We start from the raw sequence: 57,671 nt of genomic DNA on the forward strand, positions 1-57,671 counted from the left end.
CGGTGTAGACGCCGATCAGCACGAGCGCGATCGCGGCGACGCCCAGCACCGACGGCGCGGTGAGGCGACCCTCGGCCTCGATCCGCGACAGCGCGAACAGCAACCCGGCGACGCCCGGGCCGACGAGTGCGAGGCCGACGAGGTCGAGGCGAGGATGCGGTCCGCCCCGGCCGGGGGCGTCGGCGGGGAGGTGGCGGACCGCGAGGGCGAAGGCGGCGAGCACGATCGGGATGTTCACCACGAAGAGCCATCGCCAGTCGGCGACCTGCAGGATCACTCCGCCGACGACGGGACCGGCCACCGGGCCGCTCGAGCCGACGATGCCCATGATGCCCATGACCCGGCCGATCCGGGCCGGTCCGGCGGCCCGCGCGAGCAGGGTCAGCATCAGCGGATCGAGGATGCCGGCGCCGACCCCCTGCAACGCGCGGAAGGTGATGAGGGCCTCCAGGTTCCACGCGAGCGCCGAGGCGGCCGACCCCACGAAGAACACGGCCAACCCGATCAGCCACAGGCGCCGGCCCCCGATCCGGAGCACGGCCCAGGCGCCGACGGGGATCGTGACGGCGACCGCGAGGAGGTACACCGTCGAGGCCCAGCCGGCCTGGGCGAGGCCGGTGCCGAGGTCGGCGGCGAGCGCCTCCATCGCCACCAGCACCATCGAGCCGTCCAGGATCCCCATGACGCCACCGAGCAGGATCACTCCGACGATCCGGCGAAGACTACGATCAGACTGGTCTACTAGACTCATGAGTCTGTTTTAGCAGACTGGAATGAGCGGTCTGACAGTCGGCCGGTCGGATCCAGGTAGCATCGACGTATGGTCGAGGTCGGCGGCACGCGTGGCAGGATCGAGAAGCGCAGCGCCATCCTCGAGGCCGCGGCCGATGTCTTCGCGGCGGAGGGCTTCGCGCTGGCGAGCGTCGACGACATCGCCGCCGCGGCCGGCGTGGCGAAGGCCACCGTCTACAGTCACTTCGGCGACAAGGAAGGCCTGCTGCGTGCGGTGCTGACGGTCGAGGCCGACCGTGCGGCGGAGTCCAATCTCGCCGCCATCGAGCGGCTGTTGCACGTCGAGGGCGACGTCGACGACGCCCTCCGCGACGTCGGCCGCCGCCTGGTCGACTGCTTCTGCGACCCCAAGGCACAGGCGTTGCGCCGGCTGGTGACCGGCGAGCTGGCTCGCTACCCCGACCTCGCCGACCTGCTGTTCGGCCGAACACCACAGCGGGTCCACCAGGCACTCGCCGACCGGCTCCTCGCGCTGTCCGTGCAGGGCCGCCTCGTCGTCGACGACCCGCTCACGGCGGCCGAGCACTTCGGCAGCCTGCTCACCGGCTCCATCGACGCTCGCTCCCGCCTGGGGTCGCGCCGCCTGCCCGACGCCGAGCTCGACGCGATCGTCGAGTCCGGCGTGCGTGTCTTCCTCCGCGCCTACGGCGCGACCCCCGCCGCCGGTCGCTGAGAGCGGCGCCGACGTCCTACCTCGTGGTTCAGGCGGGCGAGGCGGTGTGCCGGCCCGGCCGGCCGCTGAGTCCGCCGGCGAACAGCTCACGCAGCTCGGCCTCCTCGCCGGGCGACGGACGCCAGCCGGTGGCGGCGGCGTTCTGCTCGACCTGCGCGACGGTGGTGGCTCCGGTGACGAGGCCGGAGACGCCGGCCTGGGCGAGCAGCCACCCGTAGGCGACATGGATCGGCGTGATCGCGCGGGCGGCCGCGAACTCGTGCAGCCGCTCGAGCGCGTCCCAGGGCGCCGATTCCAGCAGCTGCGGCTTGAACCGCGTGATCTTGCCCGACGACGGCGCCTCGGTCCGCGTGTGCTTGCCGGTGAGCAGCCCGTTCTGCAGCGGGAAGTAGGCCAGAGCCCGAGCCCGTAGTGCCGGACGGCGGGCAGCAGGTCGTGCTCGGGCGCCCGCCACAGCAGGTTGTACTCGTGCTGCACGGAGACGAAGCCGGCCAACCGGCCCGCGCGGGCGACGTGGTGGGCGTCGGCGACCCGCCACGCCGGCAGGTTGGACGCGCCCGCGTACCGGATCTTGCCCTCGCGGACGAGGTCGTCGAGCACGCCGAGGGTCTCCTCGATCGGCGTCGCGGGGTCCGGCGTGTGGATCTGGTAGAGGTCGATCCAGTCCGTCCCCAGCCGGCGTAGCGAGTCCTCGACCGCCCGGCGCACGTTTCCGCGCGAGCCCAGCGTGCCGCGCGAGGCCGACCGGTCCCGGGTCCGGGTGCCGAACTTGGTCGAGATCACGGCCTCGTCCCGGCGTCCGAGCAGCGCCTTGCCGAGGATCGCCTCGCTGTCACCGGGCTCGTCGCCGTAGGAGTCGGCGGTGTCGAAGGTCGTGACGCCGAGGTCGAGCGCGGTGCGGACGATGCTGTCGGCACCGGCCTGCCCGTCGGCGACTCGGCCGGCCTTGCCGAAGGCGGCCGTGCCGATGGCCAGTTCGGAGACGACGAGTCCGGACGTGCCCACCTGCCGGTAGCCGCTCACGGCGTCAGCACCACCTTGCCGCGCACGTGGCCGTCCTCGCTGAGCCGATGCGCCTGTGCCACGTCGTCCAGCGGCAGTTCCGCGGCGATCTCCCAGGCGAATGCCTCCTTGGCGGCCAGTTCGACGGCGAGTGCGACACCTTCGTGCCGCAGCGCGCGCTCGTCCGGCGTCAGCCACCCGGGCCGGCTGCCGCTCCAGGCGCGGATGCCCAGCTCCTCGGCCCGCTCGACGGCGACGACGGTGCCGATGCGGGTGCGGTCGGCCACCAGCGCGAGCGACACGTCCAGCGCCTCGGCGGTGCCGGCGGCGTCGAGGACGACGTCGACACCGCCGGGTGCGGCGGCCCGGACGCGGTCGAGCAGTCCAGGACCGTACTCGACGGGGACGGCGCCCAGCTCGCGCAGCCGGTCGTGGTTGCCCGGCCGCGCCGTGGCGATCGCCCGCACGCCCCACTGACGGGCGAACTGCAGGGCGGCCTGTCCGACGGCGCCGGCTCCGGCGTGCACGAGCAGCGTCTCCTCGCCGACCAGCCGCAGCGACGTCAGCGCCTGGTAGGCGGTGCCGGTGGGGATCCCGACGGCGGCGGCCTGCGCCCAGCTGAGCTGCCGCGGCTTGAGCAGTGTCCGGGCCGGTGTCGTGACGACGTGCGAGGCATAGCTGCCCTGCGAGCCGACGACGATGACCTCGTCGCCCACGGAGCGTGCGCCGACGCCGTCGCCCACCGCGACCACGACGCCGGCCGCGTCCGAGCCCAGCCCGCGCGGCGCCTCCAGCGGCGTGGTCGACCGCTGACCGAGCCGGATCCTCCAGTCGACCGGGTTGACGCCGGCCGCGCGCACCTCCACCAGCACCTCGCCGGGGCCCGGGACCGGCCGCGGCAGGTCGACGACCTCCAGGACCTCGGGTCCGCCGTAAGCGCGGATGCGGACCGCCCGGGCGAGTCCGCGATCCGGTCCGGTCGCGACCGGGCGCTCCAGGTCGGCCGACCACGCCGACCACGACCCCACGAACAGCGCGGCGTCGATCCCCAGCGACTTCAGCACCAGTACCTGGTGAGCGGCCGCGACCCCGCCACCGCAGTAGGCGCCTACCGGGGTGCCGGCCCGGACGCCGAGCGCCTCGAACCGGGACCGCAGCGTCTCCTCGCCGGCCAGCCGGCCGGACTCGGACAGGTTGTGCCGGGTGCCGGCGTCCAGTGCGCCGGGAATGTGTCCCTGGCCCGGTTCACCGCCCTGATAGGCGGCGGTGCCACGGGAGTCGAGCAGCACGCCGGTCAGCGCCAGCTCCTGCGCCTCGTCGGCGGTCAGCGTCGGCAGCTGGCCCGGCCGGACGACCACCCGGCCGGGCGCCGGGGCCGCCGGCTCCTCGGTCGTCGTCGCCCCGCCGGAGTCGGCCCAGGCGCCGTACCCTCCGTCGAGCAACCGCACGTTCGTCAGGCCGGCCCACGTGAGCACCCACCAGGCTCGGCCGGCGGTCAGGCCGTTGCGGTTGTCGTAGACGACGACGGGCTGGTCGAGGTCGTCGATGCCCCAGCCGCGCAGCGTCTCCTGCAGGGCTTCCGGGGAGGGGAGTGGGCGGCGGCCCTCGGTGCCGCCGCCGGGGCCGGCGAGCTGCGCCTGCAGCTCGACGAAGTGCGCGCCGGGCAGGTGCCCGGCCTCGTACTCCGGCCGCAGGTCCGGGCCCGACGGCGAGAACCGGACGTCGAGGAGCAGAGGCGGGGGGCCGGCGGCGAGCTCGGCGGCGAGGTCCGCGGGGTCGACGAAGAACGGGCTGCTGGTCACGGACGGCTCCTCTAGGACGCGACGGAGGCGAGGTCGGGCCGGGCGGCGTGGCGGTTCGCGGGTCGGCCGGGCAGGCCGAAGATCTCACGGAACGTCGTGGGTGCGCCGTACTCCTTCTTGAACAGGTCGCGCCGCTGCAGCTCGGGGACGACGAGGTCGACGAACGCGTCCAGCGGGCCGGGCAGGTAGGGCGGGAAGATGATGAAGCCGTCGGTGGTGCGTTCCTCGAACTGTTCCTGGATGTAGTCGGCGACGTCGACGGCGTCGCCCACCACGGCCTGCTTGCCGTGGGTGCGCTTGAAGAACAGCGCCAGTTCGCGCAGCGTCGGCGACGGGTCGTCGTAGGCCTCGCGGGCGCGGTCGAGGATGAGCCGGGCGCGGCCCTCCAGGCCGGCCAGCTCCGGGACGTCGTCGAGCGGGGTGTCGAGCCGGCGGCCGGTGAGGTCGGCGCCGAGCGCCTCCGACACCGGGCCGAGGGTCGCCTCGACCACGGTCAGCGACTGGATCTGGCGGAACTTCTCGTGCGCCTCGCGGGCGGTCCCGGCCACGTACACCGGCAGCCCGGCCACCGTCTGCTGGCCGTCCGGGAAGCCGGCCTCGGCGCGGCGCCGCTGCAGGTCGGCGTAGTAGGCCTTCGCCTTGGCGGTGTCCTGCAGCAGGATGAACCGGATGTCGGCGTGCTGGGCGCCGAACACGTGCGACTCCTCCGAGGAGCCCGCGTGCAGGATCGGGATGTGCCCCTGCGGAGGCCGGGCGATGTTGAGCGGCCCGGTGACGGCGAAGTGCTCGCCGCGGTGGTTGATCGCGTGGACGCGGTCCTCGTCGATGAACAGCCCGCCGGTCTTGTCGCCGATGAGCGCGCCGTCCTCCCAGCTGTCCCAGAGGCCTTTGACGACGTCGACGAACTCGCCGGTCCACTCGTACCGCTTGACCGAGTCCCAGTGCTCGTCACGGCCGAAGTTGCCGGCCGCCTCCTCGTTCTTGCCGGTGACGATGTTCCAGGCCAGCCGGCCCCGGCTCAGGTGGTCCAGCTGGGCGGTGGCCCGGGCCAGCGTGTAGGGCTCGGCATAGGTGGTGTTGACGGTGGTGACGATGCCGATGTGGGTCGAGAGCGCGGCGACGTACGCGGCCAGCGTGAGCGCCTCGGGCCGTAGCACCTCGTTGGGGCTCTCGTGCTGCGACGACGGCAGCCCGACGACGCGGTCGCCGATGAAGTAGAAGTCGAGCAGTCCGCGTTCGGCCGCCCGGACGGTGTCGGCGATGAAACCGGGGTCGAAGGTGCCGTGCGCGTTGGCCTCCGGGAGCCGCCAGCCGGCCGGGTGGATGCCGGTGGCCCAGATCGAGAAGCCGAGCTTGACGTGCTTCCTGTCCGTCATGGGTTCTCCGTTCGAGGTCAGACGTCCGCGCCGAGGTCGCGGCGGATGCGGTCCTGCAGGTCGGCCAGGACGTCGTCGCGCAGCGCGTCGTGCCGGCGCGGGCGGCCGGAGCCGCTGATGGTGTAGTCGCCGAGGATCCGGCCGGGCCGGGGCGCGAGGGTCACGATGCGGTCCGAGAGCGAGACGGCCTCGCCGACGTCGTGGGTCACCAGGATCGCCGTCGTCCCGAGCTCGGCCTGGACGTCGAGCAGCAGGTCGTGCAGCGACTCGCGGGTCCACACGTCCAGCGCCCCGAACGGCTCGTCCATGAGCAGGACGGCGGGTTCGTAGACCAGGGCCTGGGCGATGGCCACGCGCTGACGCATGCCGCCGGAGAGCTGGTCCGGGCGCTGGTGGGCGGCGTCGCCGAGCCCGACCCGCTCCAGCAGCCGCCGGGCGCGGTCCAGCCGCTCCTTCTTGCCGACGCCATGCAGCTCCAGAGGCAGCGCCACGTTCTGCAACGCCGTCCGCCACGGCAGCAGCCTGGTGTCCTGGGTGATGTAGCCGCGGTTGGGCAGGCCCGGCAGTCCGGACCCGTGCACCGTGATCTCGCCGCCGGTCGGTGTCAGCAGCCCGGCCAGGATGTTGAGCAGCGTCGACTTGCCGCAGCCGCTCTTGCCGACCAGCGAGACGAACTGCCCCGCCGGGATCTCCAGGCTGATCCCGCGCAACGCCTCGACGACGGCGGTGTCGGCGGCGAACGCGTGCCCGACGTCGCGAACGGAGATCGCCGGGTCCGGGGTGTCCGCACCGTCGACGCGGGGCGGGGAGCCGGTGGCGAGCGTCGTCACTTCTTCTCCTTCGGCACCCAGGTGAGCAGCCGCGACTCCAGCGCCGCGGCCGCCAGTGTGAGGATCTGGACCAGTGCCGTCACCACCAGCACGGCGGCGAAGAGACTGGCCATGTCCAGCAGGTTGCTGGCGCGGATGAGCAGGAACCCGATGCCGCGGTTCGAGCCGAGGAACTCCGCGGTCACGACGGCGAGCGCGGTGGCCGGCAGCGCCAGTTTGAACGCCGACGCCAGGAACGGCACCGCAGCCCAGAGCCGGAACTTCACCAGCCGCTGCCAGGTGTTCGCCTCCAGCACCCGGGCCAGCTCGAGATAGCGCGAGTCGGTGTTGCGCAGTGCCTGGAACGAGGCGATGAAGACGATGAAGAACACCGTCAGGAAACCCATGAAGATCTTCGTCTCGATGCCGAACCCGAACCAGACGATGAACACCGGGATCAGCGCGATCGTCGGGATGCCGTTGAAGACGATGATGTAGATCTCCGCGAACCGCCCGGTCCGCGGCAGCTCGGCGAACAGCACCGCCAGCCCGAACGCCACCACCGCGCCCAGCAGGAACCCGATGGCCAGCGCCGTCAGCGTGAACTGCAGGTGGAACACCAGGTGACCGGTGACGATCCAGTCCCACAGCTGGCGCAGCACCTCCGAGGGCTTGCTCAGCAGCAGCGGGTCGATCCAGCGGCCGGACGAGACCTCCCAGGCGGCGAGGACCGCGCCGACGAAGCCGACGTGCAGCAGGACACGCAGGGCGAGCCCTCGACGACGGCGACGAGGCGGCTGCGGCGCCACGGCGGCAGGAGGCTCGGCGGCGGGCACTTCGGCCGGGCGGTTCTCGCTGACGACGACGGTGGACACGATGGTGGACATGGCGGCTCCCGTCACTCCGCGGGCAGGTACTCGTCGGTGTAGACCTCGTCGATCGGCAGCGGATCGGTGATGTTCCCGCTGGCGACCGCGAAGTCGATCTGCGCCTGGATGGCCTCCTCGGCGTGCCGGCTGTCCGGCGGGAGGTTCTCCTTGTTCACCTCGACGACGGTGCGGATGCGCTCGACGTCGAAGTCGGCGTACTGCTCCTCGGCGATGGCCAGGATGTCGTCGACGCTGTTCTCCACGACGAAGTCGGCGCCGCGCTGGTACGCCCGGAAGAACGCCTCCGCCAGCTCGCGGTTGTCCTGCGCCCAGTCGTCGTTGACGATCGTCTCCGCCGCCCGGGCGTTGGCGACCAGCGGCACCTCGTCGACCAGCTCTTGCGTGCTCAGCGCCTCGACGGCATCGCCGGACTCCACCAGCAGCCGGTTGTCCGGCGAGCTGGCCAGCCAGACCTGCACCGAGCCGTCCTTGATGCCGGCGATCTTGTTGATGTTCTCCAACGGCGCCAGCTGGACGTCGGTCTCGGGGTCGAAGCCGAACCAGTCCGCGAGGTAGGCGCTGGCGCGCTCCCACAGTCCGCCGGCCGAGTTCGTCGCCCACAGCGCGTCGTCCCCGAGGACGGCGCCGCGCTCCTCGATCGGCCAGGTGGCGTACTCCTGCGGGTCGATGCCCTGGTCCTCCAGCCACGCGGTCGAGACGATGAGGCTCCAGTCGTTGGTGATCTGCACCGCCGCGGCCAGCTTGACGTTGCGCCCCTGCTCGACCGCCTGCGCCGTCGTCGACAACGACAGAAAACCGACGTTGACCTGGTCGTTGATCAGCGCCTGGAGGGTGTTGGGTGCGGTGTCGGTGATGTAGTTCTCGATCCGGACGCCCTCCTCCTCGAAGTAGCCGTTGGCGACGGCCATCGTGTAGGCGAGCTGACCGCCGGTGAAGTCGTCGGCCGAGGTGGCGACCACGACGGTGCCGAGGTTGTCGCCGTCGTCGGCCGTCGCCTCATCGCTCGCGCACCCGGCCGCCCCGAGAACGGCCGCGGCCAGGAGGGCCGGGAGCGCCGGCCGGCGCCGGACGAGGGGTCGAAGAGTCACGTGATCCTCCAGGTGAGGGGACGGCTCCGGGCAGCGTGCGGCGGCCGGCGCCGGGCAGGACGTCGGGAAGGGTGCGGGCAGGGGGCGCCCTCGGAACGGGCGCGAGCGACTCGTGCGGTGGCGGCGTGACGGGCGCGAACGGCGTCCGCTCAGGCCACCCGTCCCGGCGGACACAGCTGACCGGCGATGCGCATCAGGTCGACGTAGCGCCGTTGGGTCAGGTGGGAGTCGAACACACCAAGCAGTTTCCTATCAAAACACTAGGATTACTAGGTAATATCCATCATGTGAGACCCACGAGTTCGGCACGTGGACATCCGCGACCGTGGCCGCGTGGCGCTCCGCCTGCCGGGCCGCACCACACGGAACGCGACACGGCCCCGCAACCTCTGCGGGGCCGTGTCGATGGGCTGGCCGGTCAGTTGTCGAGGAACCGGCGGTACTGCCTCAGGATCTCCTGCGCCTCCAGGTTGTCGTCGAAGAACATCAGCGCGTCCATCCGGCAGTTGCACGGATTGCGCTCGGCGCCGTTCTGCGGGTACGAGCCGCCGATCTTGATGCCACGGGGATTGGTGGGCGAGGTGCCCGTGCCGTCGATCTGCCAGGGGTCGCCGGGGGTGGTGTAGAAGCCCTCGATCGGCCGGCCGTTGCGGTAGAGCGCCATCTCCCCGGTCGTGTAGTCGAACGTCGCGGCCAGGTGAACCCACTCGTCCTGGGGGAGGAGCTCGCGCCAGTCCTGCTCCGCGGCGAACGTCTGCGAGGCACCGGTGTCGATGCGCCGGCCGAGGGCGACGAGTCTCAGCTGCCCCTGGACGTCGATCAGCTCCAGCAGGGCACGGACCCCGTGACCGTCGGAGTTGCCGCTCAGGATGCCGGCGAGACCGATCGCGTTGTAGCCGGGGGTCGGGTTCTGGCCGTTCATCTTGAACCAGCCCATCACCGTGATGCCCTCGGCGCCGTTGAAGCGGCTCAGCGACTCCACGCCGTCGGCGTCGGCGGCGTACACGCCCGCCTTCCACGCCTGGCCGGTCGGCGACTCGGCGACGCTGCGCACCTGCAGGGCGTTGAGGCTGCCCGGGTACGCGCCGTCGTCGACCCGCATGTTCTCGCCACCGTTGACCAGGCTGATCAAGGTGCGCGACGCCGCCTGGTCCTCCTCCCGGGAGTCGTCGGCCGCGAACGGGTGCTCGAAGTCGTACGACGCGACGAGATCCTGCGCGATCGACGGGTGGACCTCCGACTGGACCGATCCGTACCGCATGCCCACCACCCGCCAGATCATCCCGTTGGCCTTCGCCAGCAGGTAGAGGTTCTGCTCGGCGTCGGTGCCGAAGCGCAGGTCGACGCGTCCGTCGCCGACGAAGTCCGTCATCCGCATCCGGGTGCCGCTGGTGTCGTAGAGCGCGAGCTCATGCACCTGCGCCTCCCTCGACACGTCGTTGTCGTGGCCGCGGTCGTCGCGTCGCCCGGCGATGTCGGCGTAGTACACGCGGCCCTCGACCAGGTCGCCGAAGACGTACGTGCCGTACAGGCCGTGCAGGTCGCCGCGCTGCACGAACCCGCCGGAGATGGCGTGCCCGGAGTCGGAGTTGCACGGCCAGTTGGCCGGCTTGTCGTGGTCGTACGAGGTCGCCGGGTACTCGTAGCCGGCGTCCTTCAGCTCCGGCGTCATCGGGTAGAGCCAGCACTGGTTCTCGTTGCGGTAGGCGTAGCGGCCCTCGATCACCGGCCACCCGAAGTTGTCTCCCGCGTCGACGGCGTAGACCGCCTCGATGGCGCGCTGGCCGATGTGCCCGAGGTACATGTCCTTGCGGTTGCGGCTGTCCCAGCTGAACCGGTGCGGGTCGCGCATACCGAGGGCGTAGATCTCGCCGATGGCGCCCGGTTCGCCGGCGAAGGGGTTCGACGCGGGGATGCCGTACCGGCCGTTGGGACCGTTCGTGCCCGCCGGGTCGATGCGCAGGATCTTGCCCGACGGCGTCGCGAGGTCCTGGGGCACGTCGCTGCTCACCCCGATGCCGCCGTCGCCGACGGCGAGGTAGAGCAGCCCGTAGTCCTCGTCGCCGCGCTGGGCGTGCGGGTTGAAGTCGATCTGCTGGATCGCGTGGATCTGACCCCCGAAGCGGAATCGGAAGATCTCCCGGCTGGTGCCGCTGAACGTGCCGGCCGCGGGGTCCGCGGCGGTCCACTCGGTGACCACGCTCGTCACGGAGGAGGAGGTCACCGGCTGGGACGGGTAGGTCAGCTCGCCCGGGGCGTCGGGCGTCTCGGTGTGGACGGTGTAGAACCTGCCGTTGTCCTCGAACTCGGGATGGAACGTCACGAACCCGAACCCGGAGCCGAGACCGCGCCAGGACAGGAAGTGCGGGAACCGCGCCGCGACGTCGAGGTAGAGCCGCGGCTCGCCGCCCTCCAGGAGGTACAGCGGGCCGTTGAGGTCCGGCACGTACATCCGGCCGGAGCCGTCGGGCACCTCGCCGAGGTAGTTGATGCGGTTGTGCCGCGAGCCGATCCGGACGTCCGTCACCGGCCCGTTGGGCGTCGACGGGGGGAGCTGGGCGTACTCCTCGAGGACCAGGCCGCGGGTGGAGGGCTTGATCGGCTGCGGGATCGGGTCGGTGATGGGGACGTCCGGGTCGGGTGCGCCGGCCGTGGCCGGCGGATCGAAGGGGGTGAGCGCCGCCGCGAGCAGGAAAGCCGTGACAGCCGCGAGCCATCGACGAGATCTGCGCATGGGTCCTCGTCCCTACTGTCGGATGCGGATGGGAACAGTGCTGCGTACTTCTCGGGGTGCGGTCGTGCCGTTCATCGGGACGCGGCGGGCCGGCCGCCGAGGTACAGCTCCGCGAGCTGGGGATCCTCCAGCAGTTCGGCGGCGGGGCCGTCGATGTGGACCCGGCCGAGGTCCAGCACGCAGCCCAGGTCGGCGGTCTGGAGCGCGCGGCGTGCGTTCTGCTCGACGAGCAGGACGGCGGTTCCCGCGTCGCGCATCCGGATCACCTGCTCGAAGACGGACTCCGTGGCCTTGGGGTCGAGGCCCATCGACGGTTCGTCGAGGAGCACCACCCGCGGGCTGACCATCAGCGAACGGGCGAACTCGACCTGCTTCTGCTGTCCGCCCGACAGCGCACCGGCCAGGGCCTTCCACCGGTCGCCGACGACGGGGAACAGGTCCCTGACGAGTCCGACGCGCTCGGCGATCACGGCGCTGTCCCGGACCGAGTAGGCGCCCAGCAGCACGTTCTCCTCGACCGTCATCTCCCTGAACACGCTGTGTCCTTGGAGCACGTGGGAGAGGCCGGCGGTCAGCATCTGCTGCGGTCCGTAGCCCGTCACGTCCTCGCCGCCGACCCGGATCGTGCCGGAACGGGGCGCGAGCATCCCGCTGGCGACCTTGAGGACGGTGGACTTGCCCGCGCCGTTGGGGCCGACCAGGCAGACGACCGACCCGGCGGGCACCTTCACGGTCAGGCCGCGCAGCACCAGGGCAGCCCGGCCGTAGCCCGCCTCGATGTCGTCGAGCTCGAGCAGGTGTTCAGACGCCAAGGTAGGCCTCCAGGACTCGGGGGTCGTTCTGGACCACCGAAGGCGGGCCTTCGCTGATCCGGCGGCCGCGGTCGAAGACGACCACGTGGTCGGAGAGGCTCATGACGAGCTCCATGTTGTGCTCCACCACGATGAAGGTCTTGCCCTCGGCGTTGAGAGAGCGGACCAGCCCGGCGATCCGCTCGATGAGAGCCGGGTTCACGCCGCCGGCCGGCTCGTCGAGCATGATCGTGTCAGGGTCGGCCATCAGCACGCCCGCGAGCTCGAGCAGCTTCTGCTGTCCGTAGGACAGGTCCCGCGCGTCGGCGCGCTCGAGGTGCTCGATGCCGACCCGGGACAGCAGCTCGCGCGCCCGCGCGACGTCGTCGCGGTGGTGGGCGGAGGCGAGCAGCCGGGTCCTGCTCGGTGGCCGGACCGCGGCCAGCACGTTCTCCAGCACGGTCATCCGCGGGAAGATCCGGCACAGCTGGAAGCTGCGTCCGATGCCGGCCCGGGCGATGCGGTGCGCGGCTTTGCCGGTGATGTCGGCGCCGTCGTACGTGACCGTCCCGCTGTCGGGCTTGATCATCCCGGTGACGCAGTTGAAGAACGTCGTCTTCCCCGAGCCGTTGGGGCCGATCAGCGCGTTGACCTTGCCGTGGTGGAACGAGACCGTGGCGTCGTCGACGGCACGGACACCGCCGAACGCCTTCGACAGGCCCGTGGCGGCCAGCCCGATCCGTGCCGACTCCCGCTGCTCGGCCGGCTGCTCATGGGTGCTGGTCATCGCTTCGCCCCCTGGGTGATCGGGCCGGACTCCTGGCTCTCGCGCTGCTCGGCGAGCTCGGCCTGGGTGACCTCACGGATGGACGACGCCTGCGGGCGGAAGCGCCGCAGCAGGGCCGCGAGGGCCGGGATGACGCCGTCGGGCATGAACAGCACGACCAGCCCGAGCAGGAGCCCGGTGGCGACGAGGTGGAACTGGGTGTCGCCGTACTCGTTCTTGAAGAACTCGACGGAATACCCGACGACCAGGGCGCCGAGCAGCGGCCCGTACAGGCTGCGGATGCCACCCAGCAGGCTCATCAGCACCATGTAGGAGCCGATGAGGATCGAGAACTGGAAGATCGGGTCGAGGTAGCCGAACCACAGCGCGTAGAGCCCGCCGCCGATCGCGGTGAAGAACGCGGAGACGACGAACGCCACGAGCTTGTACGTGAACGTCGGGATGCCGAGGGCCTGCGCCTTGTCCTCGTCCTCGCGGATCGCCTTGAGACCGATCCCGAACCGCGACCGGTCGATCAGCCACCAGGCGAGCAGCGCGATGGCGAGCACCGCGGCGTGCAGGTAGAAGAAGCGCTCGTGCTGCTCGGGACGGAGCACGTCGGGCCCGAACGGCCGCGGCACCCGCAGCCCGTTCGACCCGCCGGTGAACTCGCCCCACGACTGGAAGACCAGCTGCAGGATCAGCACGAAGGCGATCGAGACGATCACGAAGGACGCTCCGCGCACCCGCAGGCTGGCGATGCCCACCGGCACCGCGATCAACGCGGTGAGCAGCGCACCGAGACACAGTGCCAGCCAGGGATTCAGCCCGGACTCGATGATCAGCAGGGCGGTGGCGTAGCCGCCGAGGCCGGAGTAGGCGGCGTGGCCGAGCGACATGTAGCCGGTGAAGCCGCCGACGAAGTTCCATCCGGTCGCCAGAACGGCGTAGCTCATGATCACCACGCCGACCGACAGGATGAACGGGTTGGCCGCGACGGAGGGGAAGGACAGCACCGCGGCGGCGAGGACGAGCAGCCCGGCCAGCCTGAGCAGGGTGGTCAGGCCCGGGCCGCGGGTCCGGTCAGAAGCGCTGGGCAAGACGACCTCCGAAGAATCCCTGCGGGCGGACCATGAGGGTGACGAAGAGCGCCACGTAGAAGATCGTCTGCGCCCACGTCGTGCTGAGCGGGATCTGGAGCAGGGCCTGCCCCATCCCGAGGAGCATCGCGGCGATCGCGGCGCCCGGGATGCTGCCCAGACCACCCACGACGATGATCGCCATCAGCGGCCCGATCCAGTGCCAGTGCATCGACGGATAGATCGTCGAGTCCAGCGCCAGCGCGGTCCCGCCGACCGCCGCCGTGGCCAGCCCGATGCCGAAGCCGTAGCCGGCGGTGCGTTCGGTGTCGATCCCCACCAGCCGGGCGGCCTCGGGGTGCTGGATCGTCGCGCGCAGCGCCTGGCCGAAGCGGGTACGGGTCAGCACCAGGTACAGCGCCAGCAGCGACAGGGCGGCCAGGCCGAACGCGATCAGCTTGACCACGGCCACGTTGACGCCGGCCACCTCGATGTCGGCGCCGCCGTAGGGAAGCTGGATCCGGCGCTGCGTGCCGGTGAAGACGTAGCCGAGCAGGCCCTCGATGACCAGCGCGATCGAGAAGGTCAGCAGCACCGACATCATCGTCAGCGTGGCCGGGCGGAGGCGGGCGATCAGCAGCCGTTGGATCGCGACGCCCAGCACGAAGAAGAGCGGCACCGTCGCGACCATGGAGAACAGCGGGTCGAGGCCGGTCTCCCGGGCGAACACCCAGGCGAGGTAGGCGGCCAGGATGAGGAACGCCGAGTGGGCGATCATCACGACGCGCATCACGCCGAAGTAGAGCGTGAGGCCCGCCGCCAGGAGGGCGTAGAGCCCGCCCAGCAGGATCCCGAGCACCAGGCTCTGGACGAACAGCGACATCCCAGTCAGACCTTTCGGAGCTCGTGACCTGCGGCCGTCACCACACCGGCTTGTCGAGGATCAGCTCGGCCTCGGCCTGATCCGCCGGCAGGACGATGCGGATGCGGCCGTCGACGTACTGCTGGATCAGGTGGGCACCCTGCGGGCGGCCTTCGGCGTCCCAGCTCAGCGGGCCGACGACGGTCTCGACCTCGTTGTCGCGCAGCCAGTCGATGAGCTGCTGCTGGCACTCGGGCTCGGGCTCGGCGCACTCGACGGCCTCGACCGCGGCGGCGACGACCTGGCCGGTCGTCCAGGCGTTGGCCTGGTCCTCGCCCGGCGCGGTGCCGTACTCCTCGGTGTAGAACTCGACGAACTCCTGGTTGGAGGGGTAGGCCGCCTCCGGGGTGTACCCGGTCGGCGAGAGGATGCCCTCGGTCTTGTCGCCGATCGCCTGCGGGAACTCCGGATTGGTCGGCGCGGTCGAGAACGCGGTCATCCGCGGCTGGTAGTTCAGCTGCTGGAGCGCGAGGATCAGGTTGACCGCGTCCTGGTACTGCGTCCCGCCGACCATGATGTCGGCGTCGCTGTTGGCGATCTTCGCCGCGATGCTGCTGAAGTCGGTGGTGTTCGGCGGGTAGACCTCGTCGGCCACCGTCGTGACGCCCATCGCCTCCAGGCGCGCCTTGAGTCCGTAGGCGGTGCCCATCGCGAACGGATCGTCCATCGCCGCGTAGGCGGCGGTCGTGGGCCGCTCGGCCGCCGGCATCGCCTCGATCGCGTCGGCGAGGTGGTCGTAGTGGTCGTCGGCGACGGCGGGAGCCGCGTAGAAGAGGTTGTCGAAGCCCTGGGCGAACACCTCGGGCGCGGCGCCGGCGGGCTCGACGAACAGGAAGCCGTAGTCCTGGGCCACCTGCGCGGCGGGGATCACGAGGCGGGTGGAGAACGGCCCGAAGACGAGGTCGACGCCGTCGTCGTTGATGAGCTTCTCGTAGTCCGCGGCGACCCGGTCCGCGCTCGACTGGTCGTCCAGGATCGTCAGCTCGACGTTCCTGCCCAGCAGGCCGCCGTTCGCGTTCGTATACGCCGCCCAGGCCTCGTAGCCCTGCTGCACACCCTTGCCCGGCTCGGCGAAGTCGCCGGTCAGGGGGAGGGAGATGCCGATCGTGATCGTGTCGTCGCCGCCTTCGGTGCCCGGGTCGTCGCCGCCGCTGATGCAAGCCGCGAGCACGAGCCCGCTGAGGACGGCGAGAGCAGTGAGCCGAAGGCCGGTGGGGACGGTCATGTCGCTCCTCGTTGAACTGACCGAAGTCGTACCAGGCTGGAAAGCGTTTTCGTAAGCGCTTTCCGGGAGCCTATTGGCGCTGATTCGGTGTGGCAAGGGTGCGCATGGGGCGCGTCAGGCGGCGGCCGCACCGCCGGGGCGCCGCCTCCTGACGGCGCGGTCGAGGACGGGCGCCGACCGGCGCCGTCGTCCTGGAGGCGGGCCCGGCGCCGATACAGGGGGTTCGAAACGCCGGGCCCGCCGGTCAGAAGGTGCGGGCGGCGGACCGGCCGGGGAGCAGGAACCAGGCCGCGCCGTCCGCCGGCACCTTCTCGCCCGTCTCGGGATCGCTGGCGATCAGCAGCGATCCCATCGGGGCGCGAACGGGCTGCGACGAGCAGTTCACCATGCAGACGAACCCGTCACCGCGGGTGAAGCAGAGCACGCCGGGCTCGGCCGAGATCCACCGCAGCCGCTGCGAGGACATCGCCGGGATGCGGTGGCGCAGCGCGATGGCGGCACGGTAGAGCTGCAGCATCGAGTCACCGAGGTCCAGCTGCCGCTCGACGGTGTAGCGGGCGAACCAGTCCGGCTGCGGGAGCCACGGCGGCGTGGCGCCGTCGGGGGAGAACCCGAACGAGTCGCCGACGGCCGACCACGGCAGCGGCACCCGGCAGCCGTCGCGGCCGCGACGCGCGCCGCCGGTGCGGTGGAACACCGGGTCGGACAGCGCCTCGTCGGGCAGGTCGGTCACCTCGGGGAGGCCGAGCTCCTCACCCTGGTAGAGGTACGCCGTTCCCGGCAGCGCGAGCAGCAGCAGCGCGGCCGCGGCGGCGCGGCGCAGCCCCAGGGCCACGTCGCCGGCGCCGTGGCCCGGCGCGCCGCCGGCGTAGCGGGTCACCGATCGCGGCATGTCGTGGTTGTTCAGCACCCACGCGACCGGCGCGCCCGGCCCGGCCACCGTCCGGGTGCCCTTGTCGATGACCTCCCGCAGGGCCGGTGCCTCCCAGGGCGCCCGCAGGAAGTCGAAGTAGAAGCTCTGGTGCAGTTCGCCGGGACGCTGATAGGTCGCCAGCTGTTCGGCGTCCAGCAGGCCGACCTCACCGACGAGCAGCCGCGCCCGCCCGGTCCGCCGGGCGTACCCGTCCGCGATCGCCCGCCAGCGCCGCCACACGTCGTGCACCTCGCGTTGGTTCCACGCATGCGGGTTGACGGGGTCGCCGGTGAGCTCGTCACCGACGGCGAGGTCGTGGTCCGGGAGCCGATCGCGCTTGTGCAGGCCGTGTGCCACGTCGATGCGCAGTCCGTCCACGCCGAGGTCGAACCAGAACCGGAGCACCCGGTCGAAGTGCGCGACGACCTCCGGGTGCCGCCAGTTGAAGTCCGGCTGCTCGGGCGCGAACGAGTGCAGGAACCACTGACCCGGCGCGCCGCCGCGCTCGGCGACGCGCTCCCAGGCCGAGCCGCCGAAGATCGATCGCCAGTTGTTGGGCGGCAGCTCGCCGTCCTCGCCGCGGCCGTCGGCGAAGTGGAACCGCTGCCGCTCCGGCCCGGCCGGCTCGGCGGCCACGGCGGCGGCGAACCAGGGGTGCTCGACGGAGCAGTGGTTGGGGACGATGTCGACGACGACCCGCAGGCCGAGCCGATGCGCGTCGCCGACCAGGTCGCCCGCGTCGGCGAGCGTGCCGTAGTCGGAGTGCACGCCGGTGTAGTCGGACACGTCGTAGCCGTGGTCGTGCTGGGGCGAGGGGTAGAACGGGGCGAGCCAGATGCCGTCCACGCCGAGGCCGCGCAGGTAGGGCAGCCGTTCGCGGAGGCCTTGCAGGTCGCCGATGCCGTCGCCGTCGGAGTCCTGGAAACTGCGGAGGTAGACCTGGTAGATCACGGCGTTGTGCCACCAGTCGTCGCCGGCGGACTCGATCGGCGGTGACGACGGGCGCGGGGACTGGGCGCTGGGGGCGAGCATGGGACGCTCCGAGTGGGGGATCGGATTCGGACCGTGTCACCCAGCATCCGGGTCGCCGGCCGGTCCTGGCGTCGGGACAACTACGGGGACCCCTACGTATTCCGGTGGCTACGTCGCCTCCCGGTGCCCCGCCAGCCAGCGGGCGACCTGGCTCCTGGACGTGAAGCCGAGCTTGCTCAGGATGTGCTCGACATGTGTCTCGGCGGTCCGCTGCGCGATCACCAGCCGGGCGGCGATGTCCTTGTTGCTCAGCCCCTGGGCCAGCAACTCGGCGATCTCCAGCTCGCGCCGGGTCAGCCCGCCCGGCCGGCGTGACGAGACGCCGGCGGCCGGTGCGCGTCCCTCGGCCTTGCGGGCGGTATCGGCGCCGAGCGCGAGGTCGACGGCCCGGGCGAACGAGAGCGCCGCGCCGCGGTCGAACTCGCGCTGGAACGACTCGTCGCCGAGCGCGTGCCTGACGGTCCGGGTCCATCGCTCGTCGAACTCGCGGTACGGCGTCGTCTCGTTGATGCGCGCGCCGCTGACCCGCCACACCGCTCGTGCCGCACCGAGGAGCGCGGCCGCGCGGGTGTCCGGCGCCGTGGCGCACGCGCACCACGCAAGCCCTTCGACGGCGAAGGCGATGCCCGTGTTGTCGTTCATCGGCTGCCACAGCCGGACCGCCTGGCGCAGGGAGTCCGTCGCCGCCTCGTACCGGTTCTCGCGCCAGGCCGCGAGGCCGACGGTCAGCAGGCCGTAGGCCTTCGAGGACGTCGCGCCGTGGGTCTCGGCGAGGTCGAGCGCGGCCCGGCTGTGCTCGGCCAGCCGGGCGTCGTCGAGGAAGAACGTCGCCAGCGACAACAGGATCCGGACGTCGAACTCGCCCAGCGGGTCGCCGAGCGCCTGGTACCGCGACAACCCGTCCTCCAGGACGGCGACGGCGTCGGTCAGGTCGCCCCGCCAGATGGTCGCCTGGCCGAGGCACTCCGAGATGCGCGCCCGCAGCCGGGCGTCGTCGAAACGGTCGGCCAGCTGCGCGGCCTCGGCCAGCATGGCCGGGGTCGGCGCCGGATCGCCGGCGACCAGGGCCAGGTAGCTCGCCGCCCACAGCGCGGTGGCCCGCGCCGGCGACGGCTCGGGCGCCAGCGCCAGGCCGCGGCGCAGGTACTCGTAGCCCTCGCGCAGGTACCCGGCGAACCAGAAGTTCCACATCGCCGCGGCGATCTCCAGACCCACCGCCGCCTCGCCGGGTTCGGTGAGGCAGAACTCCAGCGCGGTGCGGATGTTGCCGTGCTCGCGGCGCAGCCGGATGAACCACTCTCCCTGACGCGGCCCGAAGCTCTCGGCGGCGCATCGCTCGGCGAGCGACCGGTAGTGGTCGCGGTGGCGGACACGCAGGGCGCGCCGCTGTTCGTCCGTGCCGGCCGCGGCCCACCCGTACGACTTGATCGTCTCCAGCAGCCGGTACCAAGCGGCCGTCCCGTGACCCAGCGGTTCCCTGATGATGATCGACTTGTGCACCAGGCCGGCGATCAGGTCCAGGACGTCGTCCCGCTCGATGCCGTCGCCCGAGCACACCGCCTCGGCCGCGTCGAGGTCGAAGCCGCCCGCGAAGACCGAGAGACGCGACCAGATCACCCGCTCCGCCGGCGTGCACAGGTCGAAGCTCCACGCGATGGTCGTCTCCAGAGCGCGCCGGTGCGACACCGACGGCCGCGGACCCGCGTCCAGGAGCCGGAAGCGGTCGTCGAGACGGTCCACGATCTGCTGCGGCGTGAGCGTCCGCAGCCACACCGCGGCCAGCTCGATGGCCAGGGGCATGCCGTCCAGGCGGCGGCACAGCTCCAGTACCGCCGCCCCGTTCGTGGCGTCGACGGCGAAGTCCGGCGCCACGGCCCTGCCCCGGTCGACGAGGAGCGCCAGCGCGTCGTACCGGACCGCGTCGGCCTCGGTGGTCTCCGTGCCCTCGGCGGGGACGGCGAGCGGCCGCACCGGCACGACCAGCTCACCCTCGACGCTGAGCAGGTGGCGGCTCGTCGCGAGGATCCGCAGCTCCGGCGACGCGGCCAGCAGCTTCCCGGCCAGGATGGCGCACGAACCCGTGAGGTGCTCGCAGTTGTCCAGCACCAGCAGGAGTTGCCGCGACTCCAGGTACTGCGCGAGATCGCCGCCGGGATCGCTCGACACCTGACGCAACTGCAGCGCCTCGGCCACCGTGGAGGCCAGCAGGTTCTCGTCCATGAGCGCCGCCAGCGGGACGAACCAGACGCCGTCGCGGAACGTGCGCCGCATGCCCGCGGCCATGCGGATGGCCAGCCTGGTCTTGCCCACCCCGGCCGCGCCGGTCAGCGTGACCAGGCGACCGGCGGACAACAGCCGACGCGCCTCGGACAGCTCGCCGCGCCGACCGATGAAGGTCGTCAACTCGGCGGGCAGACTCGTCCGAGTCGTTGATCTGCGCTTCGTCCGTGCCATGTCGGCTGGTCCCGCGTTCGCTACCCCGCCGAGACGGCACTTCCGGTACACCCGGCCGGGCGCACCAACGCCGCCGTCGCACCTTCCAGTCTACGAGCCATCCGCGCCGGTGAGGAGCGGGGATGCCCCCTCGCCCCGATCACCCGCCGCGCGCTGCGGCACCCGGGCTCAGGCGCGGGTGCGAATCACCCGCGCCGGCACACCGGCCACCACGCTGCCACGAGGGACGTCCTTGGTGACCACGGCGCCCGCCGCCAGGACGGAGCCCGCACCGACACGGACACCGGCCATGATGGACACTCGACCGGCGACCCAGACGTCGTCGTCGATCGTGATGGGCGCCGAGCGAAGCCCTTGCCCATGGATCGGCCGGGTGACGTCGTCGAAGACATGGTTGGCGGCGATGATCATCGCGTGTGCGGCGATGCGCACCCCGTTCCCGATCGTGATCCGGCCGGGCGGCCCGCCCCCGGCACTCGGGTTCCCGACGATGACCGCGAACGGCTGTACGGAACAGTCGGTCCCGAAGGTCACGTCGCCCTGGATGACCGCGTGAGGTGCGACGAGACAGTTCTCGCCGAACGTGATGGAGCCGGCCCGGGGCTGCAGGCGCGCCTCCGGGTGGATGCGGCACGAGCGGGGGACATGGACGCCCGGGTGCCGGCGTGCCTTGTAGCTTCCGACGGCGTTCGTGAGTCGCTGCCCCCAGGTGCGGCTCTGCGGATAGCTCCACCCTCCGTCGAGCCAGGACCACACTGTCATGGCGGTAGTGTCGCGGCTGGCGCGCACCGCCGCCAGGGGTCATCCGCCGGGTGTTTGTGCTGACCGCCTTCAGCCCGGCACGTCGAGCTCGACCAGCGTCGCCAGCTCCCCGGGGAGTGCGTTGACGAGGACGCGGTCGCCGTCGGGATGGAAGACGGGGTGATGGTCGGTGCGGAACCGGCTTCGTCCGGGCGGAGCGTCGGGGAGGAACCGCGGGAGCTCGACGGTCGCGACGACCTCGCCGGTGCTGCGGGAGAGGAAGACGACGTTGCCACCGGTGGGCGTCCATTCGTCGGTGACCAGCAGGTCGCGCTCCACCGGGCTGGCGGACGGATGGCCGCCGGAGGCGTGGGAGCTCAGCCGGCGGTAGCCGCTGCCGTCGTGGCGCACCTCCGCGAGGCAGGCCTGAGCGGGATTCTCCGGGTCGGGGCCGTACCCCAGCAGGGTCTGACCGTCGGGCTGCCAGGACCAGTGCAGACCGGGCCGCCCGAAACTCAGGTCGACCGCCATCGAGATCTCCGACAGGTCGGGCCGCGCCGTCATGACGTAGCCGACCCGTTCCTCCCCGCGGCCCTTGGCTGCCAGGTGGTTACCGAAGTGGAAGATCAAGCGGGATCCGTCACCGTTCCAGCGAACGCAGTAGGCCATCAGCGACAGGCCGTCGCCCGTCAGTGACCGCTGACGCTCGTCGGCCGCGAGCACGCGGTCGCGCTCCGGGTGCTCGTCGAGGATGCGGGCCACCGGAAGGACCAGTTCGGCGGCGGCCTTGTCGGCCGCCGCGTCGAAGTCGTACCTGAACAGCCCATGCCGGTCGCGGGCGGCGAACGGCACCGGCGCCCGATGCCCGCGGTAGACCCCGTCGCCGGCCCCGGCCGCGTGCAACATGCCGAGCAGGCCCGACAGGAGGGGCGCGTCCGCGACCGGGGGAGCGCCCTCGAGGTCGCCCGAGATCCGCACCTCCCGGCCGGTCGCCACCTCACGCCTGACGATCGACGGATCGTGCAACGTCCCGGCCGTGTAGTAGATGTAGCGTGCGTCCTGCGACCAGGTCTGCCACCGCCCGGTGTGGAAGAATGACGCCTCGATCGGGCCCTCGCCGAAACGGTCGAGCACGGTTCCGTCGTCGGAAAGGACAAGAACCTCACCACGGCGAGCATGCGGATCGGCCCCGGCGGCCAGTAGCCGGCCGGTCTCGTCCGGGGCGTACGGGCTGACGGTGTAGTAGGCGTGCACGAGCCAGCGGCCGGGAATGGCGATGGTGCGCCTCATCGGCGGTCACATCCTCGAAGGGGAGGGGACAGGGTGAACGGATCTGGGGCGGAGCACATCTCCCCGCCCGCATCGGACCCTTTCGATCTCGGGGTGACCGACATCGAGTTCGTCATCGACCGTCCGCCGAACGCCGCATGGGGGATCCGCGACTTCGTGAACTCTCGGTCCAACCTCATCGCCCTGGCGCTGTCGGGCCGGGCGCACTACCAGATCGCCGGGACCGCGTACGCGATCCGCGAGCGATCGCTCATCTTCATGCCGGCGGGGACCGAGCACACGGCGTCGAGCGACCCGCGGGCGCCGTGGCACTTCGTGTCCGTGGCCTTCGACACCCACAGTCGTTCCCACGACACCGCCGAACTGCTGCACCGTCTGCCGACCGTGACGACCAGTCTCCCGCCCGAGTTCCCCGTCGTGTTCCGCGACATGTACGCCGCCTGGCTGGCGAAAGAGCCCGGCTACCTGATCCAGATCCGCGGGCTGGTGTCGCGGATCCTGTTCCATCTCGTGCGGGAGCACAGCCTCCCCGCGTTGCTGCAGCCGCACGCGCAGCGCATCGCCGCGATCACCCGGCTGCTGGTCGAGAACTACGCGCAGACCTATTCCGTCGACGAGCTGGCGCAGCGGGCGGGTCTGAGCCCGTCCCACTTCCGGCTGGTCTTCAAGCGCGTCACCGGCGTCACCGTCACCGCCTACCAACAAGGGGTGAAGGTCGCGAAGGCGACCGAGTTCCTCGTGAGTGGGGAGTACAACGTGACCCAGACCGCACATCTCACCGGTTTCAGCGATGTCTACTACTTCAGCCGCACCTTCAAACGCATCACGGGCGTCAACCCGTCGTCGTTGTACCGACGGTGACCGGCTGACCCGCGGGTTCACGACCCGTCCCCGGGCGTGCCGGCGCGCGGAACGCCGCTGGACTCGAACTGGAGGTCGTGCACGACGACGTGCCGCGGCCGGGTGAGCACCCAGACGACGGTGTCGGTCACATCGGCCGCACTCATCAGGGCGGTCCGGTCGACCGGCCGGTCACCCCAGAACGGCGTGTCCACTCCGCCCGGGCTGAGCGTCGTCACCCGCAGGCCCCGTTCCTTGACCTGGAGTGCGAAGGCCTTGGCGAACATGGCGACCGCCGCCTTCGCGGTGCAGTACAACGGGGCCGTCGCGTTGGCACGGAGGCCGGCCATCGAGCTCATGACGATCACCTGGCCCGCGTCGTCCAGCCGGGCGGCCGCGTATTTGCACGCCAGGAACGCTCCCGTCACGTTGACGTCCAGGAGGTCCCGGACGGTCTGCGTCGTGGTCTCCGCCACGAGGCCCGGCACCGACGCGCCAGCCAGTACGACCACCGCGTCCAGTCCGCCGAGCCCGATGGCCGCGGTCTCGAAGAAGTGCTCGACCTGTCCTTCCTCCCGGATGTCCGCGCGATGGGTGAGCGCCGTCGGCACCTCGGCGGCGAGGGCGGCGAGGCGTTCGGTCGACGATCCGGTGGCCGCGACCCGGGCGCCGGCGCCGGCAAGGGTGGCCACGAGGTGACGGCCGATCCCTCCGGTGGCTCCGGTGACCGCGATCCGTCGTCCGGCGAGCGTTGTCACTTCGGGTGAACCTCCATCGATCCGTCGGGGACTGGACTCGGCCATGGTCGCTCGTGGCGAGGGCCCGGACCACCTCAGCCGAGACGAGCTTTTGTGCGATCCGACGGCTGCCGCGAATGTGCGGGTTTCTGGTTCACGGTGAGCAGGGACCAGCAGATCGTGCAAACGATCGGCAGATGCTGAATCGGAGGACGTGAGCGCGGCCCGTAATCTCGACCGCGTCGACGCCGACGCTCGCCGCTGCCGAGGTCGGCCACATCTGGGCCTAACGACGGAGTGGACGAGACACGTGACGAGTCAGCCGATCGAAGCAACCGACGACCACGACATCCGGGCGGACCCGGCAGGGCGATCCGAAGCGTCGCCCAACGCCAGCGATATGTGCAATCGCTTCGAACGCGTGCCGACCGCTGCGATCAACGACGTCCTCCGATCGCGTGGACTGATCACCCAGACGCTGCCGCCACACATCAATGGCCTCGCCCCGTCGATGCGGGTCGCGGGCATCGCCTTCACCATCAAGGGCGCGAAGAGCCTCGAGCTCGACAACGAGATGTCCGAGCGGGCGGCCATGCTCGAAGCCATCCACGAGGACGCCGTGTGCGTGTGGGACACGTCGGGCGACGACGAGTCGGCCCAGTGGGGCGAGGTCATGACGATGGCCGCGAAGAGGGCCGGGTGTCGCGGCGCCATCGTCGACGGCGGGGTTCGCGACACCGACAAGGTTCTGCGGCAGGACTTCCCGGTGTTCTGCCGGTACCGGACCTCCAACGGCATGCTCGGCCGGTTCCGGATGACCGCGTACCAGGTTCCGATTCGCATCGGCGTCGTCGTCGTGCAGCCCGGCGACGTCCTCGTCGGAGACATCGACGGCGTGATCGTGGTTCCTCGCCGGCTGGCCGTCGACACCCTGATCGCCGCGGAGCGGATCGTCGCGAGCGAGGTGGAGATCAAGGAGATGATCGCCGCCGGCGCGACCCCGAAGGAGGTGGTGGAACGTGGCGGCTACTTCTGACGCCCCGGCGCCCGGTCGCGTGGCGGGGCCGGCGCGGCCGCCCCGCGCGGTCGGTGTCGGCGTCTACGACCGGTACGAGTCCCTGACCGAGGTGAAGGCGTACTACGGCGTCCTGGCGATCTACGCTCTCGCCCGGCTCGCCGATCGCTACCAGGACCGTGGGCTGCTGGCGCGCGTGGAGCGCATCCTGGCGCGGTTCCCCGACGAGGTCGACCACCCTCCCTACAACTTCGCCAGCTACCGGATCGGCGGCTGCGCGACCGCGTACGAGGCCGCCCGCGGCCGCGCCACCGGGCGTCACGACCTCCTCGCCGAGTACGCGGAGGAGATGATGACCGCGCCCAGAGACGCCCGCGGCATCCTCGAGCACATCGCGCCACCACGTGGACGCATCTGGATCGACGTCGCCATGGCGGCCGCGCCGTTCCTGTTGTACGCCGGGCGCGCACTGGACCGGCCGGAGTACGTCGACGAGGCCGTGCACCAGGCCGTGGCCCTCCACGACGCCCTCCTGGACACCGCGACAGGCCTGCTCCATCAGTGCGAGGGTTTCCTCGGCGCCGGAGTCCGCTCCACCGATCACTGGGGACGCGGCAACGGATGGGGGCACCTCGCCCTGGCGGAACTGGCGGCCGGCTTGTCTGAGGACCACCCGGGCCACGCTGACGTCGTCGCCCGGTTCGTCGCCTTGTCGGCACGGCTGCTCCCGTATCAGAGCCGCCGGGGACTCTGGCGACAGGAGCTCCCGGACCCCGGGTCGTGGGAGGAGAGCTCGGGCACGGGGCTCATCACCTATTCGCTCGGCCGGGGCATCGAGGCCGGAGTGCTCGACCCGCAGACCTACGGCCCGGCCGTCCGCCGTGGTATCGCCGGCCTCGGCGGCTACGCGGTCAACCCGGACTGGTCGACGGAGAATTCCTGTCCGGGCACGCTGTGCCCTGGCGACGGGACTGCCCGTGCCTACGTCGAGCTGCGCGAGCCCCACCGCGACGAGGTGCACTCGTTCGCGGCGATCATCCTCGCGATGTCGGTGGCGCCGGTCGTCGGCGTCGAGTCCGTGGCGCTGCGCGCCGCGAGGCAGACGACGACCTACCTCGAGGCGGCGGATCGATGAGCCTCACCGGGCAGCGGACCCGCGCGGGCGGGCCGGCGCAGACGGCGGACCACACCCAGCCCGGCCGGCGGACCCGGCCGCCGCGGCCGGCGCGCCGGGCCGACCGGCGCAAGCGGTTCCGCCGGGACCGCCTGCTGCTCGTCCTGCTGGCACCCGGCGTGGCCTACCTGCTCGCCTTCCAGTACCTGCCGCTGGCCGGCAACGTCATCGCTTTCCAGGACTTCGTGCCGTTCCTGGGCATCGAGGAGTCGGCGTGGGTCGGGCTGGAGAACTTCCGGCGGCTCTTCTCCGACCCGGCGATCTGGCAGGCGGTCTGGAACACGATCCAGATCTCCGTGCTGCAACTGGTCTTCTACTTCCCGGCGCCGATCGCCTTGGCGATCTTCCTGCACAGTGTGCAGTTCAGCTGGGTGCGCACGTTCGTGCAGAGCGTCGTGTACCTGCCGCACTTCATCTCGTGGGTCATCGTCGTCGCCCTGTTCCAGCAGATGCTCGGCGCCACCGGGCTGCTGAACAACTGGCTCGGTGACGCAGGTCTCTCGACGGTGGACATCATCGGCAACCCGGACGCGTTCAAGCCGCTGGTGGTGGCGCAGGTCATCTGGAAGGACTGCGGCTGGGCGACGATCATCTTCCTGGCCGCCCTCCACCGGGTCGACGACCAGCTGTACGAGGCCTCGGCCATCGACGGCGCGGGGTGGTGGGGGCGGCTGTGGCACGTGACGTTGCCGTCGATGCGGCCGATCATCGTGCTGCTCTTCATCCTCAAGCTCGGCGACATCCTCAGCGTCGGATTCGAACAGATCTTCCTGCAACGCAGCGCCGTCGGCCCCGAGGCGGCGGAGGTCATCGACACGTTCGTCTACTACGCCGGGGTCGTGGGTGGCGACTGGGGCTACGCCGCGGCGGTGGGCCTGCTGAAGGGCGTCGTCGCCGCCGTTCTGGTGTTCGCGGCGAATCGCGTCGCCCACCGGCTGGGAGAGGACGGACTGTACCGATGAGCAACCATCTGACGCGCGCCCTGAACTCCACGGTGCTCAAGAAGGATCAACGCCCCGCCTGGATGCCGCCGACGTCGCCTCTGGTCGTCGCACTGAAGGCGGTGTCGCTGGTGATCATCCTGTTGCTGGTGCTGTTCCCGTTCCTGGTCGTCGTGTCCACCAGCCTGGCCGACAAGGACGAGGTGATCGACGCGGGGGGCTGGGTGGTCTGGCCCGGTGACCTGAGCTTCGAGGCGTACTCGACGATCCTCGCCGGAGGGGTCGTGACGCGCGCGACCCTGATCAGCATCGGCGTAACGGTCATCGGCACGGCGATCTCGCTCGTCGTCACGATCGGCATGGCCTACGCGCTGGCCAGGCCGCGCCTCTATGCGGGCAAGCCCATCGTGATCCTGGTGCTCCTGACGTTCCTGTTCTCGCCCGGCATGATCCCGACCTACCTCGTCGTGCAGGCGTTCGGGCTGATCGACTCGCTGGCCGCACTCATCGTCCCGGTGACGGTGAACGCGTTCAACCTCATCGTCCTGCGCGCGTTCTTCCAGGGCATCCCCGACGAGCTCTACGAGTCCGCGCGGCTCGACGGCGCCGGCGACCTGCGGATCCTGCGCCAGATCGTGTTGCCGCTGTCGAAGGCGGCCATCGCGGTCGTCGGTCTGTTCTACGCCGTCAGCTACTGGAACTCATTCTTCGGCGCGATCCTGTACCTCAACGACTCGTCCAAGTGGCCGCTCCAGGTGGTCCTGCGCCAGTACGTCCTCGAGGCCTCACCGATCGCGGGATCCATCTCCTCAGCGGAGGCCATGGTGAGCTCGCCGAACTCCATTCAGATGGCGGTCCTCGTCCTGGCGCTGATCCCGATTCTCTGCGTCTATCCCTTCGTCCAGCGTCACTTCACGAAGGGCGTTCTCACCGGCGCGGTGAAGGGCTGATCGGCCCGCCGGTTCCCATCGTCCATCTGCTCATCGTCGTCAACGGAGATCATCATGAGCCAGCCATCGCGTCGTACCTTCCTCCAGTTCGCCGTCGCCGCCGGCATCGGCGCCGGGCTCGGCGCCTGCTCCACGGGCAGCGGCAGCACCGGGAACAACGGCTCATCCGCGGGTCCGGCACCGTGGCCGACGTTCAAGGCGGCCGCCGGCCCGACGCCGGACCTGCGCAGCACCATCGAGGGCGGCGGGCCCGATGCGTTCCTCCGCTACCCCGACCAGATCGTCGCCACGATCACCGAGCCGCCCGGTGACGGATCGGTGGTCGAAGCCCTCATCCCCACCTACTCGCCGCCACCCACGCCGGTCGCCGGCAACGTGTTGTGGTCGGCGATCAACGCCGCACTCGACGCCGACGTCCGGCTCAACCTCGTCCCGGTGTCGGAGTACGGCGACCGGCTGGCGACCGTCACCGCATCGAACGACCTCCCTGACACGATGCTCATCACCGACCTGCCGCGGGCGAGGCAGTTCGTCCAGGCCAAGTGTGCGGACATCACCGACTTCGTCAGCGGTGACGCCATTCTCGAGTACCCGAACCTCGCCGCCATCCCCAGGTACGCCTGGCAGGCGATGGGCCGGGTGGACGGCCGCATCTACGGCGTCCCGCTGCCGCGTGGCCGGCAGTCCCAGACCATCCACGTCAACCGGTCGGCACTCGACGCCGTCGGGGCGGCCGATCCCTGGACGCGCGACGAGTTCGCCGAGGCGATGCACGCGGTGACCCGCGACGGCCGGTACGGCATCGGCATCCAGTCCGGGTCGAACTACGTGATGGACATCTGGGCCGGCGGGTTCGGGGCGCCGAACCGCTGGGAGATCGTCGACGGCGAGTTCGTCCAGGCCGAGGCCAGCGACGCCTTCTACGAGGCTCTCGACTTCGTCCGCGGCATGTATGCCGACGGCCTGTTCCATCCGGGGAGCGGGTCGCTGTCGCAGAACGACCTCATGAACGAGTACTACGCCCAGAACGTCGTCTGCGTCGCCGGCAACTTCACCAACTACTCGACCGGGACCTACTTCGAACGGGTGGGAGATCGGTTCGTCACCGACATCGCGCCGATCTTCGCCCCGGACTACAAGAACTGGCTCGGGGCCGGGCTGTTCGGCTACACGGTGTTCAAGCAGGCCGACCCCGATCGCATCCGCATGCTGTTGCGCTTGTGCGACTACATCGCCGCTCCGTACGGCAGCGCCGAGTGGGAGCTGCTGAACCACGGCGTGGAGGGCGAGCATTTCACCCGGGGAGCGGACGGAGCGATCGCGAAGACACCGCTGGCCGACACCGAGAACTGGAACACGGTCCCGTTCAAGTACATCGCCGACTCGATGGACATCATCCAGGTGCCGGGCAACGAGGACGCCACGCGCCGCGCCTTCGAGTACGTCGAGACGGTGGTGCCGTCGGGGACCGTCAATCCCGCCGTCGGCCTCGCCTCGGACACGCTCGACCGCCAGGGCGCCGCGCTCGAGCAGCGCTTCACCGACGCCGTCATCGCGATCGTCACGGGTCGCGAGGACATCTCCACCTGGGCGGACGTCGCGGAGGAGGTGCGGCGCGACGGCGGTGACGCGATCGCCGCCGAGCTCGCCGAGTCCGCCGCCGAGGACAGCACCGCGTGACAACCCTGCGACGGCCCCGGCCGGCGCCACTGGTGTGGTGCCGGCCGGGGCCGTCCTGATCGACCGAACCGGTGGTTCTAGTCCGCGACCGTCACGGGGATGCGCAGCCGCTCGCCGCGGTAGAGCGCGACCACCTCGGTGGTGCCCGCGGCGAGGCCTTCGACGTCGACCGTCGCGCCGCGCGACGCGAGCAGCCGGGCGGTGTCACCCGCATCCGAGTACCAGACGATCCGCTCGGGATCGGTCACCGGCTGGTTCGCGGCATCGGTGACGGACACGGTGACGGACACGCTCTCCTGGACCTCGACGGCGACCGAGGGGGCGCCCGTCGTGATCGTGTAGGGCGTGTCGTGATCGCCGCCGCTGTGGTAGCCCCTGGTCGTGCCGTAGACCTGGCTGTCGAAGGCGTCGCTGCCGCCTTCCCAGGCCGCGTCGTCACCTTCGACGAACTGCGGGTCCGTGCCCTGCACCCCGGCGATGAACTCCTCGGTGCGGTGCGGCGTCACCGTTCCGCCGCCGAGACTGTACAGCTCGGTGCCGTTCGTCTTCGCCACGATCGAGTCGTGGAGGTCGACACGGTCGGCGTTCTCCAGCCCGATCTCCTGGTTCTCGTTCTCGGTGAAGGTGCTGAAGTAGACGTCGGCGATGCCGGCGCCCGTGACGTGCAAGCCGAGGGAGTTGCCCGATCCGCCGCGGCGGTGCGAGTGCCCGCCGACGACGTTGAAGTACTGCGCGCCCTCGTGCGACCAGATCCGGTAGTTGCGCTTGTTGCCGAACGCGATCGTGTCCACGTACGCCGGATCGTTCGACTTGTCGTCGAACCCGCCGTCGGTGCTGTCGAACGCCCTGCTGCGGATGTAGGTGATGTCGCGCGAGTCCCGCTCGGCGGCGAAGCCGTCGCCGTTCCAATAGCCCGCCGCCTCGTGGTGACTGTTGCGGCTGACGACGTCCTGGAACACGATGTCGTGCTCGACGATGCCCGGCTGGCCCGAGGTGCCCGCGCCGACGCGGAAGCCCATGGGGAAGTTGCCGGCCACCCAGTTGGCCGCTCCGCCGGCGTCGGCGCGCGTGTCGATGACGCTGGCGAGGTAGTTGCCGTTGCGGAATCGGACGGCACTCTTCGTGTAGTTCAGGTAGTCGCCGCCGGTGATGATGATGTCGTGCGACGCGGTGGCGGGGTCGGCCGTGGAGTCGCGGGGGAGACCCCAGAGGTAGATGGCGTCGCTGGTGTTCGCGACGTCGAAGTCGTCGATGCGAACACCGACGTGGTGGCCCTCGGTCATGATGCCGTAGAAGTAGTTCTCCACGCGCAGCCCACTGACCCGCCAGTGGCTGACGCCTTCCGCCACGTGGATGAACGCGCGGCTTCCCTGATTCGCGAGCGTGAAGTCGCCGACGAAGGTCGGCAGGCCGGCGCCGGTGTCCACGCCTGAGACCGTCTTGAGCGACGCGACGCTCTCACCGCCGGAGGCCATGATGAAGGTCTGTGGCGTCGTGTACTCGCCGCTGCCGACGAACAGGGTGTTCGTCGTGCCGGTGGCGTCCCAGGCCCGCTGCAGGCCGCCGGCCTGGTCGCCGGGGAACGCGTTCGCCCAGCTGCTGCCGTCCTGGGCGCCCGCTCCCAGCGGCGTGACGTAGCGGTCGCCCTCCGGCACCGGCCGCAGGTCGGTGACCACGACGTCGTCGATGCCGAACGTCCCTCGGGTGTATCCGCCGGCCGCGATCATGCCGGCCGCGAGCGACGCGTCGGTGGCCGAGACGAGCTGCTGGCCGTCGATCCGGCCGGCGATGGCGCCGCCGACCATCTCGAGCTCGAGGTGGTAGGGCACGCCGACGTCGAGGGGAACGGAAGCGGTCTGCAGTGTCGTGGCGACGCCGCCCACGAGCGCGATGAGGCTCACCGTGTCGTTCTTCGTGCTGAGCTGCAGCAGATACGCGTTGTCGGCATCGGTGTACCGCCCGCGCAGCGAGGTCGCGTTGTCGGCGTGCCCGGTCGTGACCACGGCCTCGACGGAGTAGTCCGACCACGTCGTGCTGCCGGCCCAGCCGGTCAGCGTGGTCGACCCGCCGTCGTTGTGCGTGGCGAGGTACTCCTTGGAGGTCGCACCGTCGACCACGGCCCAAGTGCCACCGCGAGTGGCCCAGCCGTCGGCCGTCCCGTCCTCGAAGTCGTCGGCGAACAGGACGTCTCCCGGCGCCAGGGCACCACGAACGGTGTCCGGTTCCGGCGCGGCCTCGGCCGGCGCCCACGAGAGCGTTGGTACGAGAAGTGCTGCGACGCTGACGGCAATCGATCGTCGTCGTCCGATCATGATCAGCAGCCTTTCTGCCATGGGGAGCGCGCTCCGCGGAGCGGCAACGGACGGCGTCATCCTGCTGGTCAGCGGCCGGGGCGAGACAGTGATCGGGAGACGAACTCTTGCATGATCCGCCGCTGCGGCGCCCATGGCGCAACGAGGTCGCACGGCGTCGGCGAGCACCCGGCGAATCAGACAAGGCATCGGCGAATCCGGACTCCATGCGGCCCGCCCGGCCACGTAGCCTCGATCTTCCGTGCGCCGTCGCCCGACCGCGTGCGGCGACCACACAAGACCGGCCGCAGGTCGCTCGAGGCGCGGCTCACTCCTGGGAGGACGTCACTGTGGGATTCGAGGACGTGGCGCAGATCCCCGTCGATCCCGCTCGCGGACAGATCTACGAGCACGGGTGGCAGTCGCGGTCGCCGACGACCAGCTACCCCGTCAACCTCACGTCCGCGAGACCGGTCAACGACCGGCGGCGCCGGATGCGCTACCGGCCCGAGACGCCCGCGCCGTCGACGGGATTCCAGGGCGAGGGCCTGCTGGTGGTCGACAACGGCGACCGGGTCCAGGTGATCTCGGCAGCGGACCCCACGAGCGCCGTGCCGTCGATCCGAGCGGGCCTGACCGGCCGGTCGGTCACGGTCAGCGCCGACGGCCCGGTCGACGTGCTCACCGTGGGGGAGCCGCTCGGTCCGGCCCTGGCCACCTGGGCCGACGGTCTCGTCGATCGGCTCGGCACGGCAGTGCCGCGGCCGGCGCCGACCGTGTGGTCCTCGTGGCACCACTACTCCACCAAGGTGCGTGAGGCGGACATCGACGAGAACCTCGTCGCGCTCGCACGTCTGGAGCTGCCGGTCGACGTCGTCCAGATCGACGACGGCTGGCAGACGGAGGTCGGCGACTGGCTCGGCCTGTCGAGCCGCTTCACCTCACTGGAGGCGGTCGCGGACCGCATCCGCGGCGCCGGTCGCGACGCGGGCATCTGGCTCGCGCCGTTCCTGGCGGGATCGCGGAGCGCGCTCGCGGCCGGCCATCCGGACTGGCTGATCCGGACGCCCGACGGCAGCCCGGTGCCGGCAGGGCGCAACTGGAACCAGGACCTGTTCGGGCTCGACGTGACCCGTCCCGCTGTGCGAGAACACCTGCGCGCGGTGTTCGGCCGCCTGCGACATCTGGGCTTCAGTTACTTCAAGATCGATGTCCTCTACGCGGGAGCGCTTCCCGGCGTCCGGCACACCGGGCACGGCCCGATCGCCGCCTACCGGCAGGGGCTCGAGCTGATCCGGGACACGATCGGGCCCGACTCCTATCTCGTCGGCTGCGGCGCACCGATCCTGCCGTCGATCGGACTCGTCGACGCCATGCGCGTGTCGGCCGACACGGCCCCCACCTATGAACCCGGCGACGGCGACCTCGGCGGCCCGTCCCAGCGCGGCGCGACGATCTCGATAGTCGGCCGGGCCTGGCAGCACGGCCGCTTCTGGGTGAACGACTCCGACTGCCTGATCGCGCATCCGGCGGTGGAGCGGCGCACGGAGTGGGCGGACGTCGTCACGCGGTACGGCGGCCTGCGCGCGTCGTCGGACCGACTCGCCGATCTCGACGACTGGGGCCTGGCCGCCACCCGCCGGCTGCTGTCGGACGTGCCGCCGCCGAAGCCGTTCGCATGAACCGGGTGACGGTCGTCCACGACGTCATGGTGGGCATGCGCGACGGCGTCCGGCTGGCCACTGACATCTACCACCCCTGGGCGGAGCCGTCGCCGGTTGCTGGTCCGGTCCTCCTGCGTCGCACGCCTTACGGCAAGAGCGAACCGGCGGACGGGTCCGGGTGGGCGAGACGGTTCGCCGAGCACGGCTTCGTGACCGTGGTCCAGGACTGCCGCGGGTGCTTCCGGTCCGAGGGCGACCTGGACTTCCTGATGGCCGAGGCGGCAGACGGCCAGGACACCGTCACCTGGTTGCGCGACCAGCCGTGGTGCGACGGGCGGGTCGGGACGTGGGGCGGATCCTGGTCGGGCTGGGTGCAGACGGCGATGGCTGCCGCCGGCACCGCCGGCCTGGCCGCCATGGTCCCCGTCACCAGCGGGTCCGATGCCCTGACCAGCTCGGTACGCCACGGCGGCGCGATGGAGCTGCGCTGGATCGCGTGGGCCTTCGCGCAGCTCGCGCGCCGTGGCGGAGCATCGTCGCCGCCGTTCGGGCAGTGGCTGCGCCGCTGGCCGATCGCGCCTGGCGAGACCCAGCTCGCCGACTCGCCCGCACTCGAGCGATGGGTCTTCCAGTTGCTCCGCGGCGCACCGGACGACCCGGTGTGGAGCCATCCGAGCCTGGCCCCGACGAGGCATCTCGAGACCTATACGGACGCGCCGACGCTGCTGATCGGCGGATGGTACGACTCGTACGCGCGCGGCACCCTCGAGCTCTACGAGCGTCTCGCCGCCACCCGACGCGGCTCGGTGCGGGCGATCGTCGGGCCGTGGGCGCACAACGGTGTCGCGGAGGCATACGCCGGCGACGTGTGGTTCGGCGAGGAAGCCGTGCTCGATCTCGCCGCAATGCACCTGCGGTGGTTCGATCGTTGGCTCCGTGGCCGCGACGGCCGCGATGGCGACGACCCCGCGGTCCGGATCTTCGTCATGGGCGGGGGCAGCGGTCGTCGCCGCGGCGACGGGCGTCTCGACCACGGCGGGCGCTGGCGCGTCGAGAGCGGCTGGCCGCCCGCGACCGCCGTCGCGACCGACCTGTATCTGCATTCCGGCGGCCGGCTCGCGCCGCAGCGGCCTGCGGCGGGGACCGCGGCGACGACCTACCGGTTCGATCCGGCGGATCCGGTGCCGACCATCGGCGGCAACGTCTCGGCCCTCTCCGAGCCCGGCGGCCGGGAGCTGGCGCCGGGCGGTGGCTACGACCAGCGCACCGGACCCCAGGTCTTCGGCGCGATCGCGCCCTATGGACCGTTGTCCGAGCGGCCGGATGTGGTCGTGTTCGAGACCGAGGCCCTGCGCGAGCCCGTCGAGGTGACCGGAACGATCCTTGTGCGGCTCTGGGTCAGCACCACGGCGGCCGGAACCGACGTCACAGCCAAGCTGATCGACGTCTACCCGCCGTCGCCGGACCGTCCCGGCGGCTATGCGCTCAACCTGACCGATTCGATCGTCCGGGTCGGCGCGGCGGACCTCGCGAACGCACCGGCCGAGGTCGAGGTCGTGCTCTACCCCACGGCGAACCTGTTCGCGGCCGGCCACCGGATCAGGCTCGACATCTCGAGCTCGAACTTCCCGCGCTTCGACGTCAATCCGAACACCGGAGCGCCCGCGTGGCTCCCCGGACGCACCGTCGTCGCGGACACGACCGTGCACCACGACGCGGCCCATCCCTCGCGCGTGGTCCTCCCGGTCGTACCCGCGTGAACGCCGCGCGGCCACCGTGCTCGGCCGGCGGACGTACTCGACGCGTTCGCGTCAGGTGTGCGCCCATGGCTGGCTCGTCCCGGCCAGGGGCGTGCCGCTGCGCGCGGCCTCGTCGACGAGCAGACTCAGGTACTGGTCCTGCGCGGCGTCGACGAGACCGTAGCCGCCCCGGCCGGTGCGGACGAAATCCGCCATCTCCGCGAGGATCGCCGCGCCGGCGAGCTCGTCGTCGGACAGGCGGGCCGTGCCGAAGGGGTTCTGCCAGACCCGACGGCCATCGCAGGTCAGCTCGCGCAGGCACAACCCCGCCAGGTCGCCGTCGCGGCCGGTGTCGTCACGCCGGATCGTCGAGCGTACGACGTCGCGCGGCCCCCGGACGTAGCTGAGCTGGTCGTCGACGATCTCACCGCGCTCACCGCGGATGGCCAGGTGCCTGCCGCGAATCGGGGACAGATACTGCTCGCCGCTGAACTCGTAGACCGCCGTGCGGTCGCCGAAGTCGAGGGTGGCGATGGTGTTCGTCCCCGGCTCGACGGTCAGTTCGTCGCGCCAGCCGTCCCGGTCGTGGGGGCGGACGGCCGGGTCGGCGAACCGCACGGCGCGGACCACGGGCGCCGCCATCTCGGTGCCCAGGGCGAGCCGGACGAGGCTCATCGCGTGGTACCCGTGCGCCACGGAGATCCGGGTGTAGGTGACCGGACCGATCAGCCCGGACCCGGCGAGCGCGAGGCGGGCCGCATGGTGCGGCTGGTGCCGGTACTGCTCGGCGACCCGCACCGGCGCCGTCGCGCCCAGCTCGTCGTACAGGGCCAGCAGGCCTGGGAGATCGGGCGCGGGTGGTGTCTCGGTCAGGACCGGGATCCCGGAGCCGACGAACGAGGTCGTGAGCGCCGGCGCCGAGCTCGCCGGCACCGAGACCACGGCGAAGTCCACCGTGCCGAACCCGCGCAGCTCGCAGGGGTCGTCCACGACCGGAACGCCGAACGTCGTCGTCAGCCCCGCTGCGCGAGACGCCGAGCGGGCGAGCACCGCGCGGACCTCGAACCGTTCGGGCAGCGCCTGCGCGATGCGGAGGAAGAACTCGGCGCGCCAGCCGGTCCCGACGACGTGGAACGCCGTCCTCACAGCCGCCTGCCGTCGCGTCCGCCGCCCACGCCGGCATAAGGAGCACCCGGATCCCAGCCGGAACGCTCGGGAGCGACGAAGTGCTCCAGCGGGAGGCTCACCGCGGCCCGTTCCCGGTGCGAGAGATACGCCGCCTCGACCACCTCCAGCGCGGCGAGCGACGTGGCCGGCACGACGTCGTCGACCGTGTTCGTCGCGAGGAGGTCGGCCAGGTGATCGAGGTGGTACTGGTGCCCGCTGACGCCCAGCGGCGCGCCCGTGACGACGGATCGCGGCGCGCCCGCCGCGGCGATGGCGTACTCGTTCTCCCAGGGTGCGTACTCGATCAGGCCGTCGGTGCCGACGATCCTGATGACGGCGCCGGTTCGGCTGCCGGCGACCGGGAGGTGATCGCCGGTGTTCATGATCATGCGTGTGCCGTTGCGGCAGCGCGCGACCACCGTCGCCTCCGTCTCGACCTGCATGCCGTCGCGGAACGTCCGTGTCGAGGTGTCGCAGGCCGCGAGCACACTGACGACCGGTTCCGGGTGCACCAGGGCGAGAAAGAACTGCAGCCAGTGAATGCCGGCATTGATGACGTCCCAGTCCGCGCACTCGATCTCGACCAGCCTCAGCTCGCCGAGGTCGCCCTCGCGCACCCGCCGGACGACCTCGCGCGGTCCCGTCATCGCCATGAGCCCGTGCGGGACCACGACGGGGATGCCGCGCTCGCGGGCCAGGGCGAGGATCGCGCGCCCGCCCGCTGTCGTGTCGGACAGCGGCTTCTCCACCAGCAGCCCACGTACCGGAAGGTCGATCGCCGCCGCCGCGATCGCCTCGTGTGTCGGCGCATAGGTCGAGATGCAGAGCACGTCCGGGGCGACGCTGGACAGCAGGTCGCGGTGGTCGAGCGCCGTCGCCACCGCCGGGGCGTACGTCTCCAGCGCTTCCGGCCGCAGGTCCGCGACCCCGACGAGCTCGTAGCGGGCGGAGTTCCGCAACGCCGTGATGCTCAGCGACCCGCCCGTGCCGGCGCCGACCACGGCGGCGCGCAGCCGTGGTGTCGTCCTGTGCGCCACGGATGGCCGCCGCGCTGCCGGGTCGTTCGTCTCAGTCGTCGTCGTCACACGCACCCGCTCCTTCGTCGGTCACGCCCGGTCAGGGAGACCATGTGGTCGGTCGTGCCGTCTCGACGCTACGGGCGCCGACACGCGTGCGCCGATTCAGCATCCGCCGAAGACTTGTGAGATCCGACGGTCCCGCCGGGCCGGAGCGGCAGCCCGAACGGGACGAAGGCGGGGCAGCGCCCTAGCAGGGGTCGCCGGTCGCGACGACGTCCCACACCGTGGCGCTGGGACCGATGTACTGGCTCTCGCCGGCCGGGACGCACGCGTAGTTGAACAGTGACGGCGGCATGACGCTGTGCCAGCGAACCTCTTGGCCATGGGTCGTGCAGTTGGACCAATAGCGGTTGCCGTTGACGGAGTAGCTGCCGCAGACCTCGTCGGAGGCCGACGCGGGGGCGGACATGGTTCCCACGGTCAGGACGGCCGCCGCCAGCCCGACCGCGACCGCGTTCCCCCGCATCATCCCTCGGGATTCGAACACGGTTCCCCCTCGGAGTAGGCGTTCACGACGCTTGCATTGAAGTAGTCGTACAAATTGTGCACACCGGGCGACAAGCAGGCGGTGTACTGGTTGTAGATACCGAAACCGACCATCGTCACGAGAACCGGATGGTCGCCACAGTGGTTGTACATGTCGTCGTGGACGAGGCCGCTGCCCACCTCGTAGAAGCCACATGGTGGCGGCACGGCCTGCGCCGAGGTGGCGGCACTCGCCGCGAGAAATCCGCCCACGACCACCGTCACGGCCACCGAACCCATAATTGTCCGTTTCATGGTAATGCCTCCCTGCCGGCATTTCGAATTCACATCCCCGAATACCCGGCGGTCGGCGTGGTAAACCTCTCGATCGGCAGGGGCGCGCCATCGAATATCGCGAATCACCCGAATTCCGGGCACTGGTCACCGACTGCCCCGAGTGGCGTTCGGCCGGCCCGTCGAGACGTCGCCGGCGCGGGACTCACAGGGCCGGGCCGGCTCCGGCGACGCCGAGCAGCCGGTTGAGGGTGCCGGTCTCCTCGGCCGGGGTCAGCAGGACCTGGCGGAGGCCGGGATGGCCGATGACCTGCATGGTGGTCAGCCGGAGCGACAGCACACCCGCCGCAGGGTGTTCGATCTCCTTGATCCCGTGCAAGCTCTCGCTGACCTCCTGGTTCTTCCAAGGGGCGGCGAGCTCCACGCTGTCGTCGCGCAGCTTGTGCACGCGGTCGCGGAGGCCGGTCGTGCGGTCGAAGGCGTGCAGGCAACTGCGGCCGCGCCGGTCGGCCGGGCTCAGCCCGCGGGTGGCCTCGTTCTCGCCGCGGATCCGCCAGTACCGGTCGCGCACACGGGCCGGATTCGGCAGCCATTGCTCCATGATCGTGTGGAAGACCGGTGGAATCGCGTCCGGTGTCGGTTGAGTCGGAGCGCGGAGAGGCGACGGAATGCAGGATGTCCGCGGTGACCTCGGCGGTCGCGCAGGAACTCGGTCAGTTCATGGCGCTTCGCCACGTGTGTTGCCCCTGTGCATCGCCTGCATGGCCGAACCTGGTGCCGATGCCGCCAGCAGAGATGCCACCTGGTTCGCGAACAAGGCGCGCGATTTGACACAATGCAGTCGGGAAATTGTCATGCCGTTCGAGGTGATGTTCGGCGGATGAGGGCGGGGTCGCTCGGAAAAAGAGCGCGGAAGGGCTGCAGAATCGGCGTTGCCGGAAATCGCACTACCCGCCGTGGGGAAGCCCGGATTGGCCCGCCTCTGCGACATTGCTCGCCCGGGTGCCCGCCGATCGTGAGCGCCGGCGGGCCGGGTTCGACCTCCTCGGCGCCGGGCTCCTGGCGTCCGGACGGTTCCTCCTCCTGCGGCCGATCGGTCGCAGCGGTGACCAGCGGTGATCGGCGGAACAGGGCGGTGAACCGCTGGGTGCTGCGCGGGTTCTCCCGGGGCATCCGGCCGTGCTGTTGTTCTACGGCGCCAATGGCGCCTTCCGGTTCGTCCTGGCCTGCGACCTCCAGGACGGCCTCGGCCTCACCCCGCTGGAGCCCGCGCTCGCGTCCAGGGGTGGACCGTGCCGCCGGGACTGGTGCTGTACGGGCTCGCGGGCGGAGTCGTCGTGACCTTGCTCATGGGTGTCGTGCTCAGCCGATCGAACCCCCGCGACGCCGGCGCGGCGTCGAATCGCGGCCTGCTGGCCGCGATTCAGGCCCGCCACGTTTCGGCCCGAACGCGCACGACACCAGGCCGCTCGACCGGGCCTGGACGCCTCGCGTCGGCGCTGTCCGACCCGCTAGGGTTACTCGTGTAACTCCGCCTCGAGTCCTAGGAGTCTCCGTGTCGTTCGCCCTCGGCGTCGTAGGTGCCGGTCAGTTCGCCGGCAGCTTCGCCAAGCTGTTCAAGGCCCATCCCGGGGTCTCGCGGGTCACCGCGACGGACCTGCTACCCGAGCGTGCCGAGCGGCTCGTGCGCGACCTCGGGCTCGACGGCGTCGAGCCCGACTTCGACGCCATGCTGGCCTCCGACGTCGACGCGGTGATGATGTTCACCCAGCGGTGGACCCACGGGCCGCTCGTGGTGCGCGCCCTGCGCGCGGGCAAGCACGTCTACTCGGCGGTCCCGATGGCGATCAGCCGTGAGGAGATCGGCGCGATCATCGAGGCGGTCGAGGAGACCGGTCTCACCTACATGATGGGCGAGACCAGCTACTACAACCCGATCACGGTGCTCGCCCGGCGCAAGCTCGCCGAGGGCGCCTTCGGGCGGGTCTTCTACGCCGAGGGCGACTACGTGCACGACATGGACCACGGCTTCTACGACGCCTACGCCTACAGCGGCGGCGAGGACTGGAAGAGGACGGCCAGCTACCCGCCGCTGCTGTACCCGACGCACGCGATCGGCGGTGTCCTCGGCGCGTGGGACGCCCACGCCGTCAGCGTCAGCGCGATCGGCATCCCCGACACCCGCCGCGACGGCGTCTTCGACCGCACGGTCAGCATGTTCGACAACGACTTCTCCAACGCGACCGCTCTGTTCGAGATGGCCGGCGGCGGCTCCATGCGGACCAACGAGTTCCGGCGCGTCGGGCTGGCACGCGGCGTTCCGGAGTCGCGGTTCGTGTTCTACGGCACCGAGGCGATCCTCGAGCAGAACTCCGGCGGCACGTTCTGGCACGCGAAGTCTCCGCTGGAGGACCTGAGCGAGCAGGTGCGGCCGGGGAAGGGCGGCGCGACGGACGAGAGCGTGCTCGCCGGTGTGGCGCCCGAGCTGCTCGACTCGTTCGTCTCGGGCCACGCCCCGGTGCACGACATCTCGGACCTTCCGGAGTCGTTCGCCGGCCTGCCCAACGGGCACGAAGGCAGCCACCACCTCCTGGTGCACGAGTTCGTCACCGCGGTGGAGCAGCAGCGCCTGCCTGCGGTCAACGCGTGGGTCGCCGCGCGGTACACGCTGCCGGGCATCGTCGCCCACGAGTCGGCGCGGCGCGGTGGCGAGCGGCTCGCCGTCGACGACTTCGGTAACCCGCCCGGGTGAGCCCGACCCAGCCGGGCCGCCGGCGTGTGACGCGCGCCGACGTGGCCCGTCATGCGGGGGTGAGCACCGCCGTCGTCAGCTACACGCTCAACGAGGGTGCGAAGAAGGTGTCCGACGCCACCCGCGCCCGTGTGCTGGAGGCGGTCAGGGTGCTCGGCTACCGCCCGAACGCGGCGGCCCGGGCGCTCAAGATCGGGAGCACGGCACAGCTGGGGCTGGTGATCCCGGGAGTGCTCAACAGGTTCTTCGCCGAGCTCGCCGACCACGCGGAGCGGGAGGCCGCCGCCCACGGGCTGGCGCTGGTGGTCACGAGCGCTCGCGACGGGCTGGCGGCGGCCCTCGGTCACCTCGCCTCGCGGCAGGTCGACGGTGTGCTGGTCGTCGGGCGTGCCGACGTGGCGGACCTCGGGGGACTGGAGATCCCCGTCGCGCTGCTCGACCAGGTGCGTGCCGTGAACGGCGTGGCGGGCATCGGCGCCGACCGCTACGGCGGTGCGCGGCACGCCGTCGAGCACCTGCTCGGGCACGGGCACCGCCGGGTCGGCTTCGTCGGACCCGCCGGGGGCTCCGACGACCGTCTGCGGGGGTGGACGGACGCCGTCGCCGCCGCTGGACTGGCCGCGGAGCCCCTGATCGACTCGGACTTCACCCGCGCGGGCGGGTACGAGGCGGGACGGCGGCTGGCGTCCTTACCCGACCGCCCGTCGTCGGTGTTCGTCAGCTCCGACGACCAGTCGATCGGCCTCCTGCTGGCCCTGCACGAGGCCGCCGTCCGGGTGCCCGGCGACGTCGCGATCGTCTCGTTCGACGGCTCGCAGGAGGCGGCGTACTGCTGGCCGCCGCTCACGACCGTCGCGCAACCACTCGCCGAGATGGTGCGCCTCGCCGTCGGTCGCGTGCTCGACCCGTCGCCCGGGTACGTCGAGCTACCGACCGAGCTCGTGGTGCGGCGCAGCTGCGGGTGCCGCTGACCGCTTCGGTGTCTCGCCCCCTACCCGGCGATGAAGGTGCTGTCGGTGTCCAGGCCGGTCGCGGCCGTCCACGCGGCTGACTGCTCGATCGTCTCGGTGCGCTGGTACTGGATCTTGGTTCCGGCGGCGAGTTCGATGATGTTGGCGCTCGCGACCAGAAGCTCAGGCGGGGTGGGGCTGCCGCCCGAGAAGTAGCAGTAGCTGCTGTACGCCCGCCTGAACTCGTTCCGTTCGATCCGGATGTCGGTCGGCAGTTCCTTGTAGTAGAAGAGGAGATGAACGCCGTTCTTGTCGGGGCGAACCGGCATGGCCCACGAGAACCCGGCGTCCTCGCAGAGGTTGTCGCTGAAGGTGCAGTTCGTGAAGCCCGCGCCGGGAGAGGTGACGTCGGTGCCGCGACTCCACACCTCGAACGACTGCGTGCAGTTCCGGATCGTGTTGTTCGTCGCGTGGACGTCGGTCCAGCCGATCATGGCTCCCTCCTGCGGGCCCTGGTAGGTGATCGCCACGTCATAGACGTCGAAGATCTCGTTCGCGTCGATGAGGATGTCGCTGCAGCCGATCCAGATCTCGACCCCGTTGCCGTACCGTGTGGTGCCGCCGAGCGAGCTGCCGCCGACTTCATGGATGACGTTGTTCCGGACGACCGCCTCGGTGGCCGAGAGTGCGCGCACGGCGTGCCCGCCGGTGCCGACGAGCTCCAGCCCCTCGACCGTGGTGTGGCTCGCGACGACGACGAGCACCTCGTCGACGGCGCAGCGCACGTCGCCGTGAGTGGTGGGGTTGCCCTCGCTTCGGACGTGCAGGAGACCCGCGGTCTGGTCGGAGTAGAAGTCCCATTGAGCGGCGAGCTCTGCGGCCGCCCATTTCTTGGCGCCGAAGATCTCACCGTCGACGCGGAGGAAGCCGACGTCGGCGTTCATGGACCCGGTGTTCCCGGTGAACGCGGTGGCGTCGGTGAGGTCGATGGTCCAGACGGACGGTGAGGTCTGCGTCCATGCGCTCGCGACGTCGCAGATCTTGTAGGCGGAGACGCGGGGAGCGGAGCCAGCGCCGTAGGAGGTGATGGTCAGTCGTTCCGGTCCGGCCGTGGCCGCGGGCAGGTGGCGGATGGATCCGAAGAACTCGTCGCCCGCCTTGAGCCGGACGGTGTCGCCCATGACGACCTCGCCCGAGGTCAGCGCCGTGTCGAGTCGGGCCAGGCTCGACCACGCGTCGGCGGGGGAGGTGCCGGTGTTGACGTCGTCGCCGTCGCTGCTGCTGAGGTACCAGCACGTGCCTGATCGACGACGGCGAGTCGCAACGGCCGGCGCCGCTCCGGCGGCCATCGCCACTGGCACGGCGCCCACGGTTCCGGCGAGGAAGGTGCGGCGTGTGATCATGCGAGATCTCCTTTGATTCACCGGCGTGTGTGAGGTTGCGTCGTGCTTCTTTCACTGGGAGCGCGTCAACGAAGTCCGCTCGTGGCGATCCCGTCGACCAGTTGCCGCTGGAAGAACACGAAGAGTGCGACCACTGGAATGAGCGACAACACCGACATCGCCAGCATGCTGCCGTACTGACTGCCGCCGTGGCTGTCGAGGAACTGTTGCAGTCCGAGTGCGACCGTGAAGAGCTTCGGATTCGAGATGTAGATGAGCTGGCTGAAGAAGTCGCCGTAGGACCAGATGAACGAGAAGATCGCGGTGGTGGCCAGGGCCGGCCGGAGAAGCGGGAGTGTGATGTGCCAGAAGGTGCGTAGCGGATTGCAGCCGTCGATTCGAGCGGCTTCGTCCAGGGCCAAGGGAATCGTCCTGATGAACTGGTGCAGAAGGAAAACGAAGAAGGCGTCGGTCGCGAGGAAGGTCGGAACGATCAGCGGGAGATAGGTGTCCACCCAGCCGAGCTCCGAGAAGAGGATGTACTTGGGCACGAGGGTCACGTGCGCGGGAAGCATGATCGTCACGATCATGAGGGCGAACCAGAACCGGCGCAGCGGAAAGCGCAGGCGTGCGAAGGCGTAGGCCGTGACCGAGCAGGAGATCACGGTACCGATCGCGACCAGCGAGGAGATGATGAACGAGTTCAGGAGCAGCTGGGGGAAGGGCGTGCTCCCGGCGTTCCAGCCGTCCACGTAGTGTTCGGCGGTGAGCGACCGCGGGATCAGCTCCGTCGCCGTGGTGAAGATCTGCTCCTCGGGTTTGACGGAGCTGCTGATCATCCAGGCCAGCGGATAGAACATGACGACCGCGCCCAGGATCACGGCCGAAAGACGGGCGATGGACGGCTTGTCGGCGCGGCGACCGGCGGCGGCGTGCGCAATCCTAGGAGTCATAGACGACCCATTTCTTGCTCAGCGCGAAGTTCGCGGCGGTGAACACCCCGATGATGACGAGCAGAATCCACGCCATCGCGGACGCGTAGCCCATCCGGAAATTGGTGAACGCTTCCTGGTACAGGTACAGCGTGTAGAAGAGGGTGGAATCAGTGGGCCCGCCGGTTCCGCCCGAGACGACGAATGCCGGAGTGAAGGTCTGGAACGAACCGATGATGCGGAGAATGAGATTGAAGAAGATGACCGGCGTGAGCATCGGCAGGGTGATCGACACGAAGGACCTGAATGCCCCGGCTCCGTCCAGCGACGCCGCTTCGTACAACTCGCCTGGTATCTGACGCAGTGCCGCCAGGAAGATCACCATCGGGGAACCGAACTGCCACACACCGAGCACGATGAGGGTGCCCAAGCTCGTTTCCGGCCGGCTGACCAGGGCCGGCGCGTCGGCCCAGCCGAGCGAGATCAGCAGCTGCTGGACGAGTCCGTCCGTCCCGAACACCTGCCGCCACAGAATGGCGATCGCGACGCTGCCGCCGAGCAGGCTCGGGAGGTAGTACACGGCCCTGAGGAGGCTCGCTCCTCGCATCCGGCGATTCAGCAGGACGGCGACCAGCAGCGCGAAGCTCAGCTCCAGCGGCACCGCGAAGGCGACGTAGGTGGCCGTCACCTCGAGCGCCTGCAGGAACCGCTGGTCCTCGGTGAACAGGTGAACGTAGTTGCTCAGGCCGACCCAGTCGAACGGCCCGATGAACGCGTAGTCCGTGAACGACAGATACAACGACGCCAGCATCGGCCCCGCGGTGAGGGTGACGAGACCGATCAGCCACGGTGCGAGCAGGGCATAGCCCCAGACTCCCTCACGGAACGAGCCGCCGCGGCGGCGTCCTGGACGGGTGATCACCGCTGGCTGTCATCGAAGAAGCCGCCGACCGCCTCGGCCACCGCTTTGCTGCCGAAGGCGAGGTTCTCGGACGCCGAGGCGAGCGCGGTCGAGACGGCCGCGGAGCCCGAGGCGAGTTTGTAGCCCTTGTTCTCGGAGCTGGCGCGGACGTACTCGACGTACTCGAGGACGGCGGTCTCGCGTTCGTCGAGTGTGGGTGCCAGGGCCTCGCGAACCTCGACGTTCGGCGGAATGCCACGGTCCAGTCTCAGGGCGAGGCCGGCGTCCACGTCGTTGAGGAAGAAGCCGGCGAAGTCCGCGGCCGCGTCCTGCTGCTCCGATTCCGCGTAGATGGTCAGCCAGCTGCTCCCCGAGACCCACTGCTGGCCGGCCGGCTTGGCGGGGTCGACATTGGGCAGACTCACGATGGCGAGTTCGTGATCGGTCATGCCGGACAACGACGTGAGCAGCAGCGCGTAGTTGACGAGGTTGACGGCCTTGTTGAGGATCAGCGGCGAGGAGTCGTCGCTGGACTGCTCGGCGGTGACCTCGGGCGAGACGACGGCCCCCGCATCCATCAGCTCGGTCCAGAACGTGAACCATTCCGTGAGGGTGTCCTCCTCCAGGGCCAGACCGGTCTCGTCGAACACCCCGACACCGCCCTGGAGCTGGCGGGCGAAGATCTCGAGGGCCCACATGTTGCCGGCGAGATTGTCCGTCCCGGCGAATCCGCCTCCGACCCGCCGCGTGAGATCGACCGCGAACGCCGCGAACTCGTCCCAGGTCCACTGCGCTTCGGGAAGCGCGACCCCCGCGTCGTCCAGCACGGTCAGGTCCATGAACATCCCCGGCGCCGAGTCACCGAGGCTCAGCGCGGTCAGAACCCCGCCGAACGTGCCCGACTCGAGGGTGCTGTCGTCGTACTGGTCGAGCTCGAGCGTGTCACGGAACGTGTTCAGGTCGGCCAGGACGCCCCGTCCGGCGAAGTCGGGCAGCAGAGACTGCTGGATCTGCATCAGGTCGGGGGCGTTGCCGCCCGCGGCGGAGGTGAGGAGCTTCTCGTGGTAGTTGTCGTAACCGCCGTAGCTCGGTGTGATGCTCACGCCTTCGTGGCGCTGCGCGTAGAGGTCGATGACGTCCTGCGTCACTCGGTTGCGGTCCGAAGATCCCCACCACGAGAAGCGGAACTCCGGCGCGCCGCCGGTGCCTCCGGAGGAGCAGCTGGTGGCGGAGATGCCGACGCCGAGGGCCAGGCCGGCCGTGGCGCCGATCCGCAGGAACCCTCGGCGGGAGAGTGCGGTGCGGCGTTGTTCGCTCATCGTGAGAAGGCTCCTTCGCCTGGTCATGGGTGGGACGGTTCCTGGGGCGGGCCGCCGGTCGGGGCTAGGGCCAGGTGGTCACCTGGCCGCGTTCGGCAAGGAGCCGACGCAGTTCGGTGATCGGCACGTCCTGGACATCGAGGCCGGTCCGGACGGCGAGGGCGGCTGCCGCGGCGGCGGACTCGCCGAGCACGCAGAAGACGGGCTCCATTCGCGTGGCCGCATAGGCGATGTGGGTGGCGGCCAGGCATACGGGGACGAGGAGGTTCGAGCAGTCCGCGGTGGCGGGAGTGATCGCTCGGTACGGGACCGGATACGGGGTGCCGGTTCCCAGGTGGCCTCCGATGAACATGTTCCCCTCGGTGGCGACGCCCGTGGCGCCGGTCTCGTTCGTGCGAGCGATGCGCCGGGTCGGGTAGATGTCCACACCGAACAGCGCCAGCCCGACGCTGTCGTCGATCTGTGCGCGATTCAGGACGTCGTGGTGGGACATCGTGTAGCGGCCGACCATCCGGCGCGCGACACGGACGTACAACTGGTGGGGCCAGCCCTGGGTGTCGCCGAACTGACCGGAGTCGAGCCCGTACTCGGCCACGACGGTTCGCACGTCCGCCGGCACCACGGGCGCGGTCGACATGAAATGGTGCAGGCCGCGGACGTAGTCGAGGTGCTCCTGCCAGATCCGGGAGCGGACGTCCCAGTCTCCGTCCTGGTAGTGGCGGCTGGGCCCGACGAGTGAGTTCGTGACCAGCGACTTCCGATCGAAGTTGAAGTCGTGTGTGTTCAGCCACCCGGGGAAGATCCGGAGAAGCCTCTTCCGAAGCCAGGCTTCGTCGCGCGCCACGTCGACCAGGTGCGCCACGTAGCGCCGGACGAGTTCGTAGTCGGCCGCCCGGTAGTCGTCGGGTGGTGTGATGGCGGCACGCGATGCCGGGTCGGTCGTCAGGTAGAGGCGGAAGTTGTAGGCCTGGGTGTAGGAGTCGCCGGCGCCGGCCGGAAGGCCGTGATCCTCTTCCACCAGCGGGAGGAGACCGCTTCGTGGGTCACCAGGCACCACGTACGGATCGACGGGGGTCCAGTTCGTCGCGGCACCGACGCCCGCCGGCTCCTCCATGAACTGCGCGCGACTCTCGCGGCCGGTGCGGAACCCGACACCGGCCGCCGCCATGAGGTCACCCTCGTAGGACGCGTCGATGAAAGTCCGTGCCCTGATGGCACCGGTGGGAGCAGCGTCCCTCGCGGGCAGCGGCACGCCCGAGGCGTTCGGGGTGCTCGACTCCAACTGGATCGTCGAGATGCGTGTGCCCGTACGCACCACGTTCCGCACGCGTTGCTCGTAGCGCACCGGAACCTGCTCGCGAGCGATCCATCGGACGAACTCGTCGCGGACCCGCGCCGGCTCGTCACCGAACCGGAAGACCTCCGTGCCGGTCAGCCCTCCCACCGCTGCGGGCAGCGGGCAGTCCTGCAGCGGCTTGATCCCGGCCCCCAGCATCCCTCCGAGCCATCGACCCGGCTCGACGAGGACCACGGAGCACCCCAGCTGGCGGGCCGCGACGGCCGCGACGCAGCCGGCCGCCGTGCCGCCGTAGACACAGACGTCGTAGACCTGGTCGGCGGTCATCGCCCGGCTCCGTCGGCCGGCATGCCTGCGTCCACGGTCGTGGAGCGCGTGGACGCCGGCACGATCCGCGGCGGCCGGTCGTCGGCCCAGGCCTCGGACCACGCCCGCGCGAACCGGAGGTCGGCGAGGCCGGCGGCCGGCAGCGCGATCGCGTGCTCGGACTCCCGTGGCGGGACGTGGGTGCTCCTGAGGTCCGCGACCGTCTCGGCGAACCTCCTGCCGCAGTCCTTCGGGCGGTTGTCGACGTCCAGCAGCCCCAGGTCGTACTCGAGCTCGTCGAATCCCTCGTGCGAACGTGCGACGTCGTGGGATGCCCACCACGTGATCGCACTCACGCCGGGGGACGCGGCGGTGCTCCGGAGCAGGCGCTCGGTCGCCTCGGCCTGCGAGATCGTGTCGAGCCAGGTGGTCGCCACTCCGATCTCCTGAACCCAGACGTTCCCGGGCTCGTCCTGATGAGCTCGCGCCACCTGGGACAGGTAAGCGCCGACGGACCACGCCGCGGGGTGGTGCTCGCCGAACGCCCGCAGGAAGCCCGTGAACCCCGGCCAGGCGTGCACCGTCGTGATCGATGGTTCTCGCGCGAGGAACCGGGGTGAGAACGTCGCGCCGCCGACCATCCAGCTCTTGTGGTCCGCCCCGACGACGGCCGGCAGGCCGCTCCTCCGGATCGCGCCGAGCATCTCGGTGGCCCAGGAATCCAGCTGCTGGGCAGTGGCATGGTTCCGGCTCTTCTCGGCCAGCACGTTGGGTTCGTTGCCGATGTCGATGCCGGCGCAGGCGGGATGATCACACACTGCGACGGCCACGTCATCGAGGAAGGTCGCGGCCCACGCGATCGCGGCCGGGTCCGTGAAGAGATTGACGTCCCTCAGCCACGCGGGACGGAAGTCGAATCCGCTGAGGAAGCCGTTGAGCACGGTCACCCACACCCGCAGCCCGAAGGTTCCCGCGATGTCCAGGACGTGGTGGAGGCGCCGGAGCATCAGGGCCGAGGTCTCACCGGGAAACGGCTGGAAGAGCGGCCACAGCAGCTGGATGCGGATGTGGTCGGCACCCAGCTCGGCGATCGCGGCGAGATCGGCTTCGATCTCGCCCGCGTCGAACTCCGTCCAGGCATGGCACCACTGCTGACTCGGCAGGTAGTTCACTCCGAACGCGGGGACGGTCACGCTGCTCCGATCGACGCTGAACGTGGCTGGTGGCCGGAACGCTAGGTACTTAAACGGTTCTTGTCAACGCTGGAACGAGCTATGGCTCGTTGACCTGCTATTTAATGGCCGTCGGTTGTGGGCTGTGTGTGCTGCGTGGGTCCGAACTGAACGTGTTAAGCTCGGGTGCCGACGGCGAGGAGAGAACTACATGGCAACGTTGGCGGACATCGCACGAGCGGCCGGCGTCACGAAGAGCGCGGTATCGTACGCCCTCAACGGGCAGCCGGGTGTGAGCGCTGAGCGAAGGGCCCACATCCTGGAGCTGGCAGCCTCGATGGGCTACCAGCCGAACCACGCCGCGCGTGCGCTCGTGAAGTCGCGTGCCGACGCCGTCGGGCTCGTCATCCCGCGAGATCCGCGCATCCTGAGCTACGACACCTTCTATGCCGACTTCATCGCCGGCATCGAGAGCGTGCTCTCGGCGAAGGGCACGATCCTGCTCTTCGAGATGACCGACGATCGCCGAGCCGAGCTTGCCAGCTACAAGCAGCTGGTGGGTGAGCGACGAGTCGACGGGTTCTTCCTGACCGACATCCGCCCGGACGACGAACGCATCCGGTTCCTCAGGTCCACCTCGACGCCTGTCGTCATGCTCGGGCCGCCGGTGCCGGGCTGGGACGCTCCCGTCGTGAATGACGACGGGTTCGGCGACCGTCATCCCGCGGTGGAACACCTGGCCAGCTACGGTCATCGGCATATCGCCCATGTGTCCGGCCCGCTGTCCATGCTGCACAACCTGAAGCGCATCGATCAGATCACCTCCACCGCGCGGCGACTGGAAATGGCGCCGCCGCAGGTCATCGAGAGCGACTTCTCGCCGGACGGCGGCGTGCGGGCGACGACGTCCATACTCGCCCTGTCGAAGCGGCCGACGGCGATCATCTACGGCAACGCCGTGATGGCCATCGCCGGCATCGCCACGGCACAGCGGGCCGGCCTGGACGTTCCCGGCGACCTGTCGGTCGTGGCGTGCGACGAAACGGCTCTCACCACCTATCTGAAGCCGGCGGTGACGGCGGTGGCGCAGGACGACGTGGCCGTCGGCCGGTACGCGGCCGACCTGCTCCTCGCGACGATTCAGCAGACCGAGCCTCCGCCCAGGCCTGCGCAGGCGGCGGCACGGCTCGTCGCACGCGACACCGTCGGCCCGGCGCGTCCGTCGACCCGTTGAGGCCGCGCGGGCCGAGTCTCCGCGGAGGCGGCTCGCGGAGCTGACGGCTCGCTCGCGCCGGCAGCCTCGCCTGAAAGAGAAGGTCGCCAGGCTCGTCGCAGTCCACGGTCGGCGAGAGAAGGGCGGCCTGCACTACGGCCGGGGCTTGACCACCAGGGCTCCGGGCTCGGTCGTCGATCCTGAGCTCGAGCGTGACCGGCCGTTCGGTGGTCTCCTGGCGCAACCGGGCCGCTGCCGTCTGAGTGTGCTCTGGGGGCCGGAGAGTTCATCCAGGATCGGTGGCGTCCAGGCGCCACCGATCCTGGATGATCAATGGCGCTGTCCCGGGTAGGTGCGGCGGCGTCGGTCGCCCGGTTCGCCGGAGCTGCTGGCGGGCCGTCATGAGGCGTTCTGGTGCGTGCCGAGGCATGCCCGCCTGACGGAGTGGGAGAACGCCTGGTGGTGGCCGGGTTCTCGACGGCGTCCCGGCCGTGACCAGCGCGCCGGACTCGGCGCCCGGCCACACCGGGCCCATCTTGACCGCGTCTCGTTGTCCGTTTATCGTCCACCGTTAACAGTAGACGAAAGGTGACACGGTGGTCACGAAGAAGCCGACCCGGGCGCCGTCGCTCGGGGAGCAGCTCGCCTCGGTGCTGCGCGACCAGATCGTGCGCCGGGTGATCGGCCCGGGCACGCATCTGGTCGAGGACACTCTCGCGGCGGAGTACGACGTCAGCCGCGGCCCGGTGCGCGACGCGCTGCGCCAGCTCGAGTCGCAGGGGCTGGTCGAGTCCAGGCGCCGCGGGTTCTACGTCCTCGGGCTCACCCTGCGCGACGTCGACGACCTCTACGAGCTGCGCGAGGCCATCGAGGTCGTCGCGGTCACCCGGGCGATCGAGCTCGCCTCGCCGGCCCAGCTGGCGGCGGGCCGCGCCATCGTGGACGAGATGATCGCCGCGGCGGACCGGTCGGCGGCGACGGACTTCGCCCAGGCCGACCTGCGTTTCCACGAGCTGCTGTACGACATGGGCGGCAACCGCAAGCTGGTCGACGTCTGGCAGGAGTACAAGCCGGTCATCGCGAGCCTCATGCAGCTGACGGTCGAGGAGGACGTCGACCTGCACCCGTCCGCGCTCGACCACGCACGTCTGCTCGACCTCATCGTCGCCGGTGACGCGACGCCGCTGGGCGTCGAGCTGCGGGGGCACCTTCGCGGCGCCCGCTCCCGGATGACGCACGCCGTCGACGCCATGATCGGTGGCGGCACCACCGATCTCACGTCCACTCCCGATGCCGTGGCGGCGGAGCGCGTCTCGTGACGTCGCCTGCCGACGTGACGGTCGCCGACGCGGCCGCGCCGCCACCCCCGTCCGCGCCACGGGCCGGGCGACGCTCCCGCCGCGGCGGCCCGGCCGGGCTGTCGCGCGGCCTGCTCTGGTTCGCCGTCCCCGCCCTCGCGTTCTACCTGTTCGCCGTGGTCGCGCCCACTCTGCGCGGCGGGATGCTCGCGTTCACGAACTGGGACGGCCTGTCGCAGAACTACGACTTCATCGGGTTCGAGAACTTCACCCGCATCTTCACGACGTCGAGCTCGCTGGACGCGCTGAAGATGACGCTGGTGTTCGCGTTCGCGATCACGATCCTGCAGAACGGCATCGGGCTGCTGCTCGCGCTGGGCGTCAACAGCGGCCTGCGCTCGCAGAACCTGTTGCGCGTGGTGTTCTTCGCGCCGGTCGTCATCACGCCGGTCGTCGTCGCGTACCTGTGGAAGTTCATGCTCACGCCCGAGGGCGCGGTCAACAGCACGCTCGAGGCGCTGGGCCTGGGGTTCCTGAAGCAGAGCTGGCTGGGCGACCCGACGTGGGCCGCGGTGTCGGTCGTCATGGTCGTGGTGTGGCAGCACGCCGGCTACTCGATGGTCATCTACCTCGCCGGGCTGCAGTCGATCCCGCAGGACCTGCACGAGGCGGCCGCCGTCGACGGCGCGGGCGCGTGGCGCCGGTTCCGGTCGGTGACGTGGCCGCTGCTGGCACCCGCGACGACGATCAACGTCATGCTCACGATCATCGGCGGGCTGAAGATGTTCACCGAGGTGTTCGTGCTCACCGGCGGCGGTCCCGGCGGGTCGACGGAGACGCTGTCGACCCTGCTCTACAAGTCGGCGTTCCAGTTCAACGAGTTCGGTTACGGCATCGCGCTGGCGCTCGTGCTGGCGGCGGTCGTCGCGGTCTTCTCCATCGGCCAGTACCGGCTCTCGAACCGGAAGGCGGACGTCTGATGTTCCGCTACACCAGGATCACCTTCGCCCGCGAGATCCTCATGTTCGTGGTGGCGATCGTCTTCGTCATCCCGATCTACGTGCTGGTCAACCTGTCGCTGCGCGAGGGCGGCGACGTGACCTCGCCGCTGGTCCCGGTGTTCTCGCCGACCTTCGACAACTACGCCGACGCGTGGAGCCAGGCGGGCCTGGCGACCGCGCTGCTCAACAGCGCGATCGTCACCGTCGTGAGCGTCACGATCATCGTGGTGATCTCCTCGATGGCGGCCTACCCGCTCGCGCGCATCATGTCGGGCCTGTCGACGACGGTGTTCTGGCTGATCCTCGCCGGCATGCTGATCCCGTTCCAGGTCGCGCTCATCCCGCTGTACCAGACGATGCGTGACGTGGGCCTGCTCGGGTCGCTGTGGGCGCTGATCATCTTCTACTGCGGCTCGCAGGTGCCGTTCTCGGTGTTCCTGTACACGGGGTTCCTGCGCGCGCTGCCGCGCGAGTACGAGGAGGCCGCGGCCATCGACGGCGCCGGGACGCTGCGCACCTTCCGCAGCGTGGTGTTCCCGCTGCTGCGGCCGATCACCGGCACGGTGGTCATCCTGAACGCGATCACCGTGTGGAACGACTTCCTCGTGCCGCTGCTCTACCTGAGCGGCACGCCGCAGCAGACGGTGACGGTCGCGCTGTACGCGTTCGTCGGGCAGTTCGTGTCCAACTGGCCGGTCGTGTTCGCCGGCCTCGTCATCAGCATCGTCCCGGTCCTGGTCGTGTACTTCCTCATGCAGAAGCAGATCATCCGCGGCTTCGCCGGAGGGCTGAAGGGATGACGTCGCTGGAGGTCCGCACGCTGCGCGTGGACGGCCAGCGCGAGCCGCAGGGCATCGTCGCCGCGCCGGCGTTCGCGTGGACGCTGGCGTCGGCGCGCCGCGGCGCGCGCCAGACGGCCGTCCGGATCCGGGTCCGGCAGCGGACGAGCGGCGGCCCGGTGCAGGTCTGGGACTCCGGCGAGGTCGCCGAGGAGCGCACGACCGGGTTCCGGTACGCCGGGGCGCCGCTGGTCAGCTCGGCCGACTACGAGTGGACGGTCGAGGTCGCCGACGAGGCGGGGGAGCGGGCGAGCGGCACCGCGACGTTCGCGACCGGCATCGTGCACGCCGACGAGTGGTCGGCGGCGTGGATCGGCCGCAACCCCGTGTACCGGAAGGTCGCGCTGCCGCCGCAGGACACCGACCTCACCTACACCGTCAACAAGCTGCAGCCGGTGCGGCGCTTCGTCCGCCACTTCGACCTCGACGAGGCGCCGGTCCGGGCCAAGGTGCACGCGTCGGCGAAGGGCGTGTACCGCCTCTACGTCAACGGCGTCCGGGTCGGCCGCGACGAGCTCGTCCCCGGCTGGACGGAGTACCGCGACCGCATCGCCTACCAGTCGTGGGACGTGACGGCGCTGCTGCGGCCGGGACGCAACAGCATCGCGGCGCTGCTGGGCGACGGCTGGTACGCGGGCTTCATCGGCACCGACCGCCGGCAGCAGGCGCAGCACTACGGCAAGGAGCCGGCGTTCCTCGCCCAGCTCGTGCTGGACGGCGCGAGCGGCGGCCGCGAGGTCGTCGCGACGGGGGAGGGCTGGAAGGAGTCGCCCAGCGACATCCTCTACGCCGACCTCCTCATGGGGCAGTACGAGGACTCGCGCCGCGCGGAAACGGACTGGCACCTCCCGGGGGCGGACCTCGGGACGTGGTCCGACGCCGTCGTCGTCGACTCCGGCACCGGCCTGCTCACGCCGGAGGCCGACCCGGCGGTGCGCGTCACCGAGCGGGTGCCGGCGGTGTCGGTGACCCGGCGGGGCCCGGGCCGGCACGTCGTCGACTTCGGCCAGAACCTCGTCGGCCGGGTCCGCCTGACGCTGCGCGACCAGCCCGCCGGCACCCGGGTGCAGCTGACCCACGCCGAGGTGCTCGACGCCGCGGGCGACCTCTACACGGCCAACCTGCGCACCGCCGAGCCCGTCGACGTGTTCTGGACCGACGGGTCGGGGGAGCAGGTCTTCGAGCCGCGGTTCACCCTGCACGGCTTCCGGTACGCCGAGGTCAGCGGCCTGGCCGGTGACCTCGAGCCGGCCGGCGTCGAGGCCGTCGTCCTGCACAACGAGTTCGGTCCGGCCGGCGAGTTCGCCTCGTCCAGCGCGGACCTCGACGCGCTGCACTCCAACATCTCCTGGAGTCTGCGGGGCAACTTCGTCGCCATCCCGACCGACTGCCCGCAGCGCGACGAGCGACTGGGCTGGCTGGCCGACGCGCAGGTGTTCGCGCCGACCGCACTGGCCTTCGCCGACGTTGGACCGCTGCTGCGGCGGTGGCTGCGCGACGTGCGAGGCGCCCAGTCCGCCGACGGCGCCTTCCCCGACATCGCCCCGCCGCTCATCCACCTGCGCGAGGGCGCCCCGGCCTGGGGCGACGGCGGCGTCACGGTGCCGTGGGAGCTGTACCGCGCGGGCGGCGACGTCTCGGTGCTGGTCGAGGCGGCCGACTCGATGATCGCCTGGGTGCGCCACGTCGAACGGCACAACCCGGACCTGATCTGGCGCGACCAGGTCGGCAACGACTACGGCGACTGGCTGCAGATCGGCGAGGAGACCTCCAAGCGGGTGCTGGCCACCGCCTACTTCGCCCGCAGCACCGACCTGACGGCGCGGGCGCTGCGCGTGCTCGGCCGCGACGAGCAGGCCGCGGAGATCGACGAGCTGGCGGCGCGCATCCGGGCGGCCTACCGTGCGGCGTTCCTCGCCCCCGACGGCACGGTCGAGGGCGACACCCAGGGTGGCTACCTGCTCACGCTGGCCTTCGACCTGTGCCTGCCGGAACAGCGCGACGCCGTCGCCGCGAGGCTCGTCGCCGCCGTCGAGCGGCGCGACGTGGCGCTCACGACGGGCTTCGTGACGGTGGGCCTGCTGTGCCCCGTCCTCGCCTCGATCGGCCGGGCCGACCTCGCGTTCGCGCTGCTCCACCGCGACCGCTACCCGTCCTGGCTGTTCTCGATCCGCAACGGCGCCACCACGATCTGGGAGCGCTGGGACGGCTGGACCCCCGAGCAGGGGTTCCAGTCGCCGCGGATGAACAGCTTCAACCACTACGCACTCGGGTCGGTCGGGGAGTGGTTCTACTCCGGTCTGCTGGGGATCGGGCAGCACCCGGACTCCGCCGGACACGCCGGCCTCGTGCTCGAGCCACGGCTCGACCCGTCGTTGTCGTGGGCTCGCGGCGCCCGGGAGACCGCCCGCGGTCGTGTCGAGAGCTCGTGGCGACGCGACGGCGACCACGTGGAGTGGTCGGTGGTGGTCCCGCCCGGACGACCGGCCGTCGCCGTCGTCCCCGCCGCCGGCGCGGCCGTCATCGAGGAAGGAGGCGAGAGCGCAACACGTTCCGAAGGCATCGTCGTCCTGGCTGAGGACCCTCAGCACACCCGACTGCAGCTGGAACCCGGAAGGTACGACTTCCGCTTCCCTGCCGGCTGAGCCGAAGCCACCGCCACCACCCACTGAACGGGGGCACCCGCCCCCTTCCAGCATTGGAGTCTATCCAGAATGAAGACCCGGAACATCGCCGTCGTCGCCGGTGTTGCCGCCGCCGCGCTGGGCCTCTCGGCCTGCGGCTCGGACGGCTCGTCGGCCACGTCCGGCAACACGGAGCCCACCGACTCCCTGACGGTCGCGACCACCTCGAACAACCAGGCGCCGATGGAGGCCGTCGTCGCGGCCTACGAGGAGGAGTCCGGCGTCGACGTCAACCTGACCGTCGCGGACACCTCGCAGTTCCAGACGACCATCCGCACCCAGCTCTCGTCCGGCACCGCGCCCGACGTCTTCACCGTCTGGGCCGGCGGCGGCAACCCCGGCGCCATCGACGTCCTGCAGGGAGCGGGCTACCTCGCCGACCTCTCCGACCGGTCCTGGGTGTCCGAGGTCGACCCCGGCACCGCGGAGACGTTGCAGATCGACGGCAAGACCTACGGGCTGCCGTCCAAGCTCGACGCGGTCGGCACGATCTACAACGTCGCCACGCTCGACGAGCTCGGCCTCACCGTGCCGCAGACCTACAGCGACCTGCTGCAGTACTGCCAGGACGTGCGCGACCAGGGCAAGGTCGCCTTCGCGCTCGGCATCCAGACCGACTGGGTCACCCAGCTGATCCCGTACGCGCTGGTCGCCTCGACGGTCTACGGCGAGGACCCGGATTTCAACGACCAGCTGGCCTCCGGTGACGCGACGTTCGCCGGCTCGGGCTGGGACGCCGCGTTCCAGCAGTACCTCGAGATGAACGACGCCGGGTGCTTCAACGACGACCCGCTCGGCACCGACGTGAACGCCTCGTACACGCTGCTCAACACCGGCGAGGCGGTCGGCGTCGTGCAGGTGCTCGCCTCCTTCCCGCAGATCCAGTCCACCGCTCCGGAGGGCACCGAGTTCGGGTTCTTCCCGCTGCCCGGCGACGACTCCGGCACCAACCCGATCCCGCGTGGCATCGGTGTCAGCTTCGCGGTGAACGAGGCGGCGAAGAACAAGGCGAACGCCCTCGACTTCGTGGACTGGCTGGCGACCCAGGAGGCGATCGACGTCTGGTTCGGGGCCGCTCCCGGCATCCCGGCGATCCAGGGCGCAGAGCTCGAGGTCGACCCCGTCATCCAGTCCGCCGTCGACATCATCGGCGCCGGCGACGTCGCCCCGTTCCCCGACCAGTCCTGGCCCAGCGCCAAGACGCAGGCCG

The 57,671-nt window shown here is 70.6% G+C and carries 46 protein-coding genes and 1 pseudogene (1 of these 47 running past the window's edge); 17 read left to right on the plus strand and 30 right to left on the minus strand.

Annotated elements, in window-relative coordinates:
• A partial coding sequence (locus DZA62_RS25415) for an MFS transporter (RefSeq protein WP_198664173.1) occupies positions 1-703 on the minus strand: 703 nt, incomplete at its 3' end.
• A gap of 117 nt (positions 704-820) precedes the next feature.
• Between DZA62_RS25415 and DZA62_RS25420 the strand changes: the two genes are divergently transcribed.
• Positions 821-1,465: a TetR/AcrR family transcriptional regulator gene (locus DZA62_RS25420; protein ID WP_116951756.1), complete on the plus strand. Its 645-nt coding sequence runs from the start codon at positions 821-823 to the stop codon at positions 1,463-1,465.
• Between the two features lie 28 nt (positions 1,466-1,493).
• On the opposite strand, the pseudogene DZA62_RS37685 reads toward DZA62_RS25420, so the two are convergent.
• The 16 genes and pseudogenes from DZA62_RS37685 to DZA62_RS25500 form a co-directional block, all read right to left on the minus strand.
• Positions 1,494-2,590, minus strand: a pseudogene (locus DZA62_RS37685) (aldo/keto reductase).
• On the minus strand, positions 2,485-4,269 hold the full coding sequence (locus DZA62_RS36525) for a rhodanese-like domain-containing protein (RefSeq protein ID WP_198664175.1): 1,785 nt from the start codon (positions 4,267-4,269) through the stop codon (positions 2,485-2,487). Before DZA62_RS36525 ends, DZA62_RS37685 begins: the two are co-directional and overlap by 106 nt.
• A gap of 11 nt (positions 4,270-4,280) precedes the next feature.
• Positions 4,281-5,645: an NtaA/DmoA family FMN-dependent monooxygenase gene (locus DZA62_RS25435; RefSeq protein WP_116951757.1), complete on the minus strand. Its 1,365-nt coding sequence runs from the start codon at positions 5,643-5,645 to the stop codon at positions 4,281-4,283.
• A gap of 17 nt (positions 5,646-5,662) precedes the next feature.
• On the minus strand, positions 5,663-6,475 hold the full coding sequence (locus DZA62_RS25440) for an ABC transporter ATP-binding protein (protein WP_157987904.1): 813 nt from the start codon (positions 6,473-6,475) through the stop codon (positions 5,663-5,665).
• Positions 6,472-7,341: an ABC transporter permease gene (locus DZA62_RS25445; RefSeq protein ID WP_116951758.1), complete on the minus strand. Its 870-nt coding sequence runs from the start codon at positions 7,339-7,341 to the stop codon at positions 6,472-6,474. Before DZA62_RS25445 ends, DZA62_RS25440 begins: the two co-directional genes overlap by 4 nt.
• Positions 7,342-7,352: 11 nt before the next feature.
• Positions 7,353-8,432 (minus strand): ABC transporter substrate-binding protein, encoded by a 1,080-nt coding sequence (locus DZA62_RS25450; RefSeq protein WP_116951759.1) that lies wholly within the window; start codon positions 8,430-8,432, stop codon positions 7,353-7,355.
• A 418-nt stretch (positions 8,433-8,850) separates the two neighbouring features.
• Complete coding sequence (locus DZA62_RS25455) at positions 8,851-11,166, minus strand: PQQ-dependent sugar dehydrogenase (RefSeq protein ID WP_116951760.1); 2,316 nt, start codon at positions 11,164-11,166, stop codon at positions 8,851-8,853.
• A 71-nt stretch (positions 11,167-11,237) separates the two neighbouring features.
• Entirely contained in the window at positions 11,238-11,978 is a 741-nt protein-coding gene (locus DZA62_RS25460; RefSeq protein ID WP_116951761.1) for an ABC transporter ATP-binding protein, read from the minus strand.
• The gene (locus DZA62_RS25465) at positions 11,968-12,744 is read right to left on the minus strand and encodes an ABC transporter ATP-binding protein (protein ID WP_116951762.1); all 777 of its coding nucleotides are present in this window, start codon (positions 12,742-12,744) and stop codon (positions 11,968-11,970) included. The genes DZA62_RS25460 and DZA62_RS25465 overlap by 11 nt, the downstream gene beginning before the upstream one ends.
• On the minus strand, positions 12,741-13,823 hold the full coding sequence (locus DZA62_RS25470; protein ID WP_198664176.1) for a branched-chain amino acid ABC transporter permease: 1,083 nt from the start codon (positions 13,821-13,823) through the stop codon (positions 12,741-12,743). Before DZA62_RS25470 ends, DZA62_RS25465 begins: the two co-directional genes overlap by 4 nt.
• The gene (locus DZA62_RS25475; RefSeq protein WP_198664177.1) at positions 13,807-14,685 is read right to left on the minus strand and encodes a branched-chain amino acid ABC transporter permease; all 879 of its coding nucleotides are present in this window, start codon (positions 14,683-14,685) and stop codon (positions 13,807-13,809) included. Before DZA62_RS25475 ends, DZA62_RS25470 begins: the two co-directional genes overlap by 17 nt.
• A gap of 37 nt (positions 14,686-14,722) precedes the next feature.
• Complete coding sequence (locus DZA62_RS25480; RefSeq protein WP_116951764.1) at positions 14,723-15,949, minus strand: amino acid ABC transporter substrate-binding protein; 1,227 nt, start codon at positions 15,947-15,949, stop codon at positions 14,723-14,725.
• Positions 15,950-16,193: 244 nt separating this feature from the next.
• The gene (locus DZA62_RS25485) at positions 16,194-17,894 is read right to left on the minus strand and encodes a glycoside hydrolase family 13 protein (RefSeq protein ID WP_116951765.1); all 1,701 of its coding nucleotides are present in this window, start codon (positions 17,892-17,894) and stop codon (positions 16,194-16,196) included.
• 108 nt (positions 17,895-18,002) lie between these two features.
• Positions 18,003-20,297 (minus strand): ATP-binding protein, encoded by a 2,295-nt coding sequence (locus DZA62_RS25490; RefSeq protein ID WP_198664178.1) that lies wholly within the window; start codon positions 20,295-20,297, stop codon positions 18,003-18,005.
• 219 nt (positions 20,298-20,516) lie between these two features.
• On the minus strand, positions 20,517-21,110 hold the full coding sequence (locus DZA62_RS25495; protein ID WP_116951912.1) for an acyltransferase: 594 nt from the start codon (positions 21,108-21,110) through the stop codon (positions 20,517-20,519).
• A 69-nt stretch (positions 21,111-21,179) separates the two neighbouring features.
• Complete coding sequence (locus DZA62_RS25500; RefSeq protein WP_116951767.1) at positions 21,180-22,379, minus strand: hypothetical protein; 1,200 nt, start codon at positions 22,377-22,379, stop codon at positions 21,180-21,182.
• A gap of 93 nt (positions 22,380-22,472) precedes the next feature.
• Here DZA62_RS25500 and DZA62_RS25505 point away from each other — a divergent pair, with 93 nt between their 5' ends.
• A complete protein-coding gene (locus tag DZA62_RS25505; RefSeq protein ID WP_198664179.1) occupies positions 22,473-23,240 on the plus strand; it encodes an AraC family transcriptional regulator in 768 nt (255 codons plus the stop codon).
• 17 nt (positions 23,241-23,257) lie between these two features.
• Here DZA62_RS25505 and DZA62_RS25510 read toward each other — a convergent pair whose 3' ends face one another.
• Positions 23,258-24,022, minus strand: a complete 765-nt coding sequence (locus DZA62_RS25510; protein WP_116951769.1) for an SDR family oxidoreductase — start codon at positions 24,020-24,022, stop codon at positions 23,258-23,260.
• Positions 24,023-24,170: 148 nt separating this feature from the next.
• Here DZA62_RS25510 and DZA62_RS25515 point away from each other — a divergent pair, with 148 nt between their 5' ends.
• From DZA62_RS25515 to DZA62_RS25535, 5 genes are read left to right on the plus strand one after another with little or no spacing between them, the layout of a single operon-like run.
• Complete coding sequence (locus DZA62_RS25515) at positions 24,171-24,992, plus strand: RraA family protein (protein WP_198664180.1); 822 nt, start codon at positions 24,171-24,173, stop codon at positions 24,990-24,992.
• A complete protein-coding gene (locus DZA62_RS25520) occupies positions 24,976-26,106 on the plus strand; it encodes a glycoside hydrolase family 88 protein (protein WP_116951771.1) in 1,131 nt (376 codons plus the stop codon). Before DZA62_RS25515 ends, DZA62_RS25520 begins: the two co-directional genes overlap by 17 nt.
• Complete coding sequence (locus tag DZA62_RS25525; protein ID WP_116951772.1) at positions 26,103-27,107, plus strand: ABC transporter permease; 1,005 nt, start codon at positions 26,103-26,105, stop codon at positions 27,105-27,107. The genes DZA62_RS25520 and DZA62_RS25525 overlap by 4 nt, the downstream gene beginning before the upstream one ends.
• Positions 27,104-28,036: a carbohydrate ABC transporter permease gene (locus tag DZA62_RS25530; RefSeq protein WP_116951773.1), complete on the plus strand. Its 933-nt coding sequence runs from the start codon at positions 27,104-27,106 to the stop codon at positions 28,034-28,036. The genes DZA62_RS25525 and DZA62_RS25530 overlap by 4 nt, the downstream gene beginning before the upstream one ends.
• A gap of 54 nt (positions 28,037-28,090) precedes the next feature.
• Positions 28,091-29,716 carry an extracellular solute-binding protein gene (locus DZA62_RS25535; RefSeq protein WP_116951774.1) on the plus strand — a complete coding sequence of 542 codons (1,626 nt, stop codon included), beginning with the start codon at positions 28,091-28,093 and terminating at the stop codon, positions 29,714-29,716.
• 77 nt (positions 29,717-29,793) lie between these two features.
• Here DZA62_RS25535 and DZA62_RS25540 read toward each other — a convergent pair whose 3' ends face one another.
• Entirely contained in the window at positions 29,794-32,049 is a 2,256-nt protein-coding gene (locus DZA62_RS25540; protein ID WP_157987906.1) for a hypothetical protein, read from the minus strand.
• A gap of 308 nt (positions 32,050-32,357) precedes the next feature.
• Here DZA62_RS25540 and DZA62_RS25545 point away from each other — a divergent pair, with 308 nt between their 5' ends.
• Together DZA62_RS25545 and DZA62_RS25550 are read left to right on the plus strand one after the other, a co-directional pair.
• Complete coding sequence (locus tag DZA62_RS25545) at positions 32,358-33,689, plus strand: glycoside hydrolase family 36 protein (protein ID WP_198664181.1); 1,332 nt, start codon at positions 32,358-32,360, stop codon at positions 33,687-33,689.
• Positions 33,686-35,431, plus strand: coding sequence for a CocE/NonD family hydrolase (locus tag DZA62_RS25550; protein WP_116951777.1), 1,746 nt, complete (start codon positions 33,686-33,688; stop codon positions 35,429-35,431). Before DZA62_RS25545 ends, DZA62_RS25550 begins: the two co-directional genes overlap by 4 nt.
• A 51-nt stretch (positions 35,432-35,482) precedes the next feature.
• Here DZA62_RS25550 and DZA62_RS35945 read toward each other — a convergent pair whose 3' ends face one another.
• The 5 genes from DZA62_RS35945 to DZA62_RS25575 form a co-directional block, all read right to left on the minus strand.
• Complete coding sequence (locus DZA62_RS35945; protein WP_157987907.1) at positions 35,483-36,556, minus strand: Gfo/Idh/MocA family oxidoreductase; 1,074 nt, start codon at positions 36,554-36,556, stop codon at positions 35,483-35,485.
• Positions 36,553-37,662, minus strand: coding sequence for a Gfo/Idh/MocA family protein (locus DZA62_RS25560; RefSeq protein WP_157987908.1), 1,110 nt, complete (start codon positions 37,660-37,662; stop codon positions 36,553-36,555). Before DZA62_RS25560 ends, DZA62_RS35945 begins: the two co-directional genes overlap by 4 nt.
• A 181-nt stretch (positions 37,663-37,843) precedes the next feature.
• Entirely contained in the window at positions 37,844-38,065 is a 222-nt protein-coding gene (locus tag DZA62_RS25565; protein WP_157987909.1) for a hypothetical protein, read from the minus strand.
• 56 nt (positions 38,066-38,121) lie between these two features.
• Complete coding sequence (locus DZA62_RS25570) at positions 38,122-38,436, minus strand: DUF6355 family natural product biosynthesis protein (protein WP_157987910.1); 315 nt, start codon at positions 38,434-38,436, stop codon at positions 38,122-38,124.
• A 184-nt stretch (positions 38,437-38,620) separates the two neighbouring features.
• Entirely contained in the window at positions 38,621-39,016 is a 396-nt protein-coding gene (locus DZA62_RS25575) for an MmyB family transcriptional regulator (RefSeq protein ID WP_116951781.1), read from the minus strand.
• A 954-nt stretch (positions 39,017-39,970) separates the two neighbouring features.
• On the opposite strand from DZA62_RS25575, the gene DZA62_RS25580 reads away from it, so the two are divergent.
• Positions 39,971-41,167: a Gfo/Idh/MocA family protein gene (locus tag DZA62_RS25580; protein WP_116951782.1), complete on the plus strand. Its 1,197-nt coding sequence runs from the start codon at positions 39,971-39,973 to the stop codon at positions 41,165-41,167.
• A gap of 41 nt (positions 41,168-41,208) precedes the next feature.
• The gene (locus DZA62_RS25585) at positions 41,209-42,138 is read left to right on the plus strand and encodes a LacI family DNA-binding transcriptional regulator (RefSeq protein ID WP_269813932.1); all 930 of its coding nucleotides are present in this window, start codon (positions 41,209-41,211) and stop codon (positions 42,136-42,138) included.
• 20 nt (positions 42,139-42,158) lie between these two features.
• On the opposite strand, the gene DZA62_RS25590 is transcribed toward DZA62_RS25585, so the two are convergent.
• The 6 genes from DZA62_RS25590 to DZA62_RS25615 all read right to left on the minus strand — a co-directional run bounded on the left by DZA62_RS25590 (position 42,159) and on the right by DZA62_RS25615 (position 49,447).
• Positions 42,159-43,520 carry a right-handed parallel beta-helix repeat-containing protein gene (locus DZA62_RS25590; protein ID WP_116951784.1) on the minus strand — a complete coding sequence of 454 codons (1,362 nt, stop codon included), beginning with the start codon at positions 43,518-43,520 and terminating at the stop codon, positions 42,159-42,161.
• 65 nt (positions 43,521-43,585) lie between these two features.
• Positions 43,586-44,452 (minus strand): carbohydrate ABC transporter permease, encoded by an 867-nt coding sequence (locus tag DZA62_RS25595; protein WP_116951785.1) that lies wholly within the window; start codon positions 44,450-44,452, stop codon positions 43,586-43,588.
• Positions 44,442-45,353, minus strand: coding sequence for a carbohydrate ABC transporter permease (locus DZA62_RS25600; protein WP_198664183.1), 912 nt, complete (start codon positions 45,351-45,353; stop codon positions 44,442-44,444). Before DZA62_RS25600 ends, DZA62_RS25595 begins: the two co-directional genes overlap by 11 nt.
• The gene (locus DZA62_RS25605; protein ID WP_116951786.1) at positions 45,350-46,651 is read right to left on the minus strand and encodes an ABC transporter substrate-binding protein; all 1,302 of its coding nucleotides are present in this window, start codon (positions 46,649-46,651) and stop codon (positions 45,350-45,352) included. The genes DZA62_RS25600 and DZA62_RS25605 overlap by 4 nt, the downstream gene beginning before the upstream one ends.
• Positions 46,652-46,715: 64 nt before the next feature.
• Positions 46,716-48,275 carry an FAD-dependent oxidoreductase gene (locus tag DZA62_RS25610; RefSeq protein WP_116951787.1) on the minus strand — a complete coding sequence of 520 codons (1,560 nt, stop codon included), beginning with the start codon at positions 48,273-48,275 and terminating at the stop codon, positions 46,716-46,718.
• Complete coding sequence (locus DZA62_RS25615) at positions 48,272-49,447, minus strand: glycoside hydrolase 5 family protein (RefSeq protein WP_116951788.1); 1,176 nt, start codon at positions 49,445-49,447, stop codon at positions 48,272-48,274. The genes DZA62_RS25610 and DZA62_RS25615 overlap by 4 nt, the downstream gene beginning before the upstream one ends.
• 199 nt (positions 49,448-49,646) lie before the next feature.
• Between DZA62_RS25615 and DZA62_RS25620 the strand changes: the two genes are divergently transcribed.
• The 6 genes from DZA62_RS25620 to DZA62_RS25645 all read left to right on the plus strand — a co-directional run.
• Complete coding sequence (locus DZA62_RS25620; protein ID WP_198664184.1) at positions 49,647-50,660, plus strand: LacI family DNA-binding transcriptional regulator; 1,014 nt, start codon at positions 49,647-49,649, stop codon at positions 50,658-50,660.
• A gap of 575 nt (positions 50,661-51,235) precedes the next feature.
• The gene (locus DZA62_RS25625; protein WP_116951790.1) at positions 51,236-51,958 is read left to right on the plus strand and encodes a GntR family transcriptional regulator; all 723 of its coding nucleotides are present in this window, start codon (positions 51,236-51,238) and stop codon (positions 51,956-51,958) included.
• Complete coding sequence (locus DZA62_RS25630; RefSeq protein ID WP_116951791.1) at positions 51,955-52,917, plus strand: carbohydrate ABC transporter permease; 963 nt, start codon at positions 51,955-51,957, stop codon at positions 52,915-52,917. Before DZA62_RS25625 ends, DZA62_RS25630 begins: the two co-directional genes overlap by 4 nt.
• Positions 52,917-53,738, plus strand: coding sequence for a carbohydrate ABC transporter permease (locus DZA62_RS25635; RefSeq protein ID WP_116951792.1), 822 nt, complete (start codon positions 52,917-52,919; stop codon positions 53,736-53,738). The genes DZA62_RS25630 and DZA62_RS25635 overlap by 1 nt, the downstream gene beginning before the upstream one ends.
• Positions 53,735-56,422 (plus strand): family 78 glycoside hydrolase catalytic domain, encoded by a 2,688-nt coding sequence (locus tag DZA62_RS25640; protein WP_116951793.1) that lies wholly within the window; start codon positions 53,735-53,737, stop codon positions 56,420-56,422. Before DZA62_RS25635 ends, DZA62_RS25640 begins: the two co-directional genes overlap by 4 nt.
• Before the next feature lie 69 nt (positions 56,423-56,491).
• Positions 56,492-57,671, plus strand: the 5' portion of a protein-coding gene (locus tag DZA62_RS25645) for an ABC transporter substrate-binding protein (RefSeq protein ID WP_116951794.1). It continues 92 nt past the right edge of the window; the window shows 1,180 of its 1,272 coding nt (coding positions 1-1,180); its start codon is at positions 56,492-56,494; its stop codon lies beyond the right edge, outside the window.

Source organism: Jiangella endophytica (assembly GCF_003427025.1).
Lineage (GTDB): Bacteria > Actinomycetota > Actinomycetes > Jiangellales > Jiangellaceae > Jiangella > Jiangella endophytica.

What these genes read in the sequence shown, in the direction of transcription:
- DZA62_RS25420 (WP_116951756.1), top strand. Translation starts at nt 821, where the DNA reads ATGGTCGAGGTCGGCGGCACGCGTGGCAGGATCGAGAAGCGCAGCGCC.
- DZA62_RS25435 (WP_116951757.1), bottom strand. Translation starts at nt 5,645, where the DNA reads ATGACGGACAGGAAGCACGTCAAGCTCGGCTTCTCGATCTGGGCCACC.
- DZA62_RS25445 (WP_116951758.1), bottom strand. Translation starts at nt 7,341, where the DNA reads ATGTCCACCATCGTGTCCACCGTCGTCGTCAGCGAGAACCGCCCGGCC.
- DZA62_RS25455 (WP_116951760.1), bottom strand. Translation starts at nt 11,166, where the DNA reads ATGCGCAGATCTCGTCGATGGCTCGCGGCTGTCACGGCTTTCCTGCTC.
- DZA62_RS25465 (WP_116951762.1), bottom strand. Translation starts at nt 12,744, where the DNA reads ATGACCAGCACCCATGAGCAGCCGGCCGAGCAGCGGGAGTCGGCACGG.
- DZA62_RS25475 (WP_198664177.1), bottom strand. Translation starts at nt 14,685, where the DNA reads ATGTCGCTGTTCGTCCAGAGCCTGGTGCTCGGGATCCTGCTGGGCGGG.
- DZA62_RS25480 (WP_116951764.1), bottom strand. Translation starts at nt 15,949, where the DNA reads ATGACCGTCCCCACCGGCCTTCGGCTCACTGCTCTCGCCGTCCTCAGC.
- DZA62_RS25485 (WP_116951765.1), bottom strand. Translation starts at nt 17,894, where the DNA reads ATGCTCGCCCCCAGCGCCCAGTCCCCGCGCCCGTCGTCACCGCCGATC.
- DZA62_RS25495 (WP_116951912.1), bottom strand. Translation starts at nt 21,110, where the DNA reads ATGACAGTGTGGTCCTGGCTCGACGGAGGGTGGAGCTATCCGCAGAGC.
- DZA62_RS25500 (WP_116951767.1), bottom strand. Translation starts at nt 22,379, where the DNA reads ATGAGGCGCACCATCGCCATTCCCGGCCGCTGGCTCGTGCACGCCTAC.
- DZA62_RS25510 (WP_116951769.1), bottom strand. Translation starts at nt 24,022, where the DNA reads ATGGCCGAGTCCAGTCCCCGACGGATCGATGGAGGTTCACCCGAAGTG.
- DZA62_RS25525 (WP_116951772.1), top strand. Translation starts at nt 26,103, where the DNA reads ATGAGCCTCACCGGGCAGCGGACCCGCGCGGGCGGGCCGGCGCAGACG.
- DZA62_RS25530 (WP_116951773.1), top strand. Translation starts at nt 27,104, where the DNA reads ATGAGCAACCATCTGACGCGCGCCCTGAACTCCACGGTGCTCAAGAAG.
- DZA62_RS25535 (WP_116951774.1), top strand. Translation starts at nt 28,091, where the DNA reads ATGAGCCAGCCATCGCGTCGTACCTTCCTCCAGTTCGCCGTCGCCGCC.
- DZA62_RS25540 (WP_157987906.1), bottom strand. Translation starts at nt 32,049, where the DNA reads ATGGCAGAAAGGCTGCTGATCATGATCGGACGACGACGATCGATTGCC.
- DZA62_RS25550 (WP_116951777.1), top strand. Translation starts at nt 33,686, where the DNA reads ATGAACCGGGTGACGGTCGTCCACGACGTCATGGTGGGCATGCGCGAC.
- DZA62_RS25565 (WP_157987909.1), bottom strand. Translation starts at nt 38,065, where the DNA reads ATGTCCGCCCCCGCGTCGGCCTCCGACGAGGTCTGCGGCAGCTACTCC.
- DZA62_RS25570 (WP_157987910.1), bottom strand. Translation starts at nt 38,436, where the DNA reads ATGAAACGGACAATTATGGGTTCGGTGGCCGTGACGGTGGTCGTGGGC.
- DZA62_RS25575 (WP_116951781.1), bottom strand. Translation starts at nt 39,016, where the DNA reads ATGGAGCAATGGCTGCCGAATCCGGCCCGTGTGCGCGACCGGTACTGG.
- DZA62_RS25590 (WP_116951784.1), bottom strand. Translation starts at nt 43,520, where the DNA reads ATGATCACACGCCGCACCTTCCTCGCCGGAACCGTGGGCGCCGTGCCA.
- DZA62_RS25595 (WP_116951785.1), bottom strand. Translation starts at nt 44,452, where the DNA reads ATGACTCCTAGGATTGCGCACGCCGCCGCCGGTCGCCGCGCCGACAAG.
- DZA62_RS25605 (WP_116951786.1), bottom strand. Translation starts at nt 46,651, where the DNA reads ATGAGCGAACAACGCCGCACCGCACTCTCCCGCCGAGGGTTCCTGCGG.
- DZA62_RS25610 (WP_116951787.1), bottom strand. Translation starts at nt 48,275, where the DNA reads ATGACCGCCGACCAGGTCTACGACGTCTGTGTCTACGGCGGCACGGCG.
- DZA62_RS25635 (WP_116951792.1), top strand. Translation starts at nt 52,917, where the DNA reads ATGTTCCGCTACACCAGGATCACCTTCGCCCGCGAGATCCTCATGTTC.
- DZA62_RS25640 (WP_116951793.1), top strand. Translation starts at nt 53,735, where the DNA reads ATGACGTCGCTGGAGGTCCGCACGCTGCGCGTGGACGGCCAGCGCGAG.